General features: G+C 46.0%; 23 protein-coding genes. 17 read left to right on the forward strand and 6 right to left on the reverse strand.

From position 1 onward, the window contains the following. Window positions 1-152: 152 nt before the first annotated feature. On the reverse strand, window positions 153-518 hold the full coding sequence (gene rplS, locus ACWJAO_RS07935) for a 50S ribosomal protein L19 (RefSeq protein WP_117695693.1): 366 nt from the start codon (window positions 516-518) through the stop codon (window positions 153-155). Window positions 519-786: 268 nt separating this feature from the next. On the opposite strand from rplS, the gene ACWJAO_RS07940 reads away from it, so the two are divergent. Then, window positions 787-1,569 carry a 5'-nucleotidase C-terminal domain-containing protein gene (locus ACWJAO_RS07940; protein ID WP_449139855.1) on the forward strand — a complete coding sequence of 261 codons (783 nt, stop codon included), beginning with the start codon at window positions 787-789 and terminating at the stop codon, window positions 1,567-1,569. Between the two features lie 74 nt (window positions 1,570-1,643). Further along, complete coding sequence (locus ACWJAO_RS07945; protein ID WP_449139875.1) at window positions 1,644-2,474, forward strand: bifunctional metallophosphatase/5'-nucleotidase; 831 nt, start codon at window positions 1,644-1,646, stop codon at window positions 2,472-2,474. 78 nt (window positions 2,475-2,552) lie between these two features. Here the strand turns inward: ACWJAO_RS07945 and ACWJAO_RS07950 are convergent, their stop codons facing one another. Both ACWJAO_RS07950 and ACWJAO_RS07955 read right to left on the reverse strand, forming a co-directional pair. Then, window positions 2,553-4,277, reverse strand: coding sequence for a glycoside hydrolase family 43 protein (locus ACWJAO_RS07950; protein WP_449139856.1), 1,725 nt, complete (start codon window positions 4,275-4,277; stop codon window positions 2,553-2,555). Between the two features lie 207 nt (window positions 4,278-4,484). Then, window positions 4,485-8,591 carry a hybrid sensor histidine kinase/response regulator transcription factor gene (locus ACWJAO_RS07955; protein ID WP_449139857.1) on the reverse strand — a complete coding sequence of 1,369 codons (4,107 nt, stop codon included), beginning with the start codon at window positions 8,589-8,591 and terminating at the stop codon, window positions 4,485-4,487. A gap of 485 nt (window positions 8,592-9,076) precedes the next feature. On the opposite strand from ACWJAO_RS07955, the gene ACWJAO_RS07960 reads away from it, so the two are divergent. The 7 genes from ACWJAO_RS07960 to ACWJAO_RS07990 all read left to right on the forward strand — a co-directional run bounded on the left by ACWJAO_RS07960 (window position 9,077) and on the right by ACWJAO_RS07990 (window position 23,786). Then, the gene (locus ACWJAO_RS07960) at window positions 9,077-10,372 is read left to right on the forward strand and encodes a hypothetical protein (protein ID WP_449139858.1); all 1,296 of its coding nucleotides are present in this window, start codon (window positions 9,077-9,079) and stop codon (window positions 10,370-10,372) included. Window positions 10,373-10,611: 239 nt separating this feature from the next. Beyond that, entirely contained in the window at window positions 10,612-13,740 is a 3,129-nt protein-coding gene (locus ACWJAO_RS07965; protein ID WP_449139859.1) for a SusC/RagA family TonB-linked outer membrane protein, read from the forward strand. A gap of 19 nt (window positions 13,741-13,759) precedes the next feature. Then, window positions 13,760-15,724: a RagB/SusD family nutrient uptake outer membrane protein gene (locus tag ACWJAO_RS07970; protein WP_449139860.1), complete on the forward strand. Its 1,965-nt coding sequence runs from the start codon at window positions 13,760-13,762 to the stop codon at window positions 15,722-15,724. Between the two features lie 39 nt (window positions 15,725-15,763). Beyond that, window positions 15,764-18,631, forward strand: a complete 2,868-nt coding sequence (locus ACWJAO_RS07975; RefSeq protein ID WP_449139861.1) for a SusC/RagA family TonB-linked outer membrane protein — start codon at window positions 15,764-15,766, stop codon at window positions 18,629-18,631. Between the two features lie 22 nt (window positions 18,632-18,653). Then, complete coding sequence (locus tag ACWJAO_RS07980) at window positions 18,654-20,459, forward strand: RagB/SusD family nutrient uptake outer membrane protein (RefSeq protein ID WP_449139862.1); 1,806 nt, start codon at window positions 18,654-18,656, stop codon at window positions 20,457-20,459. A 21-nt stretch (window positions 20,460-20,480) separates the two neighbouring features. Continuing rightward, window positions 20,481-21,554 carry a DUF5627 domain-containing protein gene (locus tag ACWJAO_RS07985; RefSeq protein ID WP_449139863.1) on the forward strand — a complete coding sequence of 358 codons (1,074 nt, stop codon included), beginning with the start codon at window positions 20,481-20,483 and terminating at the stop codon, window positions 21,552-21,554. Window positions 21,555-21,602: 48 nt separating this feature from the next. After that, a complete protein-coding gene (locus tag ACWJAO_RS07990; RefSeq protein WP_449139864.1) occupies window positions 21,603-23,786 on the forward strand; it encodes an endo-1,4-beta-xylanase in 2,184 nt (727 codons plus the stop codon). A gap of 184 nt (window positions 23,787-23,970) precedes the next feature. On the opposite strand, the gene ACWJAO_RS07995 is transcribed toward ACWJAO_RS07990, so the two are convergent. Next, window positions 23,971-24,330, reverse strand: a complete 360-nt coding sequence (locus tag ACWJAO_RS07995) for a hypothetical protein (RefSeq protein ID WP_449139865.1) — start codon at window positions 24,328-24,330, stop codon at window positions 23,971-23,973. 173 nt (window positions 24,331-24,503) lie between these two features. Between ACWJAO_RS07995 and ACWJAO_RS08000 the strand changes: the two genes are divergently transcribed. From ACWJAO_RS08000 to ACWJAO_RS08015, 4 genes are all read left to right on the forward strand, one after another. Continuing rightward, window positions 24,504-25,964: a TolB family protein gene (locus ACWJAO_RS08000; protein ID WP_449139866.1), complete on the forward strand. Its 1,461-nt coding sequence runs from the start codon at window positions 24,504-24,506 to the stop codon at window positions 25,962-25,964. A 27-nt stretch (window positions 25,965-25,991) separates the two neighbouring features. Next, window positions 25,992-27,251, forward strand: a complete 1,260-nt coding sequence (locus ACWJAO_RS08005) for a DUF6057 family protein (RefSeq protein WP_449139867.1) — start codon at window positions 25,992-25,994, stop codon at window positions 27,249-27,251. A 218-nt stretch (window positions 27,252-27,469) separates the two neighbouring features. After that, window positions 27,470-28,402, forward strand: a complete 933-nt coding sequence (locus ACWJAO_RS08010; RefSeq protein WP_449139868.1) for a hypothetical protein — start codon at window positions 27,470-27,472, stop codon at window positions 28,400-28,402. Window positions 28,403-28,405: 3 nt separating this feature from the next. Further along, complete coding sequence (locus tag ACWJAO_RS08015) at window positions 28,406-30,649, forward strand: sialate O-acetylesterase (RefSeq protein WP_449139869.1); 2,244 nt, start codon at window positions 28,406-28,408, stop codon at window positions 30,647-30,649. A 678-nt stretch (window positions 30,650-31,327) separates the two neighbouring features. Here the strand turns inward: ACWJAO_RS08015 and ACWJAO_RS08020 are convergent. Next, on the reverse strand, window positions 31,328-33,202 hold the full coding sequence (locus tag ACWJAO_RS08020; RefSeq protein WP_449139876.1) for a sialate O-acetylesterase: 1,875 nt from the start codon (window positions 33,200-33,202) through the stop codon (window positions 31,328-31,330). Window positions 33,203-33,511: 309 nt separating this feature from the next. Here ACWJAO_RS08020 and xyl3A point away from each other — a divergent pair, with 309 nt between their 5' ends. The 4 genes from xyl3A to ACWJAO_RS08040 are packed head-to-tail and all read left to right on the forward strand — an operon-like array spanning window position 33,512 to window position 40,825. Then, window positions 33,512-36,118 (forward strand): xylan 1,4-beta-xylosidase, encoded by a 2,607-nt coding sequence (gene xyl3A, locus ACWJAO_RS08025; RefSeq protein ID WP_449139870.1) that lies wholly within the window; start codon window positions 33,512-33,514, stop codon window positions 36,116-36,118. Window positions 36,119-36,172: 54 nt separating this feature from the next. Further along, entirely contained in the window at window positions 36,173-36,877 is a 705-nt protein-coding gene (locus ACWJAO_RS08030) for an acetylxylan esterase (protein ID WP_449139871.1), read from the forward strand. Window positions 36,878-36,897: 20 nt separating this feature from the next. Further along, window positions 36,898-38,388, forward strand: a complete 1,491-nt coding sequence (locus ACWJAO_RS08035) for a family 43 glycosylhydrolase (RefSeq protein WP_449139872.1) — start codon at window positions 36,898-36,900, stop codon at window positions 38,386-38,388. A 40-nt stretch (window positions 38,389-38,428) separates the two neighbouring features. Further along, window positions 38,429-40,825, forward strand: a complete 2,397-nt coding sequence (locus tag ACWJAO_RS08040; RefSeq protein ID WP_449139873.1) for a TlpA family protein disulfide reductase — start codon at window positions 38,429-38,431, stop codon at window positions 40,823-40,825. A gap of 58 nt (window positions 40,826-40,883) precedes the next feature. Here the strand turns inward: ACWJAO_RS08040 and ACWJAO_RS08045 are convergent, their stop codons facing one another. Then, window positions 40,884-42,053, reverse strand: a complete 1,170-nt coding sequence (locus ACWJAO_RS08045; protein ID WP_449139874.1) for an ATP-binding protein — start codon at window positions 42,051-42,053, stop codon at window positions 40,884-40,886. Window positions 42,054-42,450: the final 397 nt, after the last annotated feature.

The following is a 42,450-nucleotide window of genomic DNA, read 5'->3' on the forward strand; positions in this document are numbered from 1 at the left end:
TCTCGAATGGCATCCAAAATAGGAACCGCCGTATGCGGAACCGCACGTACGGTGGTGTGGGAGGTCGGTAAGTGTGAAAATAGGAGGCAAATGCCTTTTGTGATTAGCATTTACCTCCTACCCGATTTTCTGATTAGGTCTCCTAAGAAAAATTATTCTGCACCCTTAGCTACAGTCTTCTTCTCAGCGATACGAGCCTTCTTACCAGTAAGCTTACGCAAGTAATACAACTTAGCGCGACGAACCTTACCACGCTTGTTCACCTCGATAGAATCGATAGCTGGTGACTCGATAGGGAAGATACGCTCAACACCTACAGTACCAGACATCTTGCGAACTGTGAAACGCTTCTTGTCACCATGACCAGAGATCTTGATAACAACACCACGATAGAGCTGGATACGCTCCTTTGTACCCTCGACGATTTTGTAAGCGACTGTGATAGTATCACCTGCCTTGAACTCAGGGAACTTCTTGCCGGTTGCAAATGCTTCTTCAGCAACTTTAATCAAATCCATTTTTTGTATAAAATTAAAAATTGTTTGTCGTTCCAACGCAACATGGACTTGGACAACACTTCTGCCCAGACAACAGCGGTTACGCCGAAAAGCGGGTGCAAAGTTACTACTTTTTCTTGTATCTCGCAAATTTTCAGTCACTTTCTTCACTTTTTCCCTTTGTTTTTTTGTTTTCTTTACTTCTGCAATGGAATTTTCTCGCCGATTTTGCCGATTTCGTAGATTTATTTTGTATCTTTGCGCTCTAAAAGTATTTAGTGTATTAAGTATGAAGAAAAAAAATAGTATCAAGATTTACCTTGCTTCGGCAGTCATGCTGCTGATGGCAAGTCCGGCTTTCGCCCAGAAATACAAGGTGGCGAAGGTGGAGAGAACCCGAATATTGGTTGATCAGAAATGGGATGCACAGCCTGCTGCTGAGGCTGACAGGTTTATCGCTCCTTATAAGAGTAAGGTAGACAGTATCATGGGCCCTGTTGTAGGTCATATTGCTCATGATATGACCCGTCATCGTCCGGAGAGCGAACTCAGTAACTTGCTCTGTGACATCCTGGTATGGGGTGGCAAGCAGTTTGAAGAACAGCCGGTTTTCGCTGTTTACAATATGGGTGGCATCCGTTCTAATCTTGCCAAGGGCAAGGTTACTGTAGGCGACGTGAACGATATGGCTCCTTTCGAGAACAAGATCTGTTTCCTGACGCTGAAGGGCGATAAGGTGCTGGAACTTTTCCAGCAGATAGCTCATCGTGGAGGCGAAGGCTTGAGTCATGCCGTTAGGATGGTTATCACCAAGGATGGCAAACTGAAGAGCGTTACGCTGAACGGTGAACCTGTTGATCCGGAGAAGAGTTACCGCATTGCTACCCTCGATTATCTTGCCGAAGGTAATGACCAGCTCGTTGCCTTCAAGAGTGGAACCGATGTCGTGGCTCCTAAGCAGAAGGAGAACAATGTGCGCTACATCATCATGAATTATTTCCGCGAGATGAAGGCACAGGGCAAGGTGGTGGAATCTAAGATTGAAGGCAGATGCGTTGTGGTGAATGAATAATTGATAATGAATAATTTATAGTTCTGATGAAACATACATTATTATATATAGGTCTGGTTCTGGCATCTTTCGTGATGCAGCCAGCAGCCGTTCAGGCTAAAGCTAAGAAAGAGGCAAAGGTGGTAAAGCAGCTCGTAGTGCTCCATACCAACGATACGCATTCATGCGTGATGCCAATCAATCCGAATCTCGCTGATACAGCTACTGCCAACCGTGGCGGTTTCCTCCGTCGGGTGGCGATGATTAAGCAAGAGCGTAAGGCGAATCCCGATTTGCTGCTTTTCGACAGTGGCGATTTCTCACAGGGTTCACCTTACTATTCTCTCTTCAAGGGAGATGTAGAAGTAGGCTTGATGAACGAGATGAAATATGATGCCGCTACCATCGGTAACCATGAGTTCGATTTCGGAATAGACAACATGGTGCGCATCTTCAAGATGGCGAAGTTTCCTATCGTCTGCTCCAATTACGATTTCACCGGTACTGAACTGGCAAATATCGTAAAGCCTTATACCATTATCAAACGCAAGGGACTGAAGATTGGCGTCTTCGGCTTGTGTCCGGAACTCGCCGGCTTGGTAACCGAAGCCAACTACGGTTGCATCAAATATCTCGATCCTATCGCCAAGGCAAAGGAAATGACAGAGATATTGAAGAAGAAAGAGAAGTGTGATGTCATCATCTGCATCTCCCACCTGGGCTGGAAGATAGATGGCATCGACGATTCTGAGGTAGCCCCAGCCACCCGTGATATCGACCTGATACTGGGCGGTCATAGCCATACCTACTTCAAGCAGTTGGAGTATCTGAACAACCTTGATGGCAAACCGGTGCCAATCGACCAGAACGGCAAGAGCGCTATCTGGGTTGGCAAGATGACTTTGGATATCGTAAAGAATAAATAAATCTTATATAAAGGCAAAACATAAAAAGACTCCCCGAAAAGCTCGGGGAGTCTTTTTTATACCTTATAATCATATCTTTTATTCCTTGTTGGAAGAAGCATAGAGGCCGATGCAGGCACCGATGAAGCCACCGCTCTTCTGAGTACTCAGATTAGAGGCATCCACACCCTTGGCAAGAAGCTGCCAGTTGCCACCTTCCTCAGCATAATAGAAATCATAATATCTGTCATGACCTTCTACCTTCAGCTTCAGCTTGCCAGCCTTGATAGGAGCAGAGGCGATAGTAACATTGTTCTTCTCGGCACGGGTCAGGGTAATCATCAGCTTGCCCTTCTTCATGGTCTTACCCAATACGAAGTTGTGGTCTTCCTTCTGGAGAAGTGCCAGACCTGCGATGTCCTTGTCGTTGCGAGGCGTGAAGTTGAGCGAAGTCTCGGCAGTGAAGGTACCGTGCTGCTGACGAGCCCAGATGGCAGACATTGGCTCACGCTTGTAGATGTTGCCAGGCAAGAGATTCAGCGTCAACTTGCCATTTTCTACCTTGTAGCAATCCACAGGGTCACGGAGGAACATCCAGCGGTTGGTGTCTATTCCATTCTGATTGATTGTTATCTCATGTTCACTCTTGTTGCCTTTCTTGTCGGTTATAACAAGTGAGCCACTCTTGGTATTCTCAAAATTGTCTGTATATTCGAAGTTGCCAGAATAGAGGTTCTGTCCGTTTGGCTTCAATCCTGCCTTCTCACCCACCGTAGCGATAGGAGTATTCTTGGCAAGAATCTCTGGCCATCCATTCTTCCAGGTTACCGGCAGGAGATAAGTATCGCGACCTGTGTTGTACATATCCTCTTCATAAGGACGGCAAGCCAGGAATACAGCCCACCAGTTACCCTTGCCATCTTCTACGATGTCGGCATGACCGGCACTTGATACTGGGTCCTTGCGGTTAGGGTCGAGACCGGTACGCTGGGTAAGGATAGGGTTGTTAGGGCATTCCACCCATGGTCCCATCGGATTCTTGGCACGCAGGATAACCTCGCTGTGCCATCCGCCTGTACCACCTTCTGCACACATCAGATAATAGAACTTGCCCTTCTTGAAGAGGTGAGGACCCTCAATCCAGATAGGACGCGCCTCTACATGGGTTCCGCCACGCAGAATCTCCTTGAAGTCGCCCTTGATGCTGTCGCCCTTCACGTCGAATTCGAAGCAGCGGATAGAGCGTTGACCTTCGTAATCGGCACCGCCAACTACCGGACCGTTATGCACGATATATCCCTTTCCGTTGTCATCGAAGAAGAAGCTAGGGTCGATGCCGTCAATCTTCTTCAGATAGATAGGCTCGCTCCAGCCTTTGGAAGGATCTTTTGATTTTACAAAGAAGTTGCCGGCTCCCACATTGGTGGTAATCATATAGAAAGTCTTGTTCTTCTTGTTATAGCTGATGGCTGGTGCAAATATACCACCCGAAACGTGCTGTCCCTTCAATGGAACCTGTGATGTGCGGTCGAGAACATGACCGGCAGGCTGCCAGTTGACCAGGTCTTTACTGGTTGAGAGAGGCACACCTGGGAAGAAGGTAAACGAAGAGTTTACCAGATAGTAGGTGTCGCCTGCGCGGCAGAGTGATGGGTCTGGATAGAAACCAGCCAGCACTGGGTTGTAATACTGGTGAGTCTTGTCAATTTCAACATTGAAGCGAGCGTCATTGCCCGCATACTTGAAATAGTCAAACTCAGCTGTCTGCGCCTGTGCTGCGGCAGCAAGCGTCAGGGAAAGCGATAAGATTGCAATTTTCTTCATTTTATTATTGGGTTTAAATTTACAGAATGAGTATCTGGATTCATGGCTGAAACATGTATTCAGAAAACTGCTGCAAAGTTACCGCTTTCCTTTTAAATATACCCCCACAGAATGTTACCAACACTTTATGGGGTGTATCATAAACTTTTCGATTTGTAACAAATACTTTATTTCAGGAAACATCTTGCCTTTTCGGTTGTGAAAAGGCTAGAGTTTCCGGTGTGCCTGCATATAATCGCGAGGCGAAGAGCCATAAAGGTTCTTGAACATGGTGCTGAAGCTGGCTGGGTTGGAGAAACCACAGGTAAACATGATGTCTGATATCGTCTTGTTAGAGTGGCTCAGCAACTTTTCGGCATACTGCAGACGGGTATTGCGGATGAAGGCATGTGGTGTCTGGTTGGTCAGTTCCTTCATTCGGCGGTGCAGATGCACACGGCTCAGTCCTACTTCGCGGGCAATCATATCCACACTCAGGTCCTCATTATCCATGTTATCATTGATTACCTTCATCACCTGTTCCATCAGCTGGTCTTTTGGCGACTGGTCTTTTTCTATAGCTAGCTGCTTGTCGCTCTGGCTCTCGCTGCCCGTAAACTTGTTTTTCAAAGTACGGCGCACGTTGAGCAGGTTGATGATGGTGCGGCGCAGGATGTCTATATTGAACGGTTTCACCACATAGGCATCGGCACCCGACTGCAAACCGGTCAGCTGGTCTTCCTCTCTGCTCATCGCTGTAAGCAGAATCACCGGAATATGGTTGGTGTTCACATTGTTCTTGAGCTTGGTGCAGAGCATATTGCCGTCCATCTCTGGCATCATGATGTCTGAGATAACGAGGTCTGGCTTCTGCTTTATAATCTCCGGCAGCGCCTCTTTTCCGTTGCAGAAGGTAAGGATATTGTAGGTTTCCTGAAGTTGGGTCTTCAGGAAATCACGTATAGCCTCATCGTCTTCTACCACAGCGATGGTGCTCTTTACCTTGCTCATGAACTCTTCTTCGGTGCCATTGCCTGCATCGGTAGCATTCTCTTCGTTTTCTTCCTCCATGTTTTCTTCCAGTTCCTTAATTTCTTGAGCAGCCTGTGGCTCCGGTGCATCTGTCATTTCTTCCGGTTTCAGATGCTCATTACCCAGAGGCAGCGTGATGAGGAACTGGCTTCCTTCCTTCCAGTCGGCTTCATCAAGTGTATTGTTGTTGGCGGCTGTGATGGTTCCGTAATGCAGTTCCACGAGCGAGCGGGTCAGGTCGAGACCGATTCCCGTACCTACATTCCGGTCGTTGGAAGAGGTGGTACTCTGATAGAAGCGCTGGAAGATGGTTTCGAGCTTATCCTCTTGAATACCCTTGCCGCTGTCCTTGATGGCGATGCGGACATGATGCGGAGAGTGGGAGAGGGTGATACGGATTCTGCCACCTGCAGGAGTAAACTTGAAGGCGTTTGACAGGACATTCATCAATACCTTGTCAAAGTTGTCGCGGTCTATCCATACCGGGAGAGCCTCGTCTTCGTGTTCAAAGGTGAATTGGATGCTCTTGGCCACCGCCTGCTGGCAGAAGAGTTTGTATTCATCGCCAATGAAGGCAACCATATCGGTTTGGCTCATGTGCATCACCATCTGTCCTTTGTCAATCTTTCTCAGGTCCATCATCTGGTTAATCAGGTGCAGGATTCGTTCCGAGTTCTTACGCATCATATCGTAGATGCCCTGTCGGTGAGCGTCTTTATCTTCCTTGATCAGCGTGAACAGCGGGGTGAGGATAAGGGTCAATGGGGTACGGATTTCGTGGCTGATGTTCATGAAGAACTTCAGTTTCGCTTCGCCCATCTCTTCGGCATGGATATGCTGCTGCAATACAAGCTGATCTTCCATCTTGCGCTTGCGATGCTTGATATAGAGCAGACAGAGTCCCAGGAATGCAAGCAGATAGCAGAGTCTTGCCCAGATGCTGGCGTACCAGGCTGGGTGAACGATGATGGAGAACTCCTTGACTGGGGTTTCGTATCCGTTGCAGATAGCCTTGACACGGAACTTGTAGGTGCCGGCTGGCATATGGGAGAATGACAGCTCGTTTATGCCAGGCTGTATGGTTCGCCAATCCTCATCATTGATGCTGTAGGCATAACTGATCTGCTCTACATTATTATATGTAAGAGTTGACAGCTGGATGGTGAAGGTGTTGTCATCATACGACAAGGAGAACTTGTCGCTGTTGTATACCCCTTTATCTGTGATGGTATAGATGCCCGATTCCATATCCTGGTATACAGGTTTGTTACCCACAAGAAGTCCTGATATGGTAACTTTCGCCTGCCAAGGATGCTGTTTTACCTTGTCCGTATCAAACCAGTTGATACCGCCGGTTCCGCCCATCACCAGCAACTTTCCTCCCCAGAGCGTGCAGACTGCTGCATCGCTGAACTCATTGCTTTGCAAGCCATTGTCTGAGTAGTATTTGTTGATAGTTCCTTTTTCTGTATCTACCTGGTTTAAGCCACAGGTAGTTCCTATCCAGATTCTGCCCTTGTAATCTTCTATGATGCTGGCTGCGCTGTTGTCTGAAAGTCCGGTTTCCGTGTTGTAAATCTTCGGATTGGCATATCCCTTCTTCGGATCATAGCAGATTGCTCCGTCTTCCGTGCCAAACCAAACGCGGTTCTTGCTGTCTGAATAAACGCAATGAGAGAAACAGCCCTTGTTCAGACAGTTGACGCCACCGAATGTGGAAGTCCAGCTGTTCTTCTGCTGGTCATAGCAAGCCAGACCTACAGAAGTGGCAACGAAAACCCGCTTACCATCTTTTGAGATGCTGAGTTTCACGAGGTAATCGTTAGGAATACTGTTCTTCTTCAGGTTGTTATCTGCACCATATAGTGCTTTCCACTGCTTGATGCTTCCATCTGGAGAAAGGCGGAAGAGTCCTTCGCCCATGGTAGCAAACCATATATTGCCCTGCGGGTCTTCCTGGATATCGAAGATGCCCGCCTGGTTGCCAATGCCAAGGCTGAATGGATGGAAAGACCCCCCCGCATCTATAAATCCGATGCCGTCAGTATAGGTTCCTACCCATGTTCTGCCCTTCTGGTCTTTGCAGAGTGTCAGTACCGTGGTGTTGCTTAATAAATGGCTGTTGATACTACCGGTTTTTAGGTCAAAGAGATAAAGACCATCCTTGTCGGTTCCCACCCAGACCTGGTTGCCCTGATTGGCACACAGACTTGTGATGCTGTTTTCGCCTATCACGTTGCGGTTGCCCAAACGGTAGCCCATATAGTTGAAATCACATTGAGCCTGCGACTGCATGAATACGCCCTTCTGGAGCATACTCACCCAGATGTTTCCCGTAAAATCTTCTATAATGCTGGTAACCTTGCTCTTGGCAAGATTTACTTCACGGCTGAACAGAGGATTATTTTGCAAGAATCCTGTTATAGGATTATACACGAAGATACCCATACCGTCGCAACCGATAAACAAGCGCTGGTCGCGGCTGATATAGATGTTGTCAATAGGAAGATTGCCAATGCCGGCTATCTTGGTGAAGGCGGTTGAACCAGCCTTGAGAAGGTAAACACCTTCATTCTTGGTAGCAAGATAAATGTTGCCCTTGTCGTCTTGCCTGATATCTTGTGTGTTAAGTTGCTCTGTTCCCATGATGCGTGAAACAAGCTTGCCGTTCTTTTCTTTCCGTAACAGCTTTCCGTTTTCCAGGATAATCCAGAGCCTTTCTTGTTTGTCTTCCAGAATTTTATGTATGTATTTCAGGTTCTCCACTTCTCCTTTCATGGTGTAACAGGCGTTTGCATCTGTTTTCTTGGTCATGATGCCGTAACCGGAGGTAACGACAGCAATATCGCCATTGTGCAAACGGCTTACCTGGGTAACGTAAGTGTTTATAGGCTTATTTCTTGAATCGAGCATGGGTACGTTGCAGAACCTTTTACCATTAAGTATAAGTAGCGACTTGTTTGTTCCCAGCACAATACACCCCTTTTCATCCTGTGTTATACAGTTGATATAGTTGCTGTTGAGCCCGTTACTGTTGTCGTAGGTTTTTCTGATGACCATAAAGTTATAGCCATCATAGATATTCAAGCCGTTACGGGTGGCAATCCAAATGAAACCATTTGAATCCTGGAACACCTGAGTGGCAAGGTTACTCGAAAGCTGGTTGTCTGAATTGAAAAGTTTTCCTCGCTGCGCCATCATATTCTGCGCAGTGAGATTGAAGATAAACATCAGTAAAAGACCGATGTTTCTCATTGTTCTGAGGTTTGATTTCATCGAAATCATCATGATTCTTGGTTTCATTGTCTTTTGGCTTTTTTATATTCGTTTGCAAAAATACGAAATTAATGGGAAAATAGTGCACGAAAATATATATTTTTTATAGGTTTGGATTAAAAAGATGTTAAAATGTTACGTAGGGTAAATATGATGTTACATGTGATACGATAGAAAAACTATTAGTTACTTATCATAAAGTATATATAATAGATTCGGAGTATCTTTGCATCGGTTTTTAAGTTATGTTGATTTTAGTAGTTTTGAATATGTAGGTTAGTTAGGTTTATATATAATAGGTTTATAGAATAGGTTTAGAATTTCTAAAAGATTTTGATATTATGGTTTTTATAGAATCATGATTAATTGGTTTTCAGGAATGGTGCGTAGTGATTACGCGCCATTCCATTTTAAAAGACCAGCATCCTTTTCTGTAGACTTGAACCTGGCATTCCTTCATAATATAATAAGGTGACTGACAATAAATGATAAATCTAAAAATAATTCTAACAATGAACAGAAAGAAATTGTTAATATCACTCGCTATGACTATGCTGTCAATGGCGGGACTGGCTGCCGATAATCTGCCGGCACTTCGTGTGCAGGGTAAGAATCTGGTAGATGCCAATGGTAAGACTGTTGTCTTACATGGTGTGATGGATACGCCGAACCGCTACTTCAATGGGTGGAGATGGCAACAGTGGAAGGCTGACTATTCGGAGTCTGACATAAAACCTTGCTTGGAATATTTCTCTAAGCAGTTCTCGGCTATCACCGACAAGAAGCAGGGTGCTTACTGTACCGTATTCCGACTGCACATGGATCCATGCTGGACCAACGATCCGACAAAGAAAGCAGAAAACGAGGCAGATATCTCGGCATTCAATATGGCGCGCTATCGTCGCTTTCTCCAGAAACTCTACATTCCTCTCATCAAGGATGCCATCGCTCACGGACTTTACGTCATCGTCCGTCCACCGGGTGTCTGTCCGCAGAACATCAGTGTAGGAGACAAGTATCAGCGCTACCTGAAGGCTGTATGGAAGGCATTTGCTGCCGATGAATACATCAAGCAGAATGAAGGTATCATCTCTATAGAGCTTGCCAATGAGCCGGTAAGCGTTCATCTGAGTGATGGTTCCAATTCAGAGAAAGCCTTGCATGATTTCTTTCAGCCGGTAGTGGATGTGATTCGTGAACAGGAGTTCAAGGGAATCATCTGGGTTCCGGGTGCCGGTTATCAGAGCCAATATCAGAATTACGCCAAGTATCCTATTACCGATAGCGAGGACAACTTCTCTTATGCAGTACATGTTTATTCCGGATGGTATAATGCCAGCGACAATAACTGTAATCACAATGCCTTCATCAAGCAATTCCAGGCTCAGGTGCCTATGGTTACCAGTAAACCTATCATGGTAACGGAGATAGACTGGAGTCCGGAAGATCCAGACAAGAAGAGCGAAGGTCACTACAATGAGATGGGACAGTGGACGCAACCTAACCTGGGAAGCTGGGCAACAGCATCTACCTCGAAATGGGGATTGGCATGGAAGGCAGTTCACGACCACTTTGGCAACATCGGAATGACAATTACTCATCCACAGGAATATTACGATATTGATGAGTACTTGAAGACCGGAATCGTGCGGCCAGGTTTCCAGAATGCCAAGAAGCACGGACTGTTCGAAGAGTGTTGCGGCTATGCCTGTATGAACTGGTATAAAGAATGGTATTTGAAACAAAATACAACAGGAATTAAACAATTAGAAACCCAGGCAGACGTGGTTTCCACCTTTATAATATAGAAGGAAAAGAGGTAGAAAAGCCAACTACAGGTGTTTATATAATAAAACAACTGTTAAGTAATGGAAAAATGCGTTCTCGCAAGGTTTTTCTGAAATGATAAAGTTTCTGTTACACCACGCAAAGTAAGTTTCGAAAGAAATCCATACCTTTGCCGCCGTGAATAAACAATTTTGTGCACGCCTAAATTTTTAAAGCATAAATCAAAAATGAATAGAACATGATTGAACAAGTGTTAACAATGAAACGGACAGCAGCCTTATGCTTGGTGGGAGCTTTCTGCAGCCTGAATGCTCAGGCTCAGAAGATTCATGTCAAGGGTAATCTTGTTGACGGTACAGGTGAACCTCTGATTGGTGCCACTGTAAAAGTAAAAGGTAATGCCAGCGTCGGTGCGGTCACCGACTTTGACGGTAACTTCAACATCGATGTGCCTTCTGAGAATTCTACTCTCGTATTTACTTACGTAGGTATGAAGACCAAGGAAGTAAAGATCGGTAAGAAGAGAGAGTTCAAACTCTCACTGGAAGACGACAATGCCATCGGCGAAGTCGTGGTCGTTGGTTATGGTCAGCAGAAGAAGGCATCTGTCGTGGGTTCCATCACCCAGACCACAGGTGAGGTCTTGGAGCGTGCCGCCGGTGTCAGCGACATTGGTGCTGCCTTAACTGGTAACCTTCCTGGTGTGGTAACTGTTCAGGGCAATGGTATGCCTGGTGAGGAGGAGCCACAGATCATCATTCGTGGTGCTAGTTCTTGGAACAACAGTGACCCTCTCGTCCTAGTCGATGGTATCGAGCGTCCTATGAGTAGTGTAGACATTGGTTCTGTAGAGAGCATCTCTGTATTGAAGGATGCATCTGCCACTGCCGTTTATGGTGTGAAGGGTGCCAATGGTGTCATCTTGATTACTACCAAGCGTGGTAAGGAAGGCAAGGCTAAGATTGATGTGGGCTTCAATGCTACATTGAAGGCTCCTTCTAAGTTGCCTAACAAGTATGATTCATACGATGCCTTGATGTTCCGCAACAGGGCAGTGGAGCATGAGTTGGGTGTTTCTCCTGAATCTTGGTCTTACATCCGTCCTCAATCATTTATTGAGAACTATCGTAACCAGACCACACAAGAGCAGCGCGAGCGTTATGCTAACGTGGATTGGCAGGATGCCCTCTTCAAGAAGAGCGCCATGTCATATAATGCCAATGTCAATGTGAGCGGTGGTACAAGCTTCGTGAAGTATTTTGCTTCTGCCGACTTTGTACACGAGGGTGACCTCTTCCGTGAGTATGATAACGGACGTAACTATAACTCTGGCTATGGATACAATCGTATCAATGTGCGCAGTAACTTGGACTTCTCTATCACTAGAACTACTACATTAAAGGTAAATGTATCTGGTTCTAATGGTGTGCGCAAGGCTCCTTGGAGCAACATGAGCAATAGCGAGTGGCAGATAGGACAGCAGTGGGCTGGTGCTTATAACATCGCTCCAGATGTATTCTTACCTCAGTATAGCGATGGCTCTTGGGGTTATTATCCAAATGCGTCTAACGTAAGTAACTCTGCTCAGAACCTCGCCATCGGTGGTACAGCGCAGGCTACTACTACTCGTATCAATACCGACTTTACCTTGGAGCAGAAACTCGACTTCATCACCAAGGGCTTGAACTTGCGTGGTACCGTTTCTTGGGACAACGTATTTGTTGAGACGAGCCGTGGTATCAATGACTTGAACAATACAGCTCAGACCAAGTATATTGATCCAGAGACTGGCAATATAACATATGGTCAGGTATATGAGTCAAACAATAAGTTCGACTGGAAACAGGGCGTTAACTGGAGTACTTCAGGTGGTTCGGTTGATAACAACCAGACTGTTCGCAATCTTTACTATCAGTTGCAGCTCAACTGGGCTCGCAAGTTCGGACAGCATGATGTTACAGCCATGGGTTTGTTCTCTCGTCAGGAGAATGCACGTGGTAGTGTGATGCCTACTTACCGTGAGGACTGGGCGTTCCGTGCTACTTATAGCTATGCTGGTCGTTACAACATCGAGTATAACGGTGCTTACAACGGATCAGAAAAGTTTAGCAAGGACAATCGCTTCGCCTTCTTCAATTCTGGAGCTATCGGTTGGACCATCACTGAGGAGAACTTCATGAAGAATCTTCGTGACAAGCACATCATTGATATGTTGAAGTTCCGTGCATCTTACGGTGAGATTGGTGATGACAACCTAGGTCCAGACCCATTTGATTCTACTCGTCGCTGGCTCTACATGAACCAGTGGGCATACGGAGGCAACACAGTGATGGATCTTGACCATACCAACAGTATCTACACATGGTATCGCCAGAATACATTGGGTAATAAAGATGTGAAGTGGGAGACTGTGAAGAAGACCAACTTCGGTGTCGACTATGGTTTCTTGGGTGGTTTGATTACCGGTTCGCTCGATTTCTTCTGCGACCGTCGTAACGACATTTTGATCTTTGGTAATAACCGCTCCATCCCATCTTACTTTGGTACTACAGCTCCTACTATCAATAAGGGTAAGGTTCGTACCAGTGGTTACGAGTTGGAGTTGAAGCTCAACAAGAAATTTGCCAATGGCATCCGCCTCTGGGGTAACTTCAATATGACCCATGCCAAGAACAAGGTGCTCTTGAAGGATGACGCTCAGCTCACTCCTAACTATCAGAAGGAGGCAGGCTACTCTATGGGTCAGTATCGCTCATACATTGATCGTGGCTTTATCAACGACATCGATGACTTGATAGGTTCTCCAGCTCATGAGTCTAACGACAACCACCGCTTGGTAGGCGATTACTACATCGTAGACTTCAACGGTGATGGTGTGGTAGATAGCAAGGACTCAGCTCCAGTAGGTTATAGCTCAAACCCTCAGAATACATACAATGCCACTATCGGTATCGAGTATAAGGGCTTCTCTGCTTTCGCTCAGTTCTATGGTGTAACCAATGTAACTCGTGACGTAACCTTGACAAGCTTTGGCAATAAGTTGAACAATGTTTATGACACTGGTACTTGGTGGGACAAGAACGAGTCTTCTCCAGAATCTATCATTCCTCGTTGGGGTGCTACCCAGTCTGATTACAGCAATGGTACTCAGTTCCTCTATGATGGTTCATACATCCGTCTGAAGAACGTAGAGATTGCTTATACTTGGACCAAGGGTTGGATCAAGGCTCTCGGTATGAACTACCTCAAGTTATACTTGAATGGTAACAACCTCTGGCTTTGGACTCGTATGCCTGATGACCGTGAGGCTAACCTCGGTGGTGGCGGTTTCCTTGGAGCATATCCTACAGTACGCCGCTTCAACTTAGGTGTTAAATTCTCATTGTAATATTAAAATGAACATTCAAATGAAAAATAAGATAAAGAATTTTTTGTTGATGGGATGCGTCTCGCTGGCTCTCGGCACTTCGCTCAACTCTTGCCAGGACTATCTTGACAAGGAGGCCGATTCTACAGTCTCAGAAAATGACGCATTTGTAAACTTCCGTAACTTTCAGGGTTACGTAGAGGAGATTTACAACTGTATCCCTGATAAGGAAAAATGTAACTGGTGTCCTTCTTGGAACTGGGGTGATGATGAAATCTTCAACCCAGAGGCTGATGGCCGTATGACACACCAGGTAGACTTGGGCAACTTCCGTGCTTGGCAGACCACTGGTAACTGGCTTTACAAGGATGGCAGCAACCCTACATCTACAGATAAGTTCAACCACTCACTTTGGCCACATGCTTGGTATTGCATTCGTAAGGCTAACCAGGGCTTGGCTAATCTCGATAAGTTGGTAGCTAGCAAGGCAGAGAAAGACCTCATTGCTGGTCAGCTTTACTTCTTCCGTGCATGGTGGCACACTGAGTTGATGCAGTACTTTGGTGGTTTGCCATACATTGATACCTATTTGGATCTCAATTCAGAGCTCAATTTGCCTCGTCTCTCTTATCAGGAGTGTGCAGAGAAGGCTGCTGCTGATTATCGCAAGGCTGCCGATCTGTTGCCTATCAACTGGGACAATGAGTATGATGGTGCTGCCACACAGGGCAAGAACGACCTTCGTATCAACAAGATCATGGCACTCGGTTATCTGGGCAAGACTTATCTCTGGGCTGCCAGCCCATTGATGAAGGATGGCGCACAGGTAGGAGCTAGCAAGAATGGCAAGACATACGACTATGATGAGGAGTTTGCCAAGAAGGCAGCTGAGGTCTTCGGTGAGTTGCTCACATTGGTTGAGGGTGGCCAGACACAGTATGGGTTGGCTGAGTTCAACTATAAGGACATCTACAATCATGAGCGTTCTGCCGATGCTACCTCTTGCTTCTCTGATATCTTCTATACCAAGAAGCAGAACTGGAAAATGCCTGGATCTATTGAGGCAATCTTCCGTGGTCCATCTTCAGACTTCAACGGCTCTAACTGGAATACCTCTAAGGTCTTTGGTCCTAAGGTACAGAAAGTAGTTGCTCATGATAATGCCATTCACCAGCCTACAGCTAACTTGATAGCTGCTTACGGTATGGCTAATGGTGAGCCCGCTTACATCGTAGAGAATGGCAAGTTGGTTCCTAACACAGCAGGTGGTTTCGATCCTACTCATCCATATAAGAACCGTGACCCACGCTTCTATCACGACATCGTGTTTGATGGATTCAAGTATCTGAATGGTACTCCTGGTCAGTGGGCTAACTTGCAGTACTGCCAGTTGTATACAGGTGGCAATATGCGTCCAGTGGCTAATGCCAGCCGTACAGGTTACTTCATCCAGAAGTTGGTGCCTCATACATGTAATGAGGTGGATCGTGACTACGATTGGGGTTCAGCATTCCACTGTTACTTGCCATACATGCGTTTGGCTGACATCTATCTGATGTATGCTGAGGCTTGTGCTGCGTTTGGTGGTGCTTCTGGCAAGGCTACTAACTTTAGCAAGACTGCTGAGGATGCCATCAATACCCTTCGTGATCGTTGTGGCGCTGGTCATGTGGCTCCAGAGTATGTAGCTGATGCACATAAGTTCATGGACGAGGTTCGCCGTGAGCGTGAGGTGGAACTTGCTTTCGAGGGCTTCCGTTTCAACGACTTGCAGCGCTGGTTGCTCCTGACCGAGGCTCCTTACAATGTAAAGTACTCTGATGAGTTTGACCGTGTGGAGAGTGCCGATTTCTACAAGAATAATGACCCAGCTGATGCTCAGGTGGCTAACTTCCACCAGGAAGAGATCTTGACTCGTCACTTCACAGCCAAGCACTATTGGTTCCCATTGCCTATCAAGGATGTTTATCTCTATCAAGAGCTTAGTCAGAATCCTGGTTGGTAAAATAACATTATATAGTAATACTAAAATAAGAATGATAGTATGAATTCAAAATTCAAATCATATAATTCAAAGTTCCTGTTGGCAGGTCTTGTGTCATTGGCTCCTATGGCTGCCGATGCCAAAACTGCTGCTGAGAACGAAACCGATACCGTTGCTGCCGACAAGGAGATGGTAAATGTGGCTTATCGCAAGGTAGCCAAGGGTGACATCTTGGGCGGCGTTTCGGTAGTCGATGTAGAGGGATTGATGAAGAAAAACTACCACACTTATAGCCTTGACAACATGCAGGGTTACGTGGGTGGTTGGAATGGCAACTCTCTCTGGGGCATGGATGCTGACAATGCAGGATACTTGGTATTGGTAGATGGTGTGCCTCGTGAGGCAACCAACGTGATGCCTAGCGAGATTGACCAGATTACATTCCTCAAGGGTGCGCAAGCTGTAGTGCTCTATGGTAGCAAGGCTGCTAAGGGTGCTGTGCTCATCACCACCAAGCGTGGCAAGAACGATGGCTTGAAGGTTGAGGTGCAGGCTAACGCTGGTCTCAATGTGGCTAAGTCATTCCCTGAGTATCTGGGCTCTGCTGAGTATATGACTCTCTACAACGAGGCTCGTGCCAATGACGGTTTGACTCCTCTCTACTCTGCTGAGGATATCTACAATCATGGCTTGGGCACCAACCCATATCGTTATCCTAATCTCGATATGTACTCTTCTGACTATCTTCGCAAGATGAATAGTCGCTACGAGGCTACTGCTGAGATTAGTGGTGGTGGTAAGCGTGCTCACTTCTATAGCAACATCAACTATTATCGCCAGGGCGACTTCCTGAAGTTGGGTGAGGCTAAGAACAATAACACTCAGCGTTTCAGTGTACGTGGTAATGTAGATGTCAACATCACAGATGACATCAAGGCTTGGGTCAACTCCAATGCCACATTCTATGATTCACATTCTGCTATTGGTGATTATTGGAAAGCAGCTGCTACTTGGCGTCCTAACTTCCCACAGAATGCTAGCCCATTGATCTCTACAGACATGATAGCTCCTAATGCCAAGGCTGCTTGGGACTTGATGAGTGTGGCTAAGCTGGTGGATGGCAAGTACTTCTTGGCTGGTACACAGGCTAACTCTTCTAACATCTTCGCAGATTACTATGCTGCTGGTAAGAGCAAGTATACTAGCCGCCAGTTCCAGTTTGATACAGGTGTTAACATCAATCTGTACAAGTTGTTGCAGGGCTTGTCTTTCGAGACTCGTTTCGCAGTAGACTATGCTACCTCTTACACCACATCTTTCAATAATAGCTATGCCATCTATATCCCAACATGGTCAAACATCGACGGCAAGGATATGATCGTAGCTTTGAAGAAGGAAGGTGAGGATAAGAAGTCTGGTGTACAGAACATCGCTAATAGTGTGGACAATCAGACCATGCTCTTCTCTGCTCAGTTCAATTACGCCAATACATTTAATAAGGTACATAACCTCTCTGCGATGTTGATTGCCTCTGGCTATCAGCAGTCTAAATCAGGTGAGTATCACAAGACATCAAGTGCTAATCTTGCCTTGGATGCATCTTATGATTACGCCAAGACTTATTATGCAGACTTCGGCTTGGCAGCTATCCACTCTGCACAGTTGGCTCCAGGTCATCGTGTAGGCTTCTCTCCTTCACTTTCATTGGGTTGGAGACTCAAGAACGAGAACTTCTTGAAGAACAGCAAGGTGGTAGACGATATGATGATCAGTGTATCTGGTAGCATCATCAACGAGGATATTGACTTGGCAGTAAATGGCAACAGATACTATCTCTATGACACCAACTGGCAGACAGCTGATGGTTATGGATGGTATGATGGTTCTGCTGGCAAGTACACATTCTCTAAGCGTTCTGCCAACAAGGATCTCGACTTCATCAAGCGTAAGGAACTTTCTGTCAACTTCAAGACTTCCTTGTGGCAGCAGATGGTAACATTGGATGCTAGCTTCTTCGTTAACTCGATGGAGGGTTATCTGATTTCTACTCCAACGTTCTATCCTTCTCACTTTAAGCCAGGCTATCCTGATGCTTCATTCATGCCTGTGCTCAACTTTAACAATAATCGCCGCATCGGTTTCGACTTCGCAGCTAACTTCAATAAGAAGGTGGGTGATGTAGACTTGCAGCTCGGCGTAACAGGTACTTATTATAACACCAAGGCTACCAAGCGTGATGAGATGAACGCATGGGATTACCAAAACCGTGAGGGTAAGGCTCTCGATGGTATCTGGGGTTATAAGTTTGCTGGCTTCTTCCAGAGTGAGGAAGAAATCAAGAACTCTCCAGACCAGAGCCGCTTGGGTAGTGACGTGAAGCCTGGCGATATGAAGTATGTGGATGTAAACGGTGATGGCAAGATCGACTCTTACGACCAGGTGTTCCTGGGCAAGGGTGGTTGGTATGGCTCTCCATTCACATTGGGTGTAAACCTCACTGCTAAGTGGAAGAACTTCACATTCTTCGCCCTCGGTACAGGCAACTTCGGTGCTTATGGCTTGAAGAACAATTCTTACTGGTGGGTAAAGGGTGACGGCAAGTACTCAGCTGTGGTTCGCAATCGCTGGACTAAGGCAACCAAGGAGACTGCTACTTATCCACGTCTTACCACACTCTCTGGTAGCAACAACTATCAGACATCAGACTTCTGGATGTACAGCACAGACGCTTTCCGCTTGGCTAAGGTTCAGATTACTTACGACCTGCCTAGCACACTCTTCCAGAAGACTTGGGTTAGGGGCTTGTCTGCTTATGTAAGCGGTGCCAACTTGCTCACTATCTCTAAGAACCGTGAGGTATTGGAGATGAACGTAGGTAGTGCTCCTCAGACACGCTATTATAATATAGGTGTGAAGGCTACATTCTAATCATTATTAAATGTATACAGAAATGAAAATTAATAAGTTATTTATATTAGCTGCATTGTCACTCTCGTTGGTGTCTTGCTCAGATCTCTTTGAGCCTGCACAGGAAAACAACCGTAGCTTGGATGAGATTTACGAAGAGCCTACTTATGCTCAGGGACTTCTCGGCTATGCTTATGCCATGCTTCCTTATAGTACCAAAAGTGTAACTGATGTGGCAACCGATGATGCTGTAAGCAATGATTTGTCTAACAGCTATCTGAAAATGGCTACTGGTTCGTGGGCTGCCAATAATGACCCTATGAGCAAGTGGACTAGCTGTCGTGCTAGCATCCAGTACTTGAACATCTTCCTTCAGGAGGTGGACAAGGTAGACTGGGCTAAGGACAAGGGTGCGCAGCAGATGTTCTGTGAGAGCCGTAAGGGTGAGGCTTATGCCTTGAGAGCTCTCAATATGTATTATCTCCTGATGAACCATGGTGGTTGGACAGAGGATGGACAGCTCCTGGGTGTGCCAAACTTGACAAAGCCTGAGGATACTTCTTCTGATTTCAACCAGCCACGTTCCACATTCCAGGCTTGCTTGGATCAAATCTATAGCGACTTGGATCAGGCTGAGCAGTTGTTGCCTTTGGATTACAATGATTTGACCAAGTCAGATCCTGTGCCAGAAAAGTACACTGCTATGGGCGTGGACAACTTTCAGGACTATAACCGTGTATTGGGTTCTCTGATGCGTGGTCGTGTGAGCGGTCGTATCGCCAAGGCTATCCGTGCACAGGTTTCTCTCCTTGCTGCCAGCCCTGCTTTTGCAGCTGGTACCAATGTGGATTATAAGCGTGCTGCTGATGATGCAGCCAGCTTGCTCGACTTGATTGGTGGTGTAAGCGGCTTGTCTGAAACAGGTAATTCTTGGTATGCTCAGACTGCGGAAATCGGCCAGCTGCAGTCTGGTGAATGTCCTAAGGAAATCATCTGGCGTGGTAATAAGACTAATGGTGCAGATGATTGGGACCTCGGTTTGAACCAGGAGGCTGATAACTTCCCTCCATCTCTCTATGGTAAGGGACGTATCAATCCTACCCAGAACTTGGTGGATGCTTTCCCTGCTGCCAATGGTTATCCTATCACAGATGAGCGCAGTGAGTATGATGACTTGGATCCTTATAGTAATCGTGATCCACGCTTGGATCTCTACATTATCTATAATGGCTGCAAGTATAAGAGTGCAACCATCAATACCGACATCACCACTGCCAACAATGACAATGGACTGAATAAGATTGGTAACTCTACACGTACTGGTTACTATATGAAGAAGCTTCTTCGTGAGGATTGTAATCCTAATCCAAATGCCAAGAACGCACAGTATCACTATCCTGTGTATATCCGCTATACCGAGATCTTCTTGGATTATGCTGAGGCAGCCAATGAGGCTTGGGGACCTAAGGGCAATGGCACACATGCTTATTCTGCATACGATGTGATCAAGGCTATCCGTCATCGTGCAGGCATCACAGATGATTCTTATCTTGATGAGTGCGCTAACGACCAGGCTAAGATGCGTGAGCTGATTCGCAATGAGCGTCGTATTGAGCTCTGCTTCGAGAACAAGCGCTTCAATGACCTCCGCCGCTGGAAGGCTCCTATCAATGAGGCTGTTCATGGCGTGGAGATTTCTACAGAGGCTGGTATTCCACAGTTCAAGGATATCACAGTAGAGGAAAGAAAATACGACGACTATATGTATTACGGTCCTGTGCCACAGACTGAAATCCTCAAGTGGGATCAGCTGAAGCAGAATGCAGGATGGAAAATTACAAACGACTAACATTTTATAATGATGAAAACTATGAAGATGAATAAATATTTCTCAATGGCTGCACTCGGAGTCTTGGCTCTGACTTTCGGCTCTTGTGAGAACGGCACGCCTGAGTTTGACGACTACGAGGGTGGCACATCAGTCTACTTCGCCCACCAAAACGTGGAGCGTGTATTGGTGTTGGGCAATGACGAGACTCGTGACAATACCAAGGACAACGAGCATATTATCAACATCGTGTCTACCATGGGTGGTGCTTACAATGGTAAGGACATCACACTGGATGTGGCTGTAGATAATTCGCTTTGTGACAACCTCTATTTCTCTGATGGCGTATCTCCTGTAAAGCCTATGCCTGCAGAGTATTACACCTTGGCAGGTAACACCATCTCTTATGGTGGCAACTTGCAGGGAAGATTACAGGTGAAGCTCAACGATGCTTTCTTCGCTGATCCTGCCTCTGTAAAGAATACTTATGTCATCCCTCTGATCATCAAAGATCAGAAGGGTGCTGGCAAGATCTTGACGGGTACTCCTTTCCAGGAGGGTGAAACTCCTGCGCTGACCAATAGCGATGCGTGGAAGATATTGCCTAAGAACTATGTACTCTACTGTGTGAAGTATATGAACCCTTGGGCTGGATTCTATCTGCGCCGTGGTACAGACAAGATTACCGAGAATGGTCAGACCACTGAGGAGAAGCGTGAGGGTGCAACTATTGAGAAGGACGAGGTTTGCCAGATTACTACCAAGAGCCTTACAGAGGCTATCTATCCTCTCACAGTCAAGAGAGTTGTGGGCAAGGATGCTGAGGGTAAGGATATCCTCAAGTCTTATACTTGCAACTTGAAGCTTACCTTTGCTAACGATGGTACTTGCACTGTTTCTTCCGAGACTGAGGGCGTAACTGCTACAGGTACAGGTAAGTTTGTGGAGAAGGGCGCTAAGCTGGCTTGGGGCAACAAGGATCGTGACATCCTGACTCTCCAGTATACCGTAGACTTCGGTGCTGTCAAGGTAGAGACAACCGACCAGTTTGTAGCTCAAACTCGTGGTAATACCAATGGCGTGGTAACTTTCGATACTCAGTATATCGTAAAGTAAGCTGCGGTAATTATCAATTAAGTATCATCTAATAATAGGTAGATTATTATGAAATTGAAAAATATTAATTTTGGTTTAGGCTTGGTAGCTCTCTTGGCTTTGTCATCATGTGCTGATGACAAGTTCTCGGAGTACAGAACTGATATGACCAAGAACTTGAAGGAATATCAGTATCTTAACAACTACGAGCCTTTGAAGAAATATGTCGAAGACATGAAGGCTTCTGGCAAGTGCAATCCCGACTTTAAGTTGGGTATTGCACTGGCTGCGCCCGACTTCAACAAACAGGAGCTTGTATATTGCTTGGCTGGTAGCAACTTCGAGGAGATGACAGCAGGCAACGCCATGAAGTATGCTTCTTGTGTGAAAAATGATGGAACCTTTGACTTTAGTACTGTTAAGGATTTCGTTACAAATGCACAGGATGCAGGTTTGACCATCTATGGTCATACGCTTGCTTGGCATTCTCAGCAGAACAATAAATATCTGAATAGAATTATTGCAGATAAGGAAATCAAGGTAGACCCTAGTCAGAAAGTTGATAAGGAAGATGCTTATACCGACTTTTCTACCATGACCAGTTTCCCTTTTTATGTAATGGGCTATACTCCTGAGATCAAAGATGGAATTTTGATTAGCAAAAATCCTGGAGCATGGTATCAGTATTTTGTAGTTGACAATTATCCTGTGGATGTTGATGCCAAGAGAGAATATAAGGTAACAGCAATGATCAAGGCATCAGAAGATGGACAGATTGATGTGCAGACAGGTAACTGGGGAGCAACTACATCTCAGAAAATGTCTGTTTCTACACAGTGGAAAGAGCAATCTGTAACATTTAGTGGATTAACAACAGAAAAAGCTTTTGTTGTTTTCCAACCAGGAACTTTTGCAGGAGACATTTCTTGTAAGTGGGTAAAAGTTACTCATTCTGAGGCTCCGGTAATGGAAATCGAGACTGAGGTTCATAAGGAAACTTATACTGATGGTGATTTCCCATTCTATCCTATGGGTTGTACACCTCCTGTTATTAATGGAGCTATCCACTTTGTACCTACAGGCGAATGGTCTCAATTCTTTGTGATGCAAGGAGTTGATAATGAATTAGGTGAAGGTAATTATGTTGTTTATTTAGACCTTACTTCTAATAAGGATGCAAGTGGTGTAGAACTCACCATGCAAAATGGTTGGGGTGGCACAGCTCAAGCTATTACAGCCAAAGTGCCTGTAGCTGCAGGTCGTCATTCGGTAAAAATCGAAATGCCTAAAGTAGAGGGCGGTAAGTATGACATCATTCTTAAGCCTCAGACAGCTGATGCTACTTTGGATGTCCATTCTGTTAGAGTTTGCAAGGTTACTAAGTCTAATTCTATACCTCTTACGGATCAAGAGAAGAAGGATACCTTAACTTGGGCAATGGGCAAGTTTATCGATGGAATGATGGAGACTTGCGATGGCTACGTTACATCATGGGATGTTGTTAACGAGGCTATATCTGGTCAGGATAAGGATGGTGATGGCTGGAATGATCTTCAGTCAGCTACTCGTGGTACAGTTTCTGCAGAGGATGCAAAGAATAGCTTCTACTGGCAGGATTATCTCGGTGATATCGACTATGTTCGTACAGCCGTAAGAGATGCACGTAAGAGCTTTGCTGAGCACAATGGTGATCCATCTAAGTTGAAGCTCTTTATCAATGACTACAACTTGGAAGGTTACTGGGATCAGCACGCTAAGCTGAATAGCTTGATCCACTGGATTGGTCTGTGGGAAGATCCTAATGCAGAGGAGCCTGTTGTTATCGATGGTATTGGTACACAGATGCACGTAACGTGCTATGGTGATGCAACTAAGCAGGCTAAGCTTCAGAGCGACATCGAAGAGATGTTTAAGTCGCTGGCTAAGACAGGTAAGCTCATCAAGATTTCTGAGCTTGATATGGCTTATGAGGATGAGGCTGGTACTTCTGTTACCTTCGACAAGATGACTGAGGAGCAGCACAAGCAGATGCGTAGTTTCTATACATTCATCATCCAGAAGTACTTCGAGCTGATTCCACAGGCTCAGCAGTATGGTATCACTCAGTGGTGTGCTACTGATTCTCCTAAGGATTCAGGTTGGCGTGCAGGTTGCCCTACAGGTCTTTGGGATAGCAACTATCTCCGCAAGCACACATACGCAGGCTTCGCTGTAGGTCTCGGTGCTCCAGAATATTGGAAGGACGCTAAGTAATATTTGTGGTGTGAGCCTATCCTATGGCTTACACCATCTAATATAAAGAAACATTAGTTTTAGGTTTTATCATATAGATTAACCGAAATGATGTTAGTCGTGATAGGTCGGTTGTGTCGTGAAGACACGACCGACCTTTTTTGCGTTTTTTTTAATGATGATAATATTCTCTTTCTCCTATGTGTCATTCTTGAAAGAGATTGTCTAGTGTGACTTCGCTGTTTACTATACTTGAATGGATGCCATTGGCAACACCAAATGTTGTGACAAAGGTATTTACCAATGATTTTGTGCAATGGGTTCGGTCTCTGAATAATTCCATTCTATTGCGCAGCTTTATCTCATAATCTGCTGAAATTTTGTATTGGGCTTGACTAAATTTCATCTCGTAGAGGTTGATGACTCGGTCGGCACGCTCTATGATGAGATCTATTTGGGCTCCTCTCTGATTCTTGGTTTTGTCAGCCTTGTCAAACCAAATGTAAGCCTCGCTAGCCACGCCACCAATATTCAATGCCTTGCGTATTTGGTTGATATGGAACAAACAGAGTAATTTCCTTAAAATGGCACGAAAACGCACTTTTTCTCACTTTTTTTTCGAGAAAAAGTGCGTTTTCGTGCCAAAATCTTTAATTTGGCTGCATAATTTCAATCCAGATAAAGTATTTGTTACATGACGCAAAGGGTGTTTCAGGGGAAAGATGTATCTTTGTATCCATGAAAAAGATATATTATTTGCTGATGGGCTGCCTGCTGCTGGCGGGTTGCTCGCAAAAGCCACATGACATAACGATGGTGAGCCAGTTGCCTGCCATCTATCCCGACTACGTGGGCGTTACCGTGCCCGCCAATATCGCTCCGCTCAACTTCTGCATGGAAGATGAGGGATATACGGCTATGTCGGTACAGATAAAGGGATCCAGGAAGGGAGCGATGGAGACATCGGGAGAGGATGCGGAGTTTGACATCGAACAATGGCATCAACTGCTACGTGATAATCGAGGCGGAAAACTGACCATTATTGTTGTCGCCAAGAAGGACGGACAGTGGAGACAATTCAAGCCTTTTGACATCTTCGTGGATAAGCAGAGGATGAAGGAGTGGGGCGTCACTTATCGCATGGTAGCTCCTGGCTATGAGCTCTATGGTATGCAGGGACTCTTCCAGCGTTGCCTCTCCAACTTTGATGAGTTTGCCATCTATCGCACCACCGAGGTGCCGGGCAGTTGTGTGAATTGTCATACCGCCAATGCCACCAATCCCGATGAGTTTACGCTGCATATCCGTGGCGAGAAGGGTGCTACCTTGATTCGCCATCAGGGCAAGGACGACTGGATGAAGTCGAAGAATCTGGAGGTGGGCGGTCCGATGGTGTTCCCTTGTTGGCATCCATCGGGCAAGTTTATCGCCTTCAGCACCAATGATACGCAGCAGTATTTTCATTCTCAGGCTAAGAAGCGCATCGAGTATTTCGATATGAGCTCTGACATCTTCATCTACAATCCCGAGACGCATGAGGCGATGGTGGATGCTCGCTTTGCCACCAAGGAGAATCTGGAGAACTGCCCTGTGTTTTCGCCAGACGGTAAGTGGCTCTATTATATCACCGCGCCTTTCAGAGATCCGAAGCAGCATTTCCGTGAGAGCCGATATAGCCTCTGCCGTGTGGGCTTCGATGCCAAGACGGGCAAGCTGGGCGAAATGGTGGATACGCTCATCAGTGCAGTGGCTTTGGACAAGAGCATCACTTGGCCTCGTCCGTCATACGATGGCAGATATCTGATGTTTACCACGCTGGATTATGGCTACTTCTCTATCTGGCATCCGGAGGCTGACCTATGGCTGCTAGATTTGAAGACTGGCAAGGCTCATGCCCTGGACGCTGCCAATAGTGATGACTCTGACAGTTTCCACAACTGGAGCAAGAGTGGCGGATGGTATCTCTTTACCAGTAGGCGAGAGGACGGCCTGTATACTCGCATCTATCTGGCTAGCGTGGACAGGCAGGGCCATTCTACCAAGCCTTTCCTCCTTCCGCAACGCCGACCTAGGGAGGACAATCTGCGCCGCATGTATTCATATAATACGCCCGACTTCACGCTGCGTAAGGTGGAGATAGAGGATATGCCTGGGCATATCAACAACCCTAAACGTATGGAATGGCGGGTGGCTAAGTAATGCTATATATAATAAGGTATAAGGAAAATGAAAGATACGAAGAATAATGATAGAAGCCGATGGATGATGGCGGTTGGCTTCATGGCTGCCCTGTACATCTTCTGGCGATATGCCTATCCCTGCGCATTGGCTTATCATGAGCAGATGCAGCTCTTCTTATGGAATGGGGATTATCTGATGGATAGACTGGCAGAACCAGGTGGTGTGGCTCGCTATCTGGCTGAGATGCTGGTGCAGTGCTATAACAATCTGCCGCTGGGCGCCTTGCTCCTGGCGCTACTCATGGGCGGCTTGCAACGGATCACCTGGCTCTTGATGAGAAGGATGGGCTGCAAGGACGGTATGAGATGTTATCTCCTGTCGTTTCTGCCGCCTATTGTAATGTGGGCGATCATGGGCGATAAGGATGTGATGACTACTGTGCCTATGGCTTTGCTGCTTACTGAGGCTATGTTGCTGCTGATGCCTAGTAACATCTTCTCGGCTTGGAGACCTGCCATTATTTATCTGCTGCTATTGCTCACTTTGGGCTATTGGCTAGTGGGACCGATGGCGATATGGGCAGCAATGTGCTTGGTGGCTTATGCCTTGTGCAGGCAGAAGGATAAGCAGAACTGGGCGATGGGCTTGGTGGCTGTGCTGGTGGTAGGCTTGTTTGTGCAGTTGGATAGTGCCAGGATGTTGCCTTATCCCAAGGCTCGTGTGTTTCGTGGCATTGATTATCTGCGCGATCCTACGGCGTTCTTCCCTCATGAGTGGTATACCTCTGATGTGTATGAGCAGATGGAGTATAGTATGTTGGTGCGCCGACAGGATTGGCATGCCATCTTGGACAAGGCTACTAAGAAGGCTCCGATGGCTACGGCGAGCGAGGCGGCTGTGAAGTTGGCGCAATGGAAGACGGGGGCATTGAGTGATGAGGGGATGCGCCAGTTTATGGCTTCGTATGGCAAGCTGGATCATCCCATCAATATCTGCATGAAGAGTGACCTCTTCTTCCATCTGGGCTTGGTGAATGCTTCTCGCCGATATGCCTTCGAGTTTAAGCAGCTCATTGCCAATGGTAACCAGAGCGGCAGAATGCTGAAGCGTCTTGCTGAGACCGAACTGGTGAGTGGCCATGAGCAGTTGGCGCGCAAGTATCTCTACATCTTGCATGATGCCACCTTCTATCGCCAGTGGGCGGAGGATGTGCTTCCTCTCACCCGCAGTGTCAAGCTTTTGGATGCCCATCCCCTCTATGGTCCGCTATCCCATAGCTTCCCAGAGAAGGACGTAATGTATTAGACTCATCTGTATAGATTTCCTCTTCAAATAGGTTTGATGGTGTATCATTTTCGTTATAATGTTGGTTATCAAACCTATTTGGTGTTTCTCACAAAGTATTTGTTACACCACGCAAAGTCTTTTTCAGCCTTTTCTGTTACTTTTGCGTGCGGAAATGAGAAACATTTCTCGTTCCACGAATGAACAATTAATATCAATAAACTTAAAATTAAAAGCTTATGAAAAAGTTATTTACTTTGATTGTAGCAGCTTTCATGGCTGTAAGTGTGAATGCTCAGACAGAGACTCCTCTTGTTTTGGGTGGTGGTTGGAATGCAGGTTTTGCCTACGATGCTGATGTTTATGACTTCACTATCTCCAAGCAGTGGGGTGCAGCAGAGTTTGCCTGCAATGTCAATTCTGCAGATTATCCAAAGTATATCCTCGAGTTCGAAGAGCCGCTTCCTGCCAACTTTCAGGTGAACTATACTTGGAAGGCTTCTGCTGATGCTGAAGGTGAGGCTACTGCTGCTTATGGTCGTGCTGTGGGCGATGGAGCTACCAAGAAGTTTGAACTTTCTTTCGATCAGGAGCATCCTTACATCGTTGGAGTATCTGTTCAGCATACCGATGCTGAGGAAGCGAACCTGAAGGTTAAGAAGATGACTTTGGTTGCCGCTGATGGTACAGAAAAGAAGATTAATGCCTCTTTCACCGGTTGGGCAGGTACTGATAACACCGTAGCTTATAAGGGTGTAGTTTCTTACAATTCACAATGGCAGCAGCTCGCTATCAATGGTTTGGCTGGCAAGAGCAATGTTACCGTGAAAGTGAAATTGGCAGAGCCAACCCCAAATGTTCAGATGTGTGTAGATTACGAGGATAATAGTTCTGAGTGGCCTTCATTCAACGGCAGCGAAGAGATTACTTTCACCACCAAGGAAGGTGCGGCCATTAAGACTATGGGTATCCAATATACCGACCCAGACAAGAAACCTGCCCAGGTATCTGTACTCGGTGCTTGGTTGGTTGATACAACTACCGGTATTTCTAAGGTTGAGAATCTGAAGGTTGCCCAGGATGGCAAGTGCTTCAATCTCGCTGGTCAGCAGGTAGCCAAGGGTTACAAGGGTATCGTGATCAAGAATGGTAAAAAGATGGTTATCAAGTAACAGATGAGACGTTTTACAATGCTCGCATCTCTCCTCATGGTTCTGTGCCTCCAGATGGCGGCACAGACCTGGGAAGAGGTAAAAGTGGGGACTTCTACTCGCAAGACCCTCACTTATGTACCAAAGAATGTAGAGAAATCACCAGCCTTGGTAATCTCTCTTCATGGTATGAATCAGGACCCTGAGTATCAGCAGAAGCAGACCCAATGGAACGCGATGGCTGATACCGAGGGTTTTATTGTTACCTATCCGCTGGGTAATAACAGAATGTGGGATACCAGCGGTATGGGTGATGTGAAGTTTGTGGAGGCTATCATGAAGGATATGGAGCTGAAGCATAATGTGGATAAGAACCGCATCTATCTCTCGGGCTTCTCCATGGGTAGCTGGTTGGGTTACCACTGTCTGGAAACTCTTGGCGATAAGATTGCTGCTTTCGGACCAGTAAGTGGTGTGGATATCGGCAAGCAGCCTAAGGCAAACCGCAAGGTGTCTATCATGCATATCCATGGTACGGGTGACGACGTGTTTAAATATACGGGCGATCCTTCTCACATGGCTGGCGGCTATCCTAGTATTGAGGAATATGTAAAGAAGTGGGCTGCCTACGAGGGTTGCGATGCAAACAATCCGCAGGTGGTTCGCCCTTATCCTTCCAGCAGAAAAACTGCCAATGCTACCCGTACTATATATAATAATGTGAACAATGATGTAGAAGTGAACCTTATTTCCATCGACGGTCAGGGACATTGGCATTCCAATGAGCCTAATGGTGTAAATTCTACCCAAGAATTATGGAACTTCTTCAAGCGTCATCGGTTGAACCAGCATTCTACTCCAGATCCTAATTTTCAGATTTATCTCTGTTTCGGACAGTCGAACATGGAGGGAAATGCTGCCATCGAGGCACAGGATAAGACGGGTGTGAACCCTCGTTTCATGGCAATGTATACGCTCGATAATGCCAATGCCGGATGGACAAAAGGCAAATGGCATACAGCTACTCCGCCTCAGGCTCGTCCTTACACCCGTCTGTCGGTAGTAGATTATTTCGGAAGAAAGATGGTAGATAATCTGTCTGACGAGGTGAAGGTGGGAACCATCACCGTAGCTGTAGGCGGTGCAAGCATCGATCTCTTTGATAAGGATAAGTATCAGTCTTATCTCAATGATGCCAATACTGCCGACTGGCTCCGCAATTATGCCAAGGAGTATGGTGGTAATCCTTACGGCCGTCTTATAGAGTTGGCTAAGATTGCACAGAAGAGTGGTGTCATCAAAGGTATTCTCCTGCATCAGGGCGAGACCAACAACTGCGATCAGACCTGGCCTTCTAAGGTAAAGAAGATTTATGAGGATATGCTTGCTGATTTGGGACTTGATGCCAAGGATGTGCCTCTGCTCGTTGGTGAGTTGGGACAGAAAGACCAGAACGCTGCCTGCTGGGGACATAATGCGATTATCGACAATATCACAGCTACGATTCCTACAGCTCATGTCGTATCATCAAAGGATTGTCCTCTGCAGAGCGACCGACTCCATTTCACAGCAGAGGGCTATCGTATGTTCGGTAAGCGTTATGCCGACGCGATGCTCGATATCCTGGGTGTTACTCCTGCCGAGAAGCGCAACTATTTTATCCGTTACGAGAGTACAGCTGGCGAAAACCTCTGGGACCGTCAGGCTATCTATACTTTGCCAAAGGCTTTGGAGAAGGGTGCCAAATATTCGCTTACCATGAAGGTTCGGACTTCTGCCGATTGCGCAGAACTGGGTTTCTGGCCTATTTGGAATGCAAGCGACAACAAGAACCAGTGGGGTAGCAGTGCTGATGTGCAGTATCTGGCTGCCTATCCTATTGAGGCTGGTGGCTGGAAGACGCTGACCTGGAATTTCACAGCCAACTTCGCTCTGGATACCTTCCAGTTTGTATTTGGCAAATACGCAGGCACACTCGATATCGACGACCTGTTACTTGTGAAGGAAGGAACATCCGAGAACCTCATTGCCAACGCTGATTTCTCAGCCAAGCATTTCCAGGGCTGGAGTACCAACTGGAATGGTCCTACCTACAGTCTTGCAGATGAAGCGCAGACTTCAACCGGAATCTTCACTCCAAGCCTTTCTGTAGCTAAGAAGAATGTAGATCCTGCTTATTACACTCTTCAGGGCGTGAAATTGTTGCAGAAGCCAACTAAGGCTGGTATTTATATCCATCATGGCAAGAAAATGAGAATAGCAAAATAGAATATAGCCATTATAGTGTCTGATAGTTTGTTTAATCAGGTTGTCCATGATGTGCTTCCGTTTGCCTACAGATATGGCTGCGTGGGGTTAAGAATATGACTGCATTGGGTTAAGGATATAACTCCGTTGGGTTACGGATACGACTCCGTAGGCTAACGGAGACGTATCCTTCGGCTTGTCGAGATATCTGCGTCAGCTGATTGAGTCACTTGAGTTAGCTTACTGAACTACTTGGGTTAGCTGATAGAACTACTTGAGTTAGCTGACTGAGCTATATCAGTATTCTGTAGCATTACATGTGTATTTTTTCTCTAATTTAATACCACATTTGCCACGCTCGTCTTAACTCTTTGATTATTAGAGGATAATGGGTGGTAATAAGGGGCGTTTTTATTGTCACCTTATTGTCACCTATTACCACTTTTGGCATAAAATCAGCAAAATATCGGTGTTTTTGAGGGGTTTGGGGGCGAAAACTAAGAAGATATTGAGCAAAAAGTTGTTTTTTCGGTTTAATACGAGGCTTTTTCTATCGTTTTTTGGGAATTTTACTGGCGAAAAAGGGAGGGAAATTACGTTCTGATGCAGTAAAAAATGCGTCCCGATGTAGCATTTGCTACGTCCCGACGCAGCAAAAGTTACGTCCGGACGTAGTAAAAGATACGTCTGATAGTTTGTTTACCACTTAAAGAGATGAGGAATAAACTCCTTGAAGCAGCGGCGCCAGGTGAGCCACTCATGATGAGTGCCTGGTGATACATAAACATCGAGCTTGATGCCCAGTTCTTTCAACTGCTGTGCCATCTTCTCGGTACCGAAGTTCTCTTCCGAACCGCAGCCCATAAACATATAGTGAATGTCCTTGTTGTATTTCTCAGCATCAGCAAATACTCCATTGAAACAGGTCTTTACATCCACGCCAAAAAGTGCACCGCTGAAGGTTCCAAGGGCAGAGAACTTGTCCATGTGAGGCAATACCGTGTTGAATGTCTGGCAACCGCCCCACGACAATCCTGCCATTGCACGATGCTCGCGGTCGGTATAAGTACGGAATGTCTTGTCAACCATCGGAATCAGATCCTTGATAATCACATCATAGAAAGAAGCACCATAGTGGTTGCGTTCTTCATCTACATTCTTACCCGGACGGGCAACGAAAGGCTTCTTCACGTCGCCACTCTCCATGACCACAATCATAGGCTCAGCCTTGCCTTCTGCTATCAGGTTGTCCATGATGTGCTGCATCATTCCCTGCTTGCTCCAGCCTGTCTCGTCTTCGCCCATGCCATGCTGCAGATAAAGCACAGGATAGCGCTTGGTGGTGTTGGTTTCATATTCGGCTGGTGTATAAACCATGGCACGGCGGAACTGCTTTTGAGAGGCTGCATAGTAAGATACTGAACGAACCTGACCTTTGGCTACGCCCTGCTGAGGACGGTAGTAGTTGCCTTCAGCTCCCTCTGGTACTTCCAGACCGGCTGCTTCACGGCAGCAGCCGAAATAGGTTTCGCTGGCAGGGTCAACAACCTGCACGCCGTCTACATTCAGAAAATAGTAGTGGAATCCTACCACCAGCGGATCGCTTACGCCGTACCAGTCGCCATCCAGGTCTTTCTTCATTTCATATTTCTTGCCGCAGATGTCGAAGATTACTTTCTTTGCCTCAGGCGCATGGAGCTTTACATAAGCTCTGCGGTCTTTATCTACTCTCGGATAGTTGCTGTCCGGAATGATTCCCTGCAGGGCGAGCATCATGTTTGCATAGCGCTTGCCCATGGTGCGGTAGCTTTCTGCGATGAAGTGGAGACCGTCGCCACGTTGGGGACAACCCTTTGATGAAATGACGTGGGCAGTAGGGATGGTCTTGGCAATATCATCAACGATGGCGATATGTGCCCAGCATTTTCCGCCCATATCCTTCTGTACGGTTTCGCCTACGAGCAGAGGAACGTCTTCTGCCTTCAGATTCAGATCCTTCAGAATGTCGTTATAAACAGTCTTTACACGGTTAGGCCAGTTGGCATCGCCGTTGTTGGTTTCGCCCTGGTGCAGGAGGATGCCCTTGATAACACCCTGCTTCTTGGCTATTTTAGCCAGTTCTATCAGTCGGGCGTATGGATTTCCGTTATACTGGGATGCAAAGTTTTTCATCCAGTCGGGTTGTTTCTTTAGATAAGCCTTATAGGTACGTTTATCGAAGAGGTCGATACTGGCTCCGCCCACGGCTACGGTGATGGTTCCCACCTTGATGCTGTCTGGCAGGTTATCCACCATCTTTCTTCCGAAATAGTCAACAGGTGTCAGTCCGGTAGAGGGTCTTGCCTGTGGTGGCACAGCGGTGTGCCATTGTCCCTTCTTCCATCCCGCCTTTTCATCATCCACGGCATACATAGCCTGGAATCTCGGGTTCACGCCCGTTCGGTCGATGTCTTCGATAGCCGCATTTCCTTCCATGTTCGACTGTCCGAAGCAGAGATAAATCTGAAAATTAGGATCAGGCTTTTCCTGAACCTTACTGCCCGTTTTCTGTGCCATCATCGGCAGGCACGCCATCGCGAGCATCGATGCTAAGATTGATAATCTCTTCATAGTTTATATTTAATTAAATTATTAGATTGATTTTCATCTTCTGTTCTGTTTGCAAAGTTATGAAAAGATTCCCATACGTGTTTTGTCTCATGTACCAATAACTTTTCCCAATCTCTCATCCTTATATTTATTGTAAGGTGTTCTTGCTTTTCTCTGGCTTTGTTACATAATATAAAGTATTTGATACATGTAATAAAGTAGAATACTGCTTTTTTGCTTACCTTTGCATCAGTAAATAACAATCCAATTACTAATAGCTTAAAAGTAATAATAATGAATAAGAATATTATATATGCAGCTTTGCTGTTTATTTCCCTCATGTTTGCTGGTAATGTTTTGGCTCAGCAGTTGCCTTATCAGAATCCAGCCCTCTCGGCTCATGAGCGAGCGGTAGATTTGTGTGGACGTCTTACGCTGGAAGAGAAAGCTTCTCTGATGCTGGATGATTCGCCGGCTATCCCACGATTGGGAATCAAGAGATTCCAGTGGTGGAGTGAGGCGCTGCATGGTGTGGCGAACATGGGAGATGTAACCGTCTTTCCGGAACCTATCGGAATGGCTGCATCGTTTAACGACAGAATGGTGTATCGCGTCTTTGATGCAACATCTGATGAGATGCGTGCCAAATGGAATGAACTGCAGCAGAAGGGGGGAGATGTAACCCGTTTCCATGCTTTATCTGTCTGGACTCCAAACGTGAATATCTTCCGTGATCCTCGCTGGGGACGTGGACAGGAAACCTATGGTGAGGATCCTTATCTTACTAGTAGGATGGGATGTGCCGTGGTGCGCGGATTGCAGGGACCTGAAGATACGAAATACCGCAAGCTCTGGGCTTGTGCCAAGCACTATGCCATCCATAGCGGACCGGAATGGGCTCGCCATACTGACAATATTACCGATGTTACACCGCGCGACCTTTGGGAAACTTATATGCCTGCCTTCAAATCACTGGTGCAGGATGCCAAGGTGCGAGAGGTGATGTGCGCCTATCAGCGTTGGGATGATGAACCATGCTGCGGCAGTACCCGTTTGCTCCAGCAAATATTGAGAGATGAATGGGGATTCAAGTATCTGGTGGTTTCTGACTGTGGCGCCGTCACCGATTTCTGGGAGAACCATAAGGTTTCTAGCAATGCCAGAAATGCAGCAGCTAAGGGTGTGTTGGCTGGAACTGATGTGGAATGTGGATTTAATTATGTATATAAGTCGGTGCCTGAGGCTGTGAAGTATGGTGCCTTGACTGAAGAAGAAGTTGATAAGCATGTGATTCGTCTGCTCGAAGGTCGTTTCGACTTGGGTGAGATGGATGACAACAAGATTGTATCATGGTCGAAGATCCCTGTATCGGTGCTTTGTAGCAAGGCGCATCGCCAGCTCTCGCTCGATATGGCTCTGCAGACTATGACGTTGCTCCAAAACAATAATGGGGTATTACCTCTCGATAAAAAGGTAAAGAAGATTGCTTTCATCGGACCAAATGTGGATAACGAACCGATGATGTGGGGAAACTATAATGGTACCCCACGACAGACAATTACCATCTTGGATGGTATCAAGAGTCGTTTGAAGAAAAACCAGGTCGTTACCTTTAAAGGGTGCGACCTGGTGAACGACCAGACTTTGGATTCTTACTTCGACCAGTGTAGCATGGATGGCAAAATGGGCTTTAAGGGCACTTTCTGGAACAACCGTGAAATGAACGGTAAGCCTGTTACCATCACCCAGGAGAAAAATCCAGTGCAGGTAACTACCTATGGTCAGCATTCTTTCGCTCCAAATGTGAAGCTGACGGCCTTTTCTGCCAAGTATGAAACCGTATTCCGTCCTAAGCAGAATGCCAAGGTATTGCTCGACGTGGCTGGTTGCGGTCACTATGAGGTTTATCTGAATGGTGAGAAAAAGGCAGAGCATTCTATCTGGCGCACTACCGAGAGTCGTATCGAGTTCCAAGCCGAGAAGGGCAAGGAGTATAAGATAGAGATTCGCTATCACGAGATGCCTAATTATAATGCGGACATGAAGTTCAATATCGGTCATGAGAATCCTATCGACTATCAGGCTTCGCTCAAGCAGTTGAAGGATTGTGAGACAGTAGTCTTCGTAGGTGGTATCTCTCCACAGTTGGAAGGTGAGGAAATGCCTATCGAGATTTCTGGCTTCAAGGGTGGTGACCGCACCAACATCGAATTGCCGAAGGTTCAGCGTAATTTCCTGAAGGCTTTGAAGGAAGCGGGCAAAAAGGTGGTCTTTGTCAACTGCTCGGGGTCGGCTATCGCCTTGACTCCAGAGACAGAGAGTTGCGATGCCATTCTACAGGCTTGGTATCCTGGTCAGGAAGGTGGCGAGGCTGTGGCTCGTGTACTCTTCGGAGAGTACAATCCTGCCGGCAAGTTGCCTGTTACGTTCTATAAGAATTCAGAGCAGTTGCCTGATTTCAAGGATTACAGCATGAAGGGCAGAACCTATCGTTATATGAACGATGCGCTCTTCCCGTTCGGTTATGGCTTAAGCTACACTTCTTTCCGTATAGGTGATGCTACACTTTCCAACTCTATCTTGAAGAAGGGTGAGAAGATTACGCTGAAGGTACCGGTAAGCAACGTGGGAAAGAAGGATGGAACCGAGGTGGTGCAGGTGTATGTGAAGGATCCTGCCGATACCGAAGGTCCATTGAAGACCTTAAAGGCTTTCGAGAGAGTAGAGGTGAAGGCGGGAAAGACTGCTGAGGCTGTCATCACGCTGGATAGCAGTAACTTCGAACTCTTCGATGCTGCAACCAATACCATCCGTGCCAAGGCAGGAAAGTATGAGGTTTATTACGGCAGCAGTTCGGCTGATAAGGACTTGAAGAAACTGGATGTTTCTATTGAATATTAAATAACTGTATAATAATTAATAGAACTTGCGAAAGTTCAATAAAATGAATAGTCTATGAACAACTTTTTCCATAAAATAGTTAGATTGTTTTGTTTATGTGTATTCCTTTTTGGGCATTCCTCTGCGGATGCCCAAAATAGGAATTTACCTGCAGACATCAATCCTTATTTCGGACCTGTCGGCAAGCAGCCTGTCATGCCCAATGCGGCTGGCTTTATTCAGAGATGGTTGCTCTTGGAGCCAATCTCTGTGCCTGTCAAGAGTAATGTCGTTTTTACTGATTCTTATCTGAAGGAGATATTCCATACGCAGTATTTCCCTAAACAGATGGAAATCGTACCTAAGGATGGAACCGTCGTGAAGGTGGGCAAGGAAAAGCTGAAATGGCATGCGCTGGATAGCAAGCTCTATAACGTGAAGCTTTTCCGTTTCGCTACTTCGTTCGGAAAGCCCAAGTATGGGGTCTTGTTCTGGGCGGTTACTGTTATTGATTGCCCTGAGGAAATGAAAGACGTCCGCCTGGCTGTCGGTTCGAATGGTGCCTCCATGTGGTGGCTCAATGGCGAAGAGGCGGTGATGCTCGAAGGCGACCGGAGGATGGTTCGCGATGATGTGGTTTCTAAGAAGCTTACCTTGAAGAAGGGTAGGAATATTCTTCGTGGTGCAGTCATCAATGGTCCTGGTATGAGTGACTTCTGTATCCGATTCATCGACGGACAAGGCAAGCCTGTCAGAAACCTGTCCATTCACGTGAAGTAGTGCAATCAATATAGAAAGTTATGAAACAGAACAATATATTTTTCAGATATTTTAGCCCGGTTGCTGCTCAGCAGAAACTTTATGCCGCTGCTTTGGTTGCCTTGTTGTCTTCTTCTGCTTACGAGGCAGAAGCCCAGGTTGGCGAACCTTTCATTCATGATCCTTCTACCATTGCCCTGTGTGATGGAAAGTATTATACCTTTGGAACGGGTGAAGGCGGACTCTGGTCGGAGGATGGCTGGACCTGGCAGGGTGGTGCTGTTCGTCCCGGCAGAGGAGCGGCTCCTGATGTATTGAAGATTGGTGACCGTTATCTTGTAGCCTACAGTGCTACGGGTGGTGGATTGGGTGGCAGTCATCGCGGTGATGTCCTGACGATGTGGAACAAAAGCCTCGATCCGAAATCGCCTGATTTCAAATATACCGAACCGATAGTTGTTGCCTCATCTCTGGATGATGAAGACTGTGATGCGATTGATGCGGGCTTGTTGCTCGACCCTACTACCGGCAGACTCTGGCTCAGTTACGGAACCTATTTTGGTTTTATCCGCCTGGTAGAACTCGACCCGAAGACAGGTAAGCGGATGGAAGGCAACGAACCCATCAATATCGCTATCGACTGCGAAGCTACCGATTTGATTTATCGCAACGGTTGGTATTATCTTCTCGGCACTCACGGAACCTGTTGCGATGGTCCTAATTCTACCTACAATATCGTGGTGGGACGTTCGAGAAAGATAACTGGTCCATACGTGGATAATGTGGGCAGAGTGATGTTGCAGGGCGGTGGAAAGATGGTGATTGCTGCCAATAATCTGAAGACGGGTCCCGGTCACTTCGGACACTATATCGAGGAAGAGGGTGTGGAAAAGATGTCGTTCCACTATGAGTCTGATTTCAGACAGGGAGGACGAAGCGTCCTGGCTATCCGTCCTTTGTTGTGGAAGAACGACTGGCCTGTGGCTGGTGATGAATTTCATGCCGGAACCTACGAGATAGAATCGGAACGAAGAGGCTATGCCCTGGAGATTGCCGTAGATTTCGTGAGAATGCAGCGTGATATCGAACCATTCTGGATAAAGCCAACCAAGCCTCTGAAGGACATTGAACCACAGACCTTGAAGGAGGTGGAGGCAGAATGGCCTAAGGGAGAAGTGAAGGTAAGAATGAACGACTACATGTTCCGTCCTCATCAGAAGTGGAGCATCACACCTGCCGGAAAGGATGGTTATCTGGGTGGTCCTTATTATAAGATCTGCATAGAGGGCACTACTCGCTATCTTACCGCAACCGCTCTGCATGATGTCATTGCCAAACCTGAGTTCACCGGTGAAGATGCCCAGCTTTGGCGCATCGAACAGCTTACCGATGGCACCTATCGCATCATGCCGAAGGCAGTGCCAGGCACTGAAGAGAAGCTTGCATTGGTTTCACTCGGCGATTGTACCCCAGGCCTGGCTCCTTTCGATTTCAACAGCGACAATTCTAAATGGAATTTCAGACAACAATAATTTGCAGCATCAATATCAATCCAATAAAATTATCGAATTTATGAAAAGAATCCTTTGTGTACTTATCGCAGCCATCTGGCTCTGCACTTGCTGGGCAGGGAATGGCAAGAAACCTATTGTCTGGGAACAGCCGATAGCTGAATCGAACCAGCTATTTAATGATCCTTTTCAATCTCAACTTAACATCTATCGTGTGGAATTCGCAGATGATGAAACACGAGTGTTCATGCACATCACTTTTCGCCCACACTATTGGGTAAAGTTTGTGAAGGAAACCTATCTTCTTGCTGATGGCAAGAAATATCTCGTCAAGAGCTGTGATGGACTGAAACTTGACGAAGAACACTATATGCCTAGTTCAGGCAAGGAGGATGTGGTCTTCCATTTCGCACCGCTCCCCAAGAAGACCCGAAAGTTTGACTTCCTGGAAGGTGACGGCAAAGAGAACTTCAAGATATTTGGCATCGAGAGTATCGATACCCGCATCAAACAGCTCTTCTCCTCGCTTTGGCGCAACGATGCGACCGGCGATTGGGAGATAGGATTCTATGAAAATTTCGCCATCTACGACTGCCGTTACTGGCAATACAAGCAGAAGAATCAGAAGGGCGATAAGTACTCTTTCATCCTTACCGATGGCAAGAGCGACCTGGCTGTCAACATCTACAAACCTCAACATGGCAAGCGCACGATGAGCATCAACGGCAAGAAAGCCGAATATTCGCTCATTACCACTTCCACCCTTCCGGATTATCCGCAGAAAGATGAGACCACAAGTCTGAAGGATACTCATAACAAGCCCGATACGGCTATTGTTGTGGGATGGCTCAGAAATATGCCTAAGGAACTTTGGGATAGAGGGCAGGAGTATTGTGTGAAGTATGAGGATCTTTTCTGTACATTCAAGGAAGTGAGCAATTATAGCAAGCTCGATTCACTTGGCAGATTTGAGATCAAAGTACCCCTCATCAACTCTACCGAGGTTTTCATGGACTGGAAACATACTTATGTCAACACGGTATTGGAGCCGGGTGAGACCTATTATCTGCTTTATGACTTCAAGGTTGGACATGCTATCTTCATGGGTAAGAACTGTCGCTTGCAAAACGAACTGCTGGCGCATCCTATCCCAATGATTAACGCAGGCTATGCAGGTAAGTCTGAGAATAAGGTTCCAGCCCAGGAGATGATGCAGATTCTTGGATCCAGATATAAGGAGGCTGAAGGGAACTTACGGAAACAGATAGAAAAATCGGCATCTATTTCCAGATGTTATCAGGAGTACGCGGCTCAATACCTTCTCTGCATTTATGCTACGGATATCTTGCAAGGAGCATATCACGTGAAAGACAATGTTTTCCCTCAGGAATATGTGAGCCAAGTGGAAAAAATATGGAAGGAGATTCCGCAGCCTTATACTCAGTTTCGTGACTATAATATGCTGACAAAAGATCTCATCGACCAGGAAGCAAGATTAAAGTACAGTACACCCATGGGGAAGACCTATGGATTCTTGTTCACCAATTATTATCCGGAACTGTTGAGAAAGCACAAGGCTCAGGGGGATATTGCGATAACAAATTCTGAAATTGCTACGGTGGAACAATGGGCTAAGAATCTGGATAGCATGACTATCAAGCAATATCAGACGACAGATGCCAAGGAGCAGGAGAAAATAGGAAATGCTTTTTCCAACTCAGCCCTTGCCAAGCGCGCTACTGCTATCATTGGAAGAGAAGATATTGCCAAGATGCTTAAGGATGAGACTCCTCTCCTCGATGTTTATTATGCCCTGCATATAGCTGATAGCATGGGGTGCAGCCAGCAGCAGAAAGATGTCATCATCTCCAAGGCTATTCTTCATGTGTTGGAAAGACTAGCTATGCCACTCAATAGTTATGGGCTTGACCTGGCAGAACATAGTATCAGTTCTGAAGTTCTCTGGGAGAAAGTATTGGCAGAACACCGTAAGTACCTGTCTTTGCAGAACAGTGACATTACTGCCAGTATCAAGACAGCTCCGCAGGATATGAGCGATGGTGAGAAACTTCTTCGCCATATATTGGAGCCTTATAAGGGAAAGCTTGTATTGCTGGATGTCTGGGGAATCTGGTGTGCCCCTTGCAAGATGGCTCTTGCCCATTCGAAGGAAGAGTTCGAACGCTTGGCGCCATACGATGTGGTATATCTTTATATGGTAAGTAATAGTCCTGAAGAGTCATGGAAAAATCTCATCAAACTGAATAATCTGGTTGGCGACAATATCGCCCACTATAACTTGCCAGCGGCTCAGCAGAGTGCCATCGAGAATTATCTCAACATTCGCTCCTTCCCATCCTATCGCCTCTTCGACAAGGAAGGAAATCTGGTAGATGTGAAAGTGGATGCCCGCCAACTTGACAATCTGGAGAAAATTATCAAGGAGCTAAGTAAATAAAGAAAAAAATGGCCTCGCAAAATGCGGGGTCATCTTTTCTGTAATCAAGGATTATCTATCAATAGAGCATGCCAAACATCCATAGCGGGATGATGTTGCCATAGCCCGTTTCTATATCATCCTTTACCACATATCCATTCTCTATGTTCTGCAGCTGATTTTGCTTTTTCTTCTTTCCGCCAACCTCGAATGTATATTTCCCGTTAATCAGAAAATCTGATATAGGAGATACTGTTACAGGCATGAGTGAGCGTGTCTGATTGAAGAAGAAAGTTTCTCTAACAGTTCCTATTTCAACACTCTTACCGGCAAGGGTATATATGAGTGTTGGATTATCCAGATAGATCTTATCCACCTTGCCTAGTCCTTGAATACCACCTGTTGAAGTGCGGAGCTGTCCTATAAGTCCTGCTTTCTCCAAATAGGTGCAAAGGTCGGCTATATTGTTTCTTGAAACTTCAAGCTGACCTCCTATCTGGCTCATGTTAGGTTTGAATGGTGCACTTTGAGCGATGATGGCAAGTAGTCTTTTGAGCTTTCTTGCAGTTGAAACCGTAAGGTCTGCATATTGTGGAATATCGGTTTCTATCGTTGCATTGACTACTTGCTGAATATACATTCTGATGTCGCCATCAGAAAAAGGATAATATCCTCGTTGCAGATAGTCAGCGAAATGTTCTAGTGGCAAGAAGCCATTTGGTATATCGACTTCCTGTTGCATGAGCTGGTCTAAAGTACATACAGGAAAATGGATTCCATGAAAGAGTTCCAGATATTCACGATACGAGAGCCCTTGAATCTCGTACATAAGTGCACGACGGCTCAGATCAAATGCCCCCTTTGCTATGTCGAGAACAGATGACCCTGTAAACATTACATGGAGTTCTGAATGATAATCATATATCAGTTTCAGCTCCCTTGCCCAATCCTTGTATTTATGGATTTCATCAATGAAAAGATACTTTCCTCCCATCTTAGCAAATGAATCCGCCAGATCGGTGAGTCTGTGACTGGCAAAATAAAAATCTTCTGCCTGTACATAGAGAGAGTCTTTTCTTGGTAGTTGTTCTTTGATATGCTGAAGCACCAAAGTTGTTTTACCAACACCTCTTGGTCCCATTAATCCAATCATACGAGCATCCCAATTGATGCGATTGTACATATAGCGATGAAACGTAGTACTCGTTTCTCTCAGCAATTTATCGAATGTTGCTTGTAATTGTTCCATATTATGGCTGTTATATTGTTCTTTATGGGTGCAAATATACGAATTAAATACGAAATTGCACTGAGTAGAGTGCAATTTTTAACGTAAATTGCACTTTACTCAGTGCACTTAATCCTCCTTTACACACACGTATATTTTTTTTCTAGAAAAAAGTCTCATAGTCTCATTTTTAGCCACAAATATCACGTTATGTTATTGATGTAGAGATATTTATAATTAATGAGTCTTCTCGTAAAAAGTGGAAAGAAGTATCATAGAAGTATCATTAAAATCCGTAAGCGGCTCCGCGTTTATACCATTGCAGTCTTCTCATTTGTTCGTACCTTTGCACCATAGTTTTAAAAACACATGAATTATGACAGCAAACGAACGTTATGAGAAGGCTTGGGATTCCTTC

The organism is Segatella sp. (genome assembly GCF_977051555.1).

What these genes read in the sequence shown, in the direction of transcription:
- ACWJAO_RS07960 (WP_449139858.1), top strand. Translation starts at nt 9,077, where the DNA reads ATGAACAGAAAGAAATTGTTAATATCACTCGCTATGACTATGCTGTCA.
- ACWJAO_RS07985 (WP_449139863.1), top strand. Translation starts at nt 20,481, where the DNA reads ATGAAGATGAATAAATATTTCTCAATGGCTGCACTCGGAGTCTTGGCT.
- ACWJAO_RS07965 (WP_449139859.1), top strand. Translation starts at nt 10,612, where the DNA reads ATGAAACGGACAGCAGCCTTATGCTTGGTGGGAGCTTTCTGCAGCCTG.
- ACWJAO_RS08030 (WP_449139871.1), top strand. Translation starts at nt 36,173, where the DNA reads ATGAACAACTTTTTCCATAAAATAGTTAGATTGTTTTGTTTATGTGTA.
- xyl3A (WP_449139870.1), top strand. Translation starts at nt 33,512, where the DNA reads ATGAATAAGAATATTATATATGCAGCTTTGCTGTTTATTTCCCTCATG.
- ACWJAO_RS07990 (WP_449139864.1), top strand. Translation starts at nt 21,603, where the DNA reads ATGAAATTGAAAAATATTAATTTTGGTTTAGGCTTGGTAGCTCTCTTG.
- ACWJAO_RS08040 (WP_449139873.1), top strand. Translation starts at nt 38,429, where the DNA reads ATGAAAAGAATCCTTTGTGTACTTATCGCAGCCATCTGGCTCTGCACT.
- ACWJAO_RS08045 (WP_449139874.1), bottom strand. Translation starts at nt 42,053, where the DNA reads ATGGAACAATTACAAGCAACATTCGATAAATTGCTGAGAGAAACGAGT.
- ACWJAO_RS08015 (WP_449139869.1), top strand. Translation starts at nt 28,406, where the DNA reads ATGAGACGTTTTACAATGCTCGCATCTCTCCTCATGGTTCTGTGCCTC.
- ACWJAO_RS07955 (WP_449139857.1), bottom strand. Translation starts at nt 8,591, where the DNA reads ATGAAACCAAGAATCATGATGATTTCGATGAAATCAAACCTCAGAACA.
- ACWJAO_RS08010 (WP_449139868.1), top strand. Translation starts at nt 27,470, where the DNA reads ATGAAAAAGTTATTTACTTTGATTGTAGCAGCTTTCATGGCTGTAAGT.
- ACWJAO_RS07975 (WP_449139861.1), top strand. Translation starts at nt 15,764, where the DNA reads ATGAATTCAAAATTCAAATCATATAATTCAAAGTTCCTGTTGGCAGGT.
- ACWJAO_RS08000 (WP_449139866.1), top strand. Translation starts at nt 24,504, where the DNA reads ATGAAAAAGATATATTATTTGCTGATGGGCTGCCTGCTGCTGGCGGGT.
- ACWJAO_RS08020 (WP_449139876.1), bottom strand. Translation starts at nt 33,202, where the DNA reads ATGGCGTGCCTGCCGATGATGGCACAGAAAACGGGCAGTAAGGTTCAG.
- ACWJAO_RS07980 (WP_449139862.1), top strand. Translation starts at nt 18,654, where the DNA reads ATGAAAATTAATAAGTTATTTATATTAGCTGCATTGTCACTCTCGTTG.
- ACWJAO_RS08005 (WP_449139867.1), top strand. Translation starts at nt 25,992, where the DNA reads ATGAAAGATACGAAGAATAATGATAGAAGCCGATGGATGATGGCGGTT.
- ACWJAO_RS07940 (WP_449139855.1), top strand. Translation starts at nt 787, where the DNA reads ATGAAGAAAAAAAATAGTATCAAGATTTACCTTGCTTCGGCAGTCATG.
- ACWJAO_RS07945 (WP_449139875.1), top strand. Translation starts at nt 1,644, where the DNA reads ATGCAGCCAGCAGCCGTTCAGGCTAAAGCTAAGAAAGAGGCAAAGGTG.
- ACWJAO_RS07950 (WP_449139856.1), bottom strand. Translation starts at nt 4,277, where the DNA reads ATGAAGAAAATTGCAATCTTATCGCTTTCCCTGACGCTTGCTGCCGCA.
- ACWJAO_RS08035 (WP_449139872.1), top strand. Translation starts at nt 36,898, where the DNA reads ATGAAACAGAACAATATATTTTTCAGATATTTTAGCCCGGTTGCTGCT.
- ACWJAO_RS07970 (WP_449139860.1), top strand. Translation starts at nt 13,760, where the DNA reads ATGAAAAATAAGATAAAGAATTTTTTGTTGATGGGATGCGTCTCGCTG.
- rplS (WP_117695693.1), bottom strand. Translation starts at nt 518, where the DNA reads ATGGATTTGATTAAAGTTGCTGAAGAAGCATTTGCAACCGGCAAGAAG.